The organism is Bacillus sp. FSL K6-1218 (assembly GCF_038006445.1).
Taxonomy (GTDB): domain Bacteria; phylum Bacillota; class Bacilli; order Bacillales; family Bacillaceae_G; genus Bacillus_A; species Bacillus_A thuringiensis_S.
The window spans coordinates 3,323,976-3,381,646 of record NZ_JBBOVE010000001.1 but is presented as its reverse complement, the minus strand read 5'-3'; the positions used below and the strand labels follow the sequence as shown (position 1 = coordinate 3,381,646).

Here is a 57,671-nt window from a genome sequence, read left to right as displayed (position 1 = left end):
TAACTATCGATGAACATTTTTATTCAGTGCAAACAGAGTTAGGTAAGGGTTGGGAAAAGTCATGTATTGTTTTTTATGATAAAACTGAGCCAATTGGTATGTCCATACCGCATATAGAAACTGGAACAGAAAGTGAAGGACGATTATTTTACTTTGGAGTAATGCCTTATTATCGTGGGAAAGGAATTGCTTCCCAGCTGCATCTTCAATCTTTACATATGTTAAAGGAAATGGGGGCTACTTATTACATCGGAAGTACACATACTTCAAATGAAAAGATGCAGAGGATATTTTGGAGAAATTATTGTTCGGTGAAAACGGAGACAGAGCTTTATTATAAAATTTTTAAAGTAGATTAGGAGAAAAGAAAATGAAGACTATAAATGTATTTCATTATGACGCATTTACGGATAAACCAAATAAGGGAAATCCAGCAGGTGTTGTATTAGAGGCGTATGGATTAACAGAAAAGGAGATGCAGCGTATTGCTGAAAAAGTTGGATATAACGAAACAACTTTTGTTCTTTCCTCAGAAGTAGGAGATATAAGAATGCGCTATTTTACACCTGGTTTTGAAATGGATTTATGTGGTCATGGGACAGTAGGGACGATATATGCCTTGCGCGAAAAAGGTTTATTAGAAGAGAAAAGTAACCTTACGATTGAAACGAAGGCTGGGATTTTACCGATACAAATAGATGTGAATGAAAAGGGAGAAACCTTTATTAAAATGAGGCAGGCAGCACCTCAGTTTAAAGATTTTGCAGGTTCAAAAGAAGAATTAGCTCATAGTATTGGTTTGGAAGTAAATGATTTAGATGTAAGTTTACCGATAGTATATGGAAGTACGGGGAATTGGACTGTAATTGTGCCGATTAAAAATCTAGATGCGTGTGAGAGAATGAAACCTAATAATGCTGCATTTCCATCAGTATTAAAAGAAATACCTAATGCTTCTATTCACCCAATTTGTCTAGAAACTTATGATGAACTAGCACAAATGCACGGCCGTCATTTTTCATCAGCTTACGCTGGGACGATTGAAGATCCAGTGACAGGAACAGCTTCAGGTGTAATGGGAGCGTATTATGCGGAGTATTTAGAGAAAGATTTTGAACATGAATTGGATTTAATCGTTGAGCAAGGACAGGAAATAAATAAAGATGGTCGTGTAACTGTTTATGTAACGAAAGGGATAGAAAACGAGGAGTTACAAATAGATATTGCTGGAACAGCGGTGTATGTGAAAGAGTTTGAAGTTTCAATATAAAGTGAAACTTTAATCAGTGGGGGTCTTACTGCCCGGTGAATAGCGGGATAAAAAGAAAGCCCGGAATACATCCGGACTTTCATTATCTGTTCAATACTTCAATGTACGAAGCATTTCCAGTTGTTCTTAAAGCGGAGCGGAAATTATTATTTTCTAACGCCTTAGCAACTTGTTGTAACTGCTGTGCATCATCATGATGAATAAGTAAGCTGTCAGCACCGCTTTCCTCTATATGAATGTGTTCGACATTTCCGATTGCATCATGTACAGCTTTTAAAAATTCAGGTTTCATATTGTCCTCCTATATGTATGTAACGTTGTAATTTAGTATTTCCTTATTTATGAAATATAAAAGTAAATGAAAGGAGAAATAAAAATGAATATAAAGCAATTTAATGAACATATAACATCACTATTTGGAGAGCATCTTCATAAATATGGCGATGATGAATATGGTTTTACTTATATAAGTAAAGATGAATTTCACAAAATCGGTTACACAACAAATTTAACGTTAGAAACTATTGAAGAAGCGTATCGAAATGGAGTCGATATGATAGTTACACATCATGCGCCGTGGAGTTTTTTATTTGGTATGGAAGAGGCATGTATTGAGAAATTGAAGCAATATGAAATGAATCATTTTTGGATTCATTTTCCGTTAGATTTTGTAAAGTTTGGCACGTGTACATCGTTATTTAACGAAATTAGGATAGATACAATACTGGAATATTCAACCTATGAGGAAGAAGAACTACCAGGAATAGGAGAATATAAAGAAGCCATTCCTTTTTCAAACTTAGTTGGAAAACTTGAAGAAAAAATGGAAGAGAAAGTGAAGAGCTGGAGAAATCACGATAAACCAGTAAAACGGATTGCGATCTTAACCGGTGCAGGAAACAATACAAATTTGATTGAACGTGCATTAGAAAAAGGATGTGACACGTACATAACAGGTGAAAAAACATTATATACAGTGCAACATGCGAAATTTAAAGGAATTAATTTAATTGTAGGCAGTCATACGTTTACAGAAGTGTTTGGTGTAGAAAGTTTGGCTCATAAGTTAAAAGAAAGAGATAATTCAATAGAAATTATTAGATTAAATGAAGATCATTTGGAGTGAAGAAATCACATCGTATTACCATAAATGGAATGAACTATATGATGGAATATTGAAGGAAGCAGTTGAAATGAAATAAAATTATTTTTTGTTATATTAAGATTTTTAGGAGGAATTCCTTTATGTTTGTCAAATGATAGTAAAGGTGTCTTTTGAATTAAGGAAATATTCGGAGTTGAAGGGTGAGAGAATGGACATTTCAATAATCACCGCACAACTAGTTAAGGAAAAAGTTATTTCACATTATCCAAATAGCGTAAAAGCATTAAACGGGGAACGACAAGTACTATATATTTGTTAGATGAACAATACGTTATAAAGTTGAATGAATCGGATGTCATACGTGAAGAAGCTTATTTTCTTCAGTTTTATAAAAAGGACGAATTATTTCCAAAGCTTTTATATAAGGAACCTTTAAATCGCTATATTGTTTACTCATTCCTTGAGGGCACAACTTCTTGCAAACTAGGCCATAAATGGAGTGTTCTTTGTAAACTTGTAAAGAAAGTTATCAATAAGTATGAAGTAGCTACAGAGGTTGATGGCTGGGGATGGAAAGAAAGTCCGGTTCAATCTTGGAATGAATTTTTAACGACAAATGTGATGGAAGCTCATGAAAATGTAAGACGTTACATAAGTGAGGAAGAGTATAGAACGGTTTTTAAGTTAGCAAATAGTCCAAGTAGGGGGACTGGAATAAATCAGCCATTTTTATTGCATGGTGATCTTGGATTTCATAATTTTATATTTCAAGAGAATGAGCTGCACGGTGTAATTGATCCTTTACCAGTGTTAGGAGATCCTATATATGATTTAATTTATGCGTTCTGTTCAACTCCGGAAGATTTAACAAAAGAAACGATTGGTTATGCGATGAAACAATGTGTATTTCATAAAAATGACCGTGATTTATATGAAGAAATAGTCATAGGATTATATTTGCGTATAGATACATGTTTACGGCACCACCCGAAAGATTTAGAAGATTATTTAGAAGCTTGGCGTTATTGGATGGGTGAGGTTGAGGTGACTTTATAGTACAAATATTTTTAGGGGAGATGGTGAGATGAATGTTGCAGAAGCGAAAAAGGATTTAGCAATAAAAACGAAGAGAGGCTTACCGATTATATTAGCCGGCGTTTTATTTTGGGTAGTTATGAGTATAACAGGATTTGTTCTTTCTGAAAAACAAGTGGTGTGGGTATATTTAATCGGTATGGGCTGTGTGTTTCCTTTTGGCTTAATGATAGCTGCTATATTGAAAATTGATATGTTTGCGAAAGGAAATTCGTTAGGGATTTTGGCTGGATTAATTGGTGGGATAAATGTATTGAATATTCCACTTGTATTACTTGCCTATTTTCAATTTCCAGAATGGTTACCTTTTGTAGTAGCAATGTTAATAGGTGTTCATTTTATCCCGTACGTATGGATTTATGAAAGTAAAAGTTATGGTTTATTGTCAGTAGGGACTGTATTTGTAACGTCAGTTTGCGGGATTCTTTTTGCAGAAAAAGGATTTACTGTAATTCCATTATCGGTTACAGTTGTCTATTTACTTACTTTTATAAGTTTATTAATTGAAAATAAAAAAGTAGATCATTATCAACAAAAATCAGCTTAATAAAAATATAGGGATAGGGGAAATTATGATGAAAAATTTCGTTTGTACAACGTGTGGCGTGCAGTATGCAGCGAGTGTAGAAGAACCGGTGAGTTGTCATATTTGTGATGAAGAAAGGCAGTATGTGAATCCGAAAGGGCAGTCTTGGACGACTTTAGAAAATTTGCAAACAGATGATACATATAAAAATGAAATAATCAAAGAGGAAAATGGACTTTATAGTATTACGACAAAACCAGGATTTGCGATCGGTCAAACGGCATTTATAGTGAAAACAGAGTCATATCGTTTACTGTGGGACTGCATTACGTATTTAGATGAAACGACAATTGCGAAAATAAAAGAGCTTGGTGGATTAGATGCAATTGCATTGTCTCATCCTCATTATTATTCAACGCAAGTAGAATGGGCAGAGACATTTGATGTACCAATTTATATACACGAAGATGATAAAGAATGGGTGATGCGCCCAAGTAGTCGTATTATTTATTGGTCTGGTGAGTCTTTACAATTAGCGGATGGGATTACTGTACATCGTCTTGGAGGACATTTTAGTGGTGGTTCTGTATTGCATTGGGAAGAAGGTAATGATGGAAAAGGGATTTTGTTAACAGGTGATATTATTCAAGTTGTAGCGGATGAGCGGTGGGTAAGTTTTATGTATAGCTATCCAAACTTAATTCCATTACCAGCGAGAAAAGTGGAAGAAATGGTGAACCGAGTGAAGCCGTTACAGTTTAATCGTTTATATAATGCTTTTCATCGAGTAGTAAAAGAAAATGCAAATGAGGCAGTTGAACGTTCTGCTGACAGGTATATAAAAGCAATAGAAGGAAAGTTGTTTCATACGTAAAAGGAGAGTAGCTTAATGAAAACGTTAGTATGTTTTGGAGATAGTATTACAGCTGATGATGTATTTTTTGATGGGATACCTAGATTAACGCCAAGGTTACAAGTAATGTTTCCAGATTGGAAAGTAGTGAATGCAGGTGTTCCAGGTGATAATACGTTCGATGCGTTAAATAGGATTGAAGAAGATGTAATATTATATAAACCAGATTTCGTAACAGTTTTTCTTGGTACGAATGATGCGGTCTCTTTTTCACAAACGTCACTACAGGAATACAAAGAAAACTTAGAGCAGATTGTGAAACAGATTTCATCAAATAAAGTACTACTGATTAGCCCTGCACCAGTTGATGAAGAGAGGCAGCACAATAGAACAAATGAAGTGCTCTGTCAGTATGCAGACGTGGTAGAGGAAGTGGCGAAAGAAACAGGAAGCTATTTTCTAAATTTGTATGCTGAAATGATTCAAGAACTGAATTATAAAGGGTTTGTAGAAAATGATGAAAAAGATGGATTACACTTTGGGCCAGAAGGCTATGAGTATGTAGCGAAGTTAATTGGTGAAAAGTTAAAAGGGATTTTATAAAAAAGCAAAGCGATATCGCTTTGCTTTTCATTTTTTTTAGTAGCTCAATCTAGAAATGCTTGCTGCAATGCTTTCAGTCCATCGCTGTAAATACCATGAAACAGATTTATTACCTCTTCATCACTAACCTCAACAGGAGTGAAAGTACCTGACCACTCTACTAACGATGTGTTACTTTCAGTACCTTCTTTAACCTGGATTGTAGATAAATAATTAGTGACTGGGAACGGTGCATTCATGATTGAATACGTGTAGTAGCGTTCTTTATCATTGAATACTTCTAAGCGTTCTATAATTGTATCGCCATCTGGATTAGCTAGATGACGTACACGACCGCCTTCAGTTAATTTACTGCTAGGTATATAAGGTAACCAGTCTGGAAGGGAGTTGAAACCTCCGATTAATTGCCATACTTGTTCAGGTGAAGCAAAAATTTCCATAGATGTAGTAGTATGTGCCATATTCATTACGCTCCTTTTCATCCCGGTATTTACGGGTAAATAATTAGTGGGGGATGCTCCCACTGATTAAATTTTCATTATTATTTTACGTTGATTGGTAGTGGTGCATTAGGTGCTACTAGTTTTTGTTCGCGCATTTCTTCCCAGAATGCTGCTGGAATTACTGTATTTAAGGCATTTTGGTCTTCTACAATTCGTTCCGGTTTACTTGCCCCAGGAACAACAGCAGCAACTGCTGGATTAGCTAGTGAAAATTGTAGTGCAGCAGCTTTGATGCTGATATCGTGACGATCTGCAAGAGCTTTGATTTTCTCAACTTTTGCAATAATTTCTGGCGATGCTTTTTGATATTCGAAGTGAGCGCCTCCAGCAAGAATACCTGAGCTATATGGGCCACCAACAACAATATCCATATTATGCTTTACAGCTGCAGGCATTACTCGTTGCAATGCACGTTCGTGGTCTAATAATGAATAGCGACCAGCTAATAAGGATATATTTGGTTTTGCTTCTTCTAGATCAAGCATAAGTTCAATTGATTCTACTTTGTTTACTCCAAGCCCCCAGCCCTTAATAACTCCTTCTTCACGTAAACGTGTAAGCGCACGGAATGCTCCTGTTCGAGCTGTTTCAAATTGTGAAACCCACTCATCACCATAAAAGTCTTGTGCTAAATCATGAATGAAAACAAAGTCTAGACGATCTGTTTTTAAACGTTTCAAACTCTGCTCGATAGAACGAAGTGTTGCATCTGCGCTATAGTCATTGATCATTTTATTTTTGCGACCAAATTCGAAAAGTCCGCCTTTTTCACCTAAATCACGTGCAGTTGGATCCTCTAGTTCATCCGAAATAGTTCGACCTACTTTCGTACTTAAAAAGTAATCATCACGATTTCTTTTTGACAGTGCTTCACCAAGACGGATTTCCGCTAATCCAGATCCATAAAGTGGAGCTGTATCAAAGTAACGAACGCCATTCTCCCAAGCAGCATCCACTGTAGCGATTGCTTCTTCCTCTGGGATATTACGGTACATATTCCCTAGTGGTGCTGTACCAAACCCGATTTTTTCTTTTAGTAATTTACTCATTATAGATATCCTCCTAAAATGTATTTGGAAATTATTTACTCATTATGAATGGATGTGAAAATTAAAACATGTCATTTCATCATCTGACAAAATGTATGATAAAAATACTCACTTTAAAGTACAGGTACTAACAGGTAATTTTTAATACTGCATGACTCACTCAACTCTTACAAATGCTATTATGAAATGTATTTTACATAATGAAAAGTACGTACTTTAAAGTGATATAGATACTAAAAAGTAACACAGGTACTTTTTAGTACCGTACTACTCATCTACTGTTTACGTATGCTATTATGAAACATGTTTAACACAATAAAAAGTACGTACTTTAAGGTGCTATAGATACTTAAAAGTAATATTTAAATATTTTAGCTTATTTGTCTTATAAAATTATTAAAGGAGATTTTTATATGAAAACATACAATATTCCTGTAGAGGCGACTTTAGAGGTTATCGGTGGAAAGTGGAAAGTAGTTATCCTTTGTCATTTAAAGAAAGACAAAAAGAGAACGTGCGAGTTAAAACAATTAATGCTTGATATTACACAAATATAGTAAAGAAGTAGGGATGAAAATCGAAATGGTTTCTATCCCTACTTTTTCATTTTATATATAAATTAAGAACTAAAACTATATACTTTTAAAAAGTAAACTATATAATAAATGTAGAAACGAAAATTTATGAGCAAGGAAGTTGAAAAACATGACATTAACAATGGGCTTTATTGGATTTGGAAAATCAGCTAACCGTTATCACCTACCTTATCTGAAGACACGTAAAAATATAAAAGTAAAAACGATTTTTGTGCGTCAAATAAATGAAGAATTAGCGGCTCCATATGAGGAAAAAGGTGTTTACTTCACTACTGATTTGGACGAATTGTTGAATGACAAAGAAATTCAAGTAGTGACGATTTGTACGCCAGCACATACGCATTATGAATTAGCAAAAAAAGTTATACTAGCCGGAAAATCAGTTATCGTTGAAAAACCATTTTGCGATACAGTAGAACATGCGAAAGAATTATTAGCTTTAGGACGAGAGAAAGGTGTAGTCGTTATGCCTTATCAAAACCGTCGTTTTGATGGTGATTTTTTAGCTGTAAAGCAAGTAGTTGAACAAGGATTCCTTGGTGATATTATTGAGATTGAATCACATATTGATTATTTCCGTCCTGGTTCAATCACTCATGAAGCCCCAAAAGAAGAAGGTTCATTTTACAGTTTAGGTATTCATACGATGGACCGCATGATTTCACTATTCGGCCGTCCAAATACAGTGACATACGATATTCGTAATAATGAAGTGGAAGGTGCGGTTGATAACTATTTCGATGTTGGTCTACATTATGGAAATCAGTTGAAGATTAAGCTGAAAACGAACCATGTCGTAGCAAAAGATTATCCACGCTTTATCGTTCATGGAACAAATGGCTCATTTATTAAATACGGTGAAGATCAGCAGGAAAATGATTTGAAAGCGGGTATTATGCCTGAGAGTGCAGGATTTGGTGAAGATTCGCCGATGTATTATGGAATTGCTAAGTATCGTAATGCAAATGGTGACTGGATTAAAAAACAAATTAAAACGCCGCTTGGTGATTACGGTCGTTTCTATGATGCCGCGTATGACACAATTGTAAATGGTGCACCAAAACTTGTGAAAGACGAAGAAGCGGTAACGAATATTGAAATCTTGGAAAATGGATTTGCTGCCCCATCACCTTCAGTTTACAAACTTGAGGCTTTACATTTGAATGAATAGAAGAGGGGATAGAGTATAAAGGAGGTATGGAAATGGCAAGCGGATCAACACAAGTAAAATACCTCGGCATTTATCAAAAGATTAAACAGCAAATTTTAGACGGTGAATATAAAATCAACAAAAAAATTCCGAGTAGCCCCGTCCTTGCTGAAGAATTCGATGTTTCAGCACTTACTATTAAAAAGGCGCTGGATCTATTAGTTAGAGACGGCTATATCATCCGCCGGCGCGGAAGTGGAACAGTAGTGCAAGATTGGCGTCAGCAGGAAAAGGCACGAATGATTCAAACTTTAACAGGTACGAAAGCTGTTTACGGCAGTGAGGTAAAAAGTGAAATTATCGAGTTTGCGATTGTTGGTGCTGATGAAGTAGTTGCTGAGAAATTGGGAGTTTCAATCGGTGATTTCGTCTATAAAATCATTCGCCTTCGCATCATTCACAGCATTCCGACGATTATGGAGCATACATGGATGCCAATTTCGGTTATCCCAGGTGTTGAGGCTTCTGTTTTAGAGGAGTCGATATACTCACATATTCAAAAAAAACTGGGCCTTGAAGTAGGGACATCTGTTGTCAGGGTTAAAGGAATTCGCCCAGATGATAGGGAAAAGCAGTTTATGAACTTAACAAATCAGGATTTCCTAATGCGAGTTGAACAAGTAGCTTACTTAACGGATGGACGAACTTTTGAATATTCTTATGCAGATCATCTACCGGAAACCTTTGAATTTGAAACAGTTATTACGGCAAAAAATTATAAAGAGACATAAAAAACGGTTGAGGCAAGTATTGTCTCAACCGTTTTTTTTATCTTGGATAGAATTTACACATATAGTAGGAGCAGTTATTATTCATCGGCTGTAATCAGCATGGATGTGTTCCCGGTTTTTTCAAGATGAACTTCTCCCCAGGAACAGAGGGAATCGAGTATAGCTCCTAAAGACGAACCGTAATCCGTTAAAGAGTACTCTACTTTCGGTGGTACTTGGTCATATATTTTCCTTTGGATTACACCATCTTCTTCTAGTTCCCGTAATTGTTGCGTTAACATTTTTTGCGTAATACCAGGCATTAATCGTTTTAATTCACTCGTTCTTTTTGTCCCTTTTTTTAAATGACAAAGGATAACAACTTTCCACTTTCCGCCAATAACTTCTAAAGTCGCCTCTACAGGAATATTGTATGTTTTCATAAAAAAACTCCTTTGATGAATTTAGATTATAGTTTTGAGCTTAAATACGTTGTAATACTAAAATTATTTCTTTTTAGTGCCTATAACACTTTAAAGTACGTACTTTTTATTATGTTAAATATATTCCATAATAGCACTTGTAAGCAAGAAATGAATAGAATGTACTTTAAAGTATATTTGGAATTGGTTAGCCGTAAAAATGCGGGGATATTTACACAAAAGAAACCGATTTATACGTTAATAGAATGAATCCAAGACTTAACATTTGATTTATAGAACTGTAAAGTTTAAAATTACAGTAAGATTTTTAGAAGTGAGTTGTCATCGTCTGTAAAATGTAGTTTCAACAATGTTATAGAAGAAGCATTTTGAAAAGAAATGAATAGTAGAGATAAACGAAACATTGCAGAATAACTAACATTACGTGAATTTGATTCTAAACTGTAATTTTTTTTAATACATTTCAATAACCGATATGTAAAATGTACGTTTGATAAAAAACATTAAAGGAGTGAGTTAAATATGGTAATTCTATATACAACAGCAAGCTGTAGTTCATGCCGAAAAGCGAAAGCATGGCTTGAAGAGCATCAAATTGATTATATTGAAAAAAACATCGTATCAAATTCTATGACAGTTGATGAGCTTAAATCAATTCTTCGTTTAACTGAAGAGGGGGCTACTGAAATTATTTCAACTAGATCCAAAACTTTTCAGGACTTAAATATAAATATTGAGGAGCTTTCGCTTAATGAATTTTATAAATTAATAATCGAGCATCCGCTAATGTTGCGTCGCCCAATTATGCTGGATGAGAAAAGATTACAGATTGGTTTTAATGATGAAGAAATTCGCAAGTTTTTACCACGTAGCGTTCGAACATTTTTGAACATTGAACTGCAAAAATTGGCCAATTAATAAGTAATATTTTTTAGAAAAAGTTTTTTGAAAGGAGGAAGCAGAAGATGATTGAAGTATGTGTTACAGTTAATTATAATGATAGAAATTATCAAACAAATGTTATTGTGAGTAAAGATACGATTTGGACAAAAATTAAACAACTGGCAGAAGAACAAGTGAAGAAACAGTGGAGTGTTTAATTTTATTTTCAACTTAAAAAGCTAAATGAAGTTATCGGATATAGGTGAGACCGGATAGAATATAAAAGAATTAATTTTTTATGGCAAGAAGTATTCTATATGTTTTAACGTTCTAACCTATCTGTAATATTTATGGCTACAGTATGTTAATATATGAAAAACAATATTTTTAATCGTAGGAGGAAAACCATGAACAGCGACTTTACCTTGGCCATACACAGTTTAACTTATTTAGCTTTACAGCCAGACAGGATGTCAACAAGTAATGCTATTTCAGAAAGTGCGGGGGTTCACCCAGTACGTATTCGCAAAGTGCTAAGTTTGTTAAAAAAGCATAAGTTTATACAATCAAAAGAGGGAACTGGTGGAGGTTTTATTTTCGCTCGCGATTTAGATGAAGTTAATCTTTGGCATATTTATCAGATAACCTCTGAAGGTGCTTTGCAGCCGAAGTGTCCGGAATCAAACAATCAGTGTGTTGTAGGTTCGAACATGCGAAAAGTTCTTTTCGCTATTTTCTTAGGTGCTGAAGAACATCTAGGTGAATACTTAAAGAATTATACAATGAAAGAAGTTGTTGACCTTATCAATCATGAGCGTTAAGCGGCTTAATTATTATATAGCTGTGAGTTTTTAACACTTAAATGTAACGGAAAACATTACAGTTAAGTTTATTTTTTTATATGTTGTTTATCGTGATTAAAAATAATTTGTAGGAAGGTGAAAGAGTATGATGTCAAAGTATAATCCTGTTTTAAAAGTAGGAGATTGGGTTCGAGGGATATCGGTAGAGGGTGAATTAATACTTGGTTATATTGAATCATTTGATAATGCAGGGGAAGTAGTTAAGGTTAATGTTGTGAAATGTGACAACAGAGATACAATAAATAAAACAATGTCCTTTTTAAGTAAACACGTAAAAAAACTCCCTGAATCAAAGGCAATAAATAAGGAGCAAATTCTTTATCTTATAGACCTCGCATTATTAACAGGAGACGAAGAATGGTTTATCGGGCTTTCTTCAAAATTAAACTCGATAAACGAGCTAGTTAATGGGGGAGTTTAATTTTTTAGCTTATGCTCTAATCAATAATATCCTCTCTTTTGTTGCATCTTAATAAAAGAGAGGATTGATGTTATGAAAATAAGATTAACAATGGTTAGCATCATATGTCTGTTTAGTTTTTTATTACCCTGCATTTCTGCTCAAGCAATTGTAAAAAAGGAACATGATATAAACAGAAATTTTGGCATAGATTTAACCGGTTATGAACTTTATTCGTTTGGCGACTTTAACCAATTAGATTATAAGATAACGCCACTTACTCAGTTGTTTTTAGGGATAGTGCAAACAGAAGGTGAGTGGATTAATGAACCACGATTATATATTAAGGGAAATAAAGGTTATTTTCATCTTTTGAAAGCGGACGGTACGAATGTTCTTTATACCGTTGAAAAGAGCGGGGATTTTTGGAGAATTATAGATGTAAAAAGAAAGAAAATAAACAGAATACCTGTACCAAAAAAGTTTTTAAAAGAAGTGGTAATTGATCTCTTATTGGAGCCGATAAGCAAAGAGGTTGAAAACTATTATAAGGAACCAAAACTTTGGTATCGAGGTTCTGAAAAAATACTTGAAATAAAAAAAGATACAACAAACTATATTTTTTATGTAACTGTTCAAATTCAAACTTTTGAGGATGCACACAATCCGCCTTATGGAGAGGACACAATTACTTTTCGCATAAAAGGAAATGATCTAAAAACGATTCATTACAAACATAGAGATATTCCTGAAGAAGAGTCGAACAAACTACAATTAAGATAACATTGAAGTGATTTGTTTGTGCATCCTTGATAATGAAAATTATGTAAATGAGCTGTCCATATTGGGCAGCTTTTTTGTTTTTTGTTCAATGTAGTTTTTTTAAGTGTATATGAATTCAATATTAATAATATATATCCTAAAATTTGGTTTTTGTATTTTGGGAATCTTTTCTTTTTACCTACATTAATTATTTATTAGAATATCTTTTATGTTTAAAATGAAATTTTTTGATAAAAGGGGATATAAGTATCTCCATCATGAGTTACCTAGAAAAACAATGTATTATTGTATTTTTTTACTAACTAATTCAGCTTTAAGCGATAAAAACAATGGCTACATGCTAACTGTAAAATATTATCCATATAAAATTATTCCGCTTTAATATTTCTGAAAATATAAAAATATTAATTTTATAAATATACACGTTATAATGAGGGCGTCGAGAGAAATTTTATTATCTCTGGAGAAAATATAAAAAATGCGATTCTTAGTAAGAAAGGTGTGTGATTAGAGGCGAAATGTATGTAAAGTGCTTCAGTGGCTTGTGTAAGCAATATCATCAGTGCTGCCGAAGTTATTAAAGTAATGTATAGAATTGAGAAAGAAATGCCTCGCAAATTAAGAGAGGCCGGTTTAGCTAAAATTACTGTTAAAAGTAAAAAAGAGAAACCATTAAAGTAATACACTGTTATTAGAAATGTTGCAACGTATTTATGAAGTCTATTCTATATTGTTCTCTTAAGGGGTCTTTATATAAAGAGCGGATATTACGAGTAAACTTTTTTGTGAACGCTAACAATTATATTAGGACGCTAACTAGCGAATGTTTCAATTTGGTTTCATTATGATGAAGGACATATAATGTGGGGCAACTTGTAAGGAATTCATTTTCCGAAAGGGAATATTTGTTAGCAGCAAAGAGAGATGCAGAAATAGATACAAGGGGGAGTTATTATATGAACGGGAATACTGCAAAGAAAATAGAAGTTCAAGCTGAAAATACCGCACTAAAAAATGAGCAATATGCAGATCCGAAAAAGTGGCATAAGCAGGATACTACATGGGCACTGAGTCTATTTGGAACTGCAATTGGAGCAGGGGTGCTCTTTTTACCGATTAATGCAGGTTCAGGTGGTTTATTATCTTTACTACTAATTACATTACTTGCATATCCAGTTATGTACTACTCACATAGGGCGCTTGCTAAAATGATATACGCTTCTAATTCTGCTGATGAGGGGATCACAGGTACAATTAGAGAGTATTTCGGAAATAAAGCGAGTATCATTTTTAACATCGTATATTTCGGTTCAATTTATACAATCGTATTAATGTATTCGGTTGCGCTTACAAATACTGCAAGTAGTTTTATCGTGCATCAATTGCACATGCCAGAGCCTCCAAGGGCTATTTTATCACTTGTATTAGTTCTTGGTCTTATCGCTATACTGAATTTTGGTCAAGATATCACTGTAAAGATCATGAGTATGCTAGTGTATCCTTTCATAGCTTCTCTACTGTTTATCGCAATATCTTTAATTCCACAGTGGAATACGTCAATGCTTAGCTTTTCAGCTGTTTCTACTGCTTCAACAGGAACAGGATATTTGGGAACGATACTGTTGATTCTACCAATCATCGTATTCTCATTTAATCATTCACCTATGATTTCATCATTTGTTGTGAAACAGAGAGCTACGTATGGAATCGAAGCCACTGATGCTAAATGTGCGCAAATACAAAAGGTTTGTTATATCATGACATTCGTTGTAGTTATGTTCTTCGTTTGGAGTAGTGCACTGAGCTTAACTCCAGAGGATTTAAAAATGGCAAAAGAGCAAAACTTATCAATTCTTTCATACCTTGCGAATGAACTTAATTCACCTGTAATCACGATTGCAGCTCCAATTATTGCTTTTGTGGCTATTACAAAGTCTTTCCTTGGCCATTATATCGGAGCATTTGAAGTAATGCGTGACATGATTATTAAGTTCGGTAAATCACGTGGAAAAGATATTGAAGAAAAAACAATTAAGACAATCATCCTTACTTTTGTTGTATTATCATGCTGGTTTGTTGCTTATACAAATCCAAGTATTCTTGGACTTATTGATTCTCTAAGCGGTCCTTTAGTTGCTGCTATCTTATGTCTATTACCGATGTATGCAATTCAAAAAGTACCAGTACTAGCTAAATACAAAGGGAAAATGAGTAACGTATTTGTTATTATTGTAGGTGTACTTACTGTTTTAGCAAGTATTAAGTCACTATTCTAATTCACTATTATTGGTATTAGTGTAAAAATAGTTAACACGAAAAACCTTTTGGACAAACTTCTCACATTGGAGAGTTTGTCCTTTTTTATTCAATCTATCAACTTTAATGTTAATTTTTGCGATTAGCGAAAAAAAGCCAACTTTCATATAAGGTGTTTTTTAATATTAATATATTTTAATTATTCGCGTCTAAATGCCTTTTTTGAAGCAATTAGCTCTAAATTAGTACCATCTGGGTGCTATCCTATGCCCATCAAGCTAACAAAATGGATTGCCTCTGAAACAAAACAATGATTTTTATTACTATAAAAAACGTAAAGTATCTGTTTTTAGAAAAAATTTATTTTTATAAATTGATGGAGATATAACTCAATTCTTTTATGTATTTAGTTAAATATAATAAAAGAATGAACTTAAAGTTGCTAGAACAAAATAAAACCAATTGAGCAAAAAAACTTGCAAAAATAAAAAGAGAGATGTATATTAATTGACGGATCAATGATTGATACGTCAATTAATATTTTGACAAGAAAGAAGGGTGGATATTGATGGCGCAGCCATCACCAGACACCTTAAGCAGCTTGAAGCCAAAGGAATCGTATTAAGAAGAAAGAAGTCTGAGGATAACCGTATAACACGTGTTCGGTTATCTGAGCAAGGACGAGAACAAATAGAGTCTTCCAAGGAAAGAAAAGGAACGTTTTATGAAGGGAATGTTCGTGAATATCAGTGGAGAAGAACGCAAAATACTTATTCATGTTCTATTACAGATGCAAAAAAATGTAGAGAATAGAGAGTGTAGGGGGGCGGAATAGTGTGGAAATAATCGCAGCTATTTTAGTCGGGATCGTAGCATTAGAACATTTATTTATTATGATCCTCGAAATGTTTTTTATTGATTCAAAAGTAGCGAAACGTGCTTTCAAATTACCGAAGCATTTAGAAGGAGATCGAAACGTAGCCATTATGTTTGCAAACCAAGGTTTATATAATGGATTTTTAGCCGCTGGTCTCGTTTGGGGACTTGTACTTGGACTCAATCCAATTGGTTATATGGTCCAATTATTTTTCGTGATTTGTGTGGTGGTAGCAGCTATTTTCGGAGGTTTTACATCTAATAAATCAATTATTGTGAAACAAGGACTTCCAGCTGTTTTAGCACTGGTTGCCCTTTTATGTATGATATAGAATCAAAGTTTCTCAATAAAAGAACTCATTTTTGAAAAAAATACGCTATTCTTTCTTTAGAATTATAGGAAAGGATGGCGTTTTTGTATGTCTATTTCTATATGTAGTGAATTATAACTATTCCCTCAAGGGATTCAACCGCTTTTCAGCTTTTGGATATATTTTCATCCATCTTTGTTTCCTCTTATTGTTGGATAGTGTAATAATTGATAAAAATTTTGATGAAATTGGATTATAATGATTGATCAAAAAAGTTAGTGATTAAAAATATTATTCTTTAGTACATACATTTTTAAGATGTTAAATATATTTCATAATAGTCTCTGTAAGATAGGGATAAGTAGAATAGTACTTTTTATAACTTTGAATATCATTCATAATAGCACCAGTAAGAAGAAACCAAGCTTTATGGTACTAGTTACCAAAGATGTTACAGTAGTTTATTTAGAATCAGATTGATTGAAAGGTTGTACTATATGGCCTAATAATTTCGAAAAAATGTCGGTGTGGCATAAAACAATTATGGAGGTTAAAGATATGAGTACTTCAAATTTGAATGAAATAAGTAAACAAATTTTAATAGAGGAGGAAACACTTCAATTTACCTCTTTTACAAATGAAGATGCACTGCAAATAGGTTTATTTATCGTTGAAACAGCAAAGAAAGTGGGAAAATTGATTGCTGTTGATATAACGAAAAACGGTGTGCAATTGTTTCATTTCAAAATGACAGGGACAAATGAGGAAAATACGAAATGGATTGAGCGTAAAAAACGAGTCGTTTCCCTGCATGATCATAGCTCGTATTATATGCAGATACAAAGTGAAATAACTGGAATCTCATATAATGAAAAATATCTTTTAGATACTTCGGAATATGCTGCGTTTGGTGGCTGCTTTCCTATCAGAATAAAAGACGTAGGGGTTATTGGAATGATAACAGTTTCGGGATTACCACCAGAAGAAGATCACGAATTGGTTATAAGAGCAGTTAAAAATCATCTGAAGCAATAATAAAAAGGCCAAAACGAACAAGAATATGTTCGTTTTGGCCTTTTTATTATTCATTTCATGTAATGAACATAGATCTAATCTTTCCCTAATAAATAGACGAGTACTAAAAGATATTAGGGAATGAAAAATCTTTAATTCGAGACACTTTTCTTGACGATGATAATTTATGTAGTTAATATGATAGATATAAAATAACTTAATTACTTTTAATAATTAAGTTATTTTATATAAGTTATAGTAATTAAGTAGTATGTGGTAAAAATGCTTTGAATTGCCACTATTAATATTGGGGACAATGAGAAAGCGACAAATATAAAAAATTTGAAGTTAAGAAGCAAGAGTGAATCAACAATGATAGTAGCTTCTGTACAATGCATTTTTACTATAGTGACAATGACTATACATCACGAGGGGGACTGAACTTGGAATCAATGACCTTTGTTTTATTTGGAGCGACAGGGGACTTAGCGAAACGCAAAATTTACCCCGCGCTATATAACTTATATAGAGATCAAAAGCTTCCAAAGCAAATATCTGTTATCGGGCTTGGAAGACGTGAAGTATCTCGTATAGATTTTCAAAAAAGAATAAAAGAATCAATAGAGACGTTTTCTCGCCAGAGGGAAGAAGGTACTTCAGAACTCGAAGGTTTTTTAGATAATTTTCGCTATTGTCCATTAGATGTGAGTAAGCCGGAAGATTATGAGAGGTTATTACAAGTTGTTCGTGAAAGGGAAGAAGAACTACATATAAAAGGTAATAGAATGTTCTATCTTTCAGTTGCTCCTGAATTTTTCGAGACAATCGCTTTAAATATTAAGGAAAGCGGACTCGATAAAACGGATGGATGGAAACGCCTGATGATTGAGAAACCGTTTGGGCACGACCTTACATCTGCTCGTGAGCTTAATGATAAGCTTAGTCGAACGTTTGAAGAAGACGAGATATACCGTATTGATCATTATTTAGGTAAACCGATGATTCAAAACCTTGAAGCGCTAGAATTTGCAAATCCTGTTCTTCAATCGATTTGGAACAAAGAACATATAGCGAATGTACAAATCACAGCTAGTGAAACGGTTGGGGTTGAAGAAAGGGCCGGATATTATGATCACGCAGGAGCCATTCGTGATATGGTTCAAAATCATATGTTACAAATATTAATGATGACTGCTATGAATCTGCCGGAAAAGGTTAATGCATGTGAAATTCGAGAGGAAAAGCGAAAGGTAATGGAGACGCTTCGTAAAGTGAAAAAAGAAGACGTTCAAAACCATATCGTTCGCGGTCAATACGCTTCAGGAGAAATAAAAGGCGGACAAGTTGTAGCGTATAAAGAGGAGCCAGGAGTAAATCCTTCTTCTAACATAGACACATTTGTTGCTGCTCGCCTGTGGATCGATAATCCATTTTGGACTGGCGTTCCCTTCTATATACGAACAGGCAAACGAATGAAAGAAAAGTCTACTCGTATTGTAATTGAATTTAAAAATACGTTAAAACAGCAATATCAAGATAGTAATCCAAATGCAGCACCTAACTTGTTAATAATTGAAATTAGTCCAGGTGAGAACGTTTCATTACAGTTAAACAGTAAAAATCCATTGAAAAATGGAGAAATTGAACCGATGCGTATTAACTTTACTTGTGAGCAAGCGGATGTGGGAGTACCTGAAGCGTATGAAAGACTCATTCATGATGCTGTGAGTGGAGACGCTACATTCTTTGCACATTGGAGAGAAGTTGAATTGTCATGGGAATGGGTACAACCAATTCTTGAAGCGTTCGAGGAAAACTTATTGCCGCTTCATGAATATGAGTCTGGTTCATATGGTCCAGATGCGTCTAATGAACTGTTGCAAGAAAGTGGATTTAAATGGTGGTTAGATCAAGAGACGGAAAAATAAGTACTTTCTTTAATGAAAGCATTTAGGGGGACGATTACTATGACACAAAACATAAATCAATTAGCAGTGAATACACTTCGTACGTTATCGATTGATGCTATTAATGCGGCAAACTCAGGTCATCCAGGTCTTCCAATGGGAGCAGCACCAATGGCTTATGCATTATGGGCGAATCATTTAAATTACAATCCTAATCACCCAGAATGGTTTAACCGTGATCGTTTCGTTTTATCGGCGGGACATGGATCTAGTCTATTATATAGCCTACTTCATTTAGCTGGATATGACGTTTCAATTGATGACTTGAAAAACTTCAGAAAGTTAAATAGTAAAACACCAGGACATCCTGAATTTGGTCATACTCCTGGAGTTGAAGCGACTACAGGCCCGTTAGGACAGGGGATTGCTAATGCTGTCGGAATGGCAATGGCAGAAGCTCATTTAGCAGCGAAGTTTAATAAGGATGGTCACTCTATTATAGATCACAATACGTATGCTTTAGTTGGAGATGGTGATTTAATGGAGGGTGTCGCTTATGAAGCGATGTCAATGGCAGGACATATGAAACTTGGCAAGTTAATTGTACTGTATGATTCAAATGAAATTTCACTTGATGGTGAATTAGGCATTGCTTTCTCTGAAGATATTCAGAAAAGGGCAGAATCTGTACATTGGCAATATGTAAGAGTTGAAGATGGAAACGATGTTGATGCTATTACAAAAGCCATTACATTAGCGAAAGAAAATACGGACCAACCTACTATTATAGAAATTAGAACAATTATAGGTTATGGAAGTCCAAAAGTTGCTGGAACAAACAAAGCACACGGTAACCCACTTGGAGTAGAAGAGGCGACAGCGACAAAACAAGTGTATGGTTGGCATTATGAGGAAGATTTCTTTGTACCTGAAGAAGTAAAAGCTCATTTTAATGATTTGAAACAAAAAGGTATTGAAAAAGACAATGACTGGAATGAGCAGTTCAACTTATACAGAGAAGCGAATCCTACACTGGCAGATGAATTAGAAAAAGCAATTACAGGTGAAGTTTTAATCGAAGCGAATGATATTCTATCCTTTGATACTGATAAAACAATTTCGACTCGTGTTGCAAGCGGGGAAGCTATTAATCATTATGTGAAATCGATTCCTTCTATTTTTGGTGGAAGTGCAGATCTTTCGCATTCTACTATGACAGATATGAAAGGTGAAGCAGTGTATGCAGTAGAATCGTATGCTGGACGAAATATATACTTCGGTGTACGTGAACATGCAATGGGCGCAGCAGCGAATGGACTGGCACTTCATGGAGGAGTAAAACCTTTCGTAAGTACATTCTTTGTATTTAATGATTATCTTCGTCCATCCATTCGACTTGCTGCATTGCAAAAGTTACCTGTTACTTACGTATTTACACATGATTCGATTGCTGTAGGAGAAGATGGTCCAACGCATGAACCAATTGAACAATTGGTAGCTCTTCGGGCAATTCCTGGTTTAACAGTTATCCGCCCGTCAGATGCAAATGAAACAGCGAGTGCTTGGGCATATGCTTTACAGCAAACGGATGGTCCAGTCGTTTTAGTACTTAGTCGTCAAAATTTACCGGTGTTTAATGAAACGAAAGCGAACATAGAGAATCTTTCTAAAGGAGCTTATGTATTAACGCAAACAAATGAAAATCCGGATGTAATTTTAATTGCGACAGGTTCTGAAGTTTCTTTAGCTGCTAGTGCGAAAGCGAAATTAGAAGAAAATCATGTTTCTGTTCGCATCGTTGCAATGCCAAGCTGGGAGCTATTCGATCACCAATCGAAAGAATATAAAGAATCGGTTCTTCCGTCTTCTGTAAAGAAACGAGTATCTCTTGAGATGGGTGTCTCTCTCGGCTGGGAGCGTTATGTAGGACAAGAAGGAAAAGTGCTATCAATTGAAACATTTGGAGCTTCAGGAACTGGAGCTGAAGTCATGAATCTATTTGGATTTACGACAGAAAATGTTGTTCAAATTACAAAAAGTGTACTGAATTCTTAAGCTATGACTGTGAATACCGTTCTGGATTTATCAATACTGAAAGGTATTCACAATCGTAGTGATATGGATTTTTAATAAAAGATAATCTGAGGAGGAATTATATTATGCAAGTAGGATTAATTGGTTTAGGTAAAATGGGATTAAATTTAGGGAAAAATTTAATTGATCATAAACATGAAGTAGCAGCATTTGATTTAAATACGAGCGCAGTAGAAGAAATGAAAGAGTATGGGGCTACAGGTACATCTAGTTTAAGTGAACTTGTTCAGTCATTACAATCACCAAGAATTCTTTGGGTAATGGTACCACACGCTGTTGTTGATTCTGTTATTGATGAGGTTACACCATTGCTTTCAAAAGGAGATATTTTAATTGAAGCGGGTAATTCACATTATAAAGAGTCTATCCGCCGATATGAGCAATTAAAGAAAGATGGCATTCACTTTATGGATGCAGGAACTTCTGGCGGAATGGAAGGCGCTCGTAATGGTGCTTGTTACATGATTGGAGGAGATCAAGAAGCTTGGGACATCGTTGAACCTATCTTCCGCGATACAGCTGTAGAAAATGGGTACTTATATGCTGGAAAAGCTGGTAGTGGTCACTTCTTAAAAATGATTCACAACGGAATTGAATACGGTATGATGGCTGCTATTGGTGAAGGATTTGAGGTTTTAGAAAAAAGTGAATTTGACTACGATTATGAAAAAGTATCAAGAGTATGGAACAACGGTTCCGTAATCCGCTCTTGGTTAATGGAATTAACTGAAAATGCATTTTCTAAAGATGCAAAACTGGATGAAATTAAAGGCGTTATGCATTCTTCTGGTGAAGGGAAATGGACAGTAGAAACAGCATTAGACCTTCAAACAGCAACTCCTGTTATTGCGATGTCTCTATTAATGCGCTACCGCTCATTAGACAATGATACATTTACAGGAAAAGTTGTAGCAGCTCTGCGAAATGAATTTGGCGGACATGCAGTAGAAAAGAAATAAAGTGAAACTTTAATCAGTGGGGGCTTCATCCCACACCAATCGGGCTTTTACGGGATAATCATATTAAACATGTAACTCATCAACGTTTAAAAACTGGAGGGAATTGATCATGAAATTTTTTATTGATACTGCAAATCTTGAGGACATAAAAAAAGCATATAAACTTGGAGTTTTAGCTGGTGTTACAACGAATCCTTCTTTAGTAGCAAAAGAGGGCATTAAGTTTGAAGACCGTATCGCAGAAATTTGTCAGGCAGTACCTAAAGTTGAGTCTGTATCGGCAGAGGTAACTCCGGATGCTGTTACGGCAGAAGAAATGATTGCTCAAGCAGAAGAATTAATTAAAATTAACGGTGGCGATAAAAATGTCACGATAAAACTTCCAATGACGCTAGCAGGATTAGAAGCTTGTCGCTATCTTACTGAAAAAGGTGTGAAAACGAACGTTACACTTATTTTCACTGTGAACCAAGCACTTTTAGCTGCTCGAGCAGGTGCAACGTACGTTTCTCCATTTTTAGGACGTTTAGATGATATTTCTGAAGATGGAGTACTATTAGTTGCTAAAATTGCTGAATTATTCGATGTTCATCAATTAGATACACAAATCATTGCGGCTTCTGTTAGACATCCAGATCATGTCACTCGTGTAGCGATGGCAGGTGCTCACATTGCAACAATTCCTTATAAAGTAATTGAGCAACTTGCTATGCACCCATTAACAGACCAAGGTATTGAGAAATTTGCTGCGGATTGGGCGAAAGCGCCTAAATTATAATGAAGTGAAATGTTCACTAATTACTTTTTTACGAGAGGGTCAATCTCTATGTAACTTCATCCTATAAACTTAATCTCGATTTTGGCATCTTATTACGTGAAAACAGCAATATCATAAAGAAACGATTCATTTTCAAATTAGTACAATAGATATGAAAAGGCCCCCTTATGAGAGTAAAGTTAGTTAGCACGTAATTCTCATAAGGGAGAGTCTTTTTTCGTATAAACCATGGTGCTCCCAAGTATGTATACATAATCAGTAAAGAATTGAGAGTGTTCTTTTGTTAATGGGATATTCTGAAAGGGGTTACATAGTGAGATCGAAATATATGATCGGTGTAGATATTGGGACAACTAGTACAAAATCGGTTTTGTTTTCAATTGATGGATCTGTTATTGCAAGTCATGGAATTGAATATCCTTTATATTCTCCTACGCCTGAAACAGCAGAACAAGATCCAGAAGAAATCTTTCAAGCGGTGATACATACGATTAAAGAAGTTGTGCAATCAAGTAATATACAAGCGGTTGATATTCTCTGTGTTTCTTTCAGTTCGGCAATGCATAGCGTTATCGCTGTAGACGAAGATGGAAATCCGTTAACGAGATGTATCACGTGGGCAGATAATAGAAGTGCAAGCTGGGCGGAGAAAATAAAGAATGATATGAATGGTCATGAAATTTATTTACGTACTGGGACACCAATTCATCCAATGTCACCACTTTCGAAATTAGTTTGGCTACAGAATGAGCGGGTAGAATTGTTCGCAAGAAGTTATAAATTCATTTCTATTAAAGAATATGTTTTCTACAAGTTATATAAAGAATATGTGATTGATTATTCTATAGCATCAGCAACAGGAATGCTCAATTTGAAATCTTTAAAATGGGATGAAGAGGCTTTACATGTTGCGGGAATTACAGATGACAAGCTTTCTAAACTTGTTCCAACAACGCACAGTTTAACAGGATTAGATGAAGAGCTTGCCAAAGAAATGAATGTACTTGTTTCTACGCCTTTTGTAGTAGGAGCGAGTGATGGAGTACTATCTAATTTAGGTGTAAATGCAATAGATCCTGGCGTTGTGGCTGTTACAATTGGTACAAGCGGTGCGATACGTGCTGTAACAAATCGTCCTGTAACAGATCCAAAAGGTAGAATTTTTTGTTATGCCTTAACTGAAGACCATTGGGTAATCGGTGGACCAGTTAATAATGGTGGTATGATTTTCAGGTGGGCTCGTGACCAATTGGGCACTTCAGAGATTGAACTTGCGAAGCGTTTAGGAAAAGATCCATATGAAGTACTTACTGAAATAGCAGCAAATGTGAATCCTGGATCTGACGGTTTATTATTTCACCCGTATTTAGCAGGGGAAAGAGCTCCTTTATGGAATGCAAATGCACGGGGATCTTTCTTTGGACTCGGATTGCATCATAAGAAAGAACATCTTATCCGTGCTGTTTTAGAAGGAGTAATTTATAATTTATATACGGTTCTTCTCGCTTTAAAAGAGTTAATTGGTGAACCGAAAAAAATTCAAGCGACAGGCGGTTTTGCAAGGTCGGAACTTTGGAGACAGATGATGGCAGATATTTTCCATCAAGACGTATATGTTCCTGAAAGTTTCGAAAGCTCTTGCTTAGGAGCTGCAATCCTCGGTTTATATAGTTTAGGTGAAATAGATACATTATCCGTAGTTTCTGAAATGGTAGGTGCAGATTTTCATCATGAGCCAAACATGGAAAGTGTGGAAAAATATAAAGATTTAACGCCAATCTATATTCGTCTGTCCCGTCAATTGGAAGAAGAATATGAAAGTATAGCAGCGTACCAAAAAAAGTGGGTTTAAAAGCTATTTATCAAGAAAATATGGTAACGTATAAAGAGGTACTCCGATTTTTTAGGATACTCTTTCAACATAAAATATTTTAAGAAGTATGATGAACGAAAAATATAGGGAGAGAGGGTTATAAAAATGAAGGATAACAAAGAGTTTATTGGATATGTTGGAACTTACACGAAAGAAAATAGTGAAGGAATATATAAGTTTACTTTAGACACAGAAGCAAAAAAAATTAGTAATGTAACACTTGCCGCTAAGCTGGATAACCCTACATATGTAACGATTAACCGAAATAATGAATATCTCTATTCTGTTGTTAAGGAAGGCGAATCTGGTGGTTTAGCTGCGTATTCCATTGATAGTCATACTGGAGAACTAAAAGCGAAAAATAGACAAGTAGTAGAAGGTGCTTCTCCTTGTCATATTAGTGTTGATAGTGGAAATCATACAGTAGTTACAGCGAATTACCATAAAGGAACGATTGAGTCTTTTGAAATAAATGAAGAAAATGGAACTGTAAATCCTGCTTCATCTATTATGGCGCATGAAGGTTCAGGTCCAAATAAAGAAAGACAAGAAAAACCACATGCACATTACGCGGGATATACTCCTGATGAAAAATATGTGATAGGTGTTGATTTAGGAATTGATAAGTTAATTACGTATGAAATAAAAGATAGTACATTAACAGAAGTGAATAGTTTATCTGTAAATCCAGGGAGTGGTCCAAGACACATTACTTTTCATCCAAATGGAAAATACGCTTATGTAATGACGGAGTTTAGTTCAGAGGTTATTGCGCTAACATATAACTCGGAAGAAGGATCCTTTACAGAAGTACAGTATATTTCTACTCTTCCAGCAGAGTTTGATGAAAATAGTCAAGGAAGTGCTATCCATATTTCTTCTGACGGTCGTTTTGTATATGCAGGTAATCGTGGTCATAATAGTATCGCTGTTTATAGCGTAGATCAAAATTCAGGTCAGCTTACATTTATTGAACATACATCTACAGAAGGAAATTGGCCGAGGGACTTTGTATTAGATCCTACTGAAAAGTTTCTTGTTGCTACAAATGAAAAGTCACATAATCTTGTGCTATTTTCAAGAGATGAATCTACAGGAAAGTTAACACTTTTACAATCTGATGTTGTTGTGCCAGAGCCTGTTTGTGTGAAGTTTTTAAATGTTTAAGTTGTGTTCCATATAATTTCATATACTCAGAAAACAATAAAAAGCAAAGCGATATCGCTTTGCTTTTTATTGTTTCTTTTTCGGTCTACGTACTAATTCGCCGCCGCAGTTTGGACAAACGTTTTGTCTTTTTTCTGTACATGGTGCGCAAAATGTACATTCATATACACAAATGTAAGCTTCAGAATTTGGTTCGAGCGATTGATCGCAAATTTGACAGTTTGTTTTCATTTCTAGTGCCATAATAAGTCTCCTTTTAGTTAGAAAATTTATAATTTAATTATAATTCATTGAATAGAAATAGTCCTTTTCAATTGAAAGGAAATCGAATGATAAAGTTATGAATTGAAACGAAAGATGCTGGTTTATTTTAAAATTGATTATTTATTACAGTTGGAATATTATGAAATAGTCAAAAGACAACAGGGGGTATAGATTTTGACTAATCATAACGATCATTTAAAAGCAAACTGCGAAAAATGCTTCGGCCTATGTTGCGTTGCATTACCGTTCGCAGCATCGGTAGATTTTGCAGTGAATAAAGATGGTGGTAAACCATGTTCCAACTTACAATCAGATTTTAAATGTAGTATACATAAAAATCTTAGAGGAAAAGGTTATAAAGGTTGTACAGTATTTGAGTGTTTCGGTGCTGGGCAGAAGATTTCTCAGGGTACGTTTAAAGGGATTGAGTGGCGGAAAGATGCAAAGCATGCGAAAAAAATGTACGATGCTTTTCCGGTTATGCATCAACTTCATGAAATGCTTTGGTATTTGAATGAGGCGATTCTTTTAAAGGCAACACAGCCAATCCATAAAGAGCTGGAGACCGCAATTGAGGAGACAGAGCGACTTTCGAATTTAAATCCAGATGAGTTAATGAAAATAAATGTTCCAATGCATAGGGCAGAGGTGAACATTCTTCTTTTAGAAACGAGCGAATTAGTATGGAAGGAAATGAATACTGCGCGTAAGAAACGAATCATACACCGCGGCGCAGACCTTATGGGAGCAAATCTGAAAAAGAAAGATTTACAAGGAGCAAATTTAAGAGGAGCATATTTAATTGCGGCAAACTTAAATGGAGCAGACTTACGAGGGGCAGATCTCATCGGAGCAGATTTACGAGATGCAGATATTCGCGGGACTGATTTTACAAATAGTATTTTCCTGACGCAAGTTCAAGTTAATGCGGCCAGAGGGGATAAACATACGAAATTACCGAAATTGTTGTCTCGTCCATCGCATTGGAGTGAGTAAAGAGTGAGGAGTATTTAGTGTGGATATATTTCAGTATTTAGAAGAGATGCAAGAGGATGTCTTTTCGTTAGCAGTAGAGCAAATAGAAGCGAAGTATTATGATATTTGTTGCATGTTGGCGTCTACAGAATGTGCAGAACGAATTAAAGCAATTGATTTAGAGTCATATAAGGAAAGTATTCGAGTAGGTTTGGATGCAGCTGTAGAAATGGCTACTAATGAAGAAGCAAAAGCGATTTATTTTGAGTATGACCTTGATAACGAATGGGATAGTCAGTTCTATATTTGTGAGGAGTATTTTCCAATGGAAGAAGAGTATGACGATTGGGCTTCTGAATGGACATATAATATTGAGGGTCCGGGGTCTGTAGAATTAGCGGATATGTATAATGAAAATGGCTTTGACACAAGTGAAAAAGCAATCGGTATAACTTTATATTTAATTGCTAAAACGCTGTGTAGTTTTATAAGTATACGTAGTGAAGTGCAAAGTAATATACCGATTTGTATTGGTTTTCACGACCAAGATCCAATTATGCGAACAGGCAGAGATTAAGAATCTCTGCCTGCTTTTTATTTCTTTTCAAAAGTAGTAATGAAAACGCTACATATAATGAGAATACCACCAATGAAAAAGTTACTATTTAATGTTTCATTTAATAAGAGCCAACCGAGCAACGATCCAACGATAGGTTGGAAGAAGAAAAATAAGGAACCGATGCTTGCATCCATTAATTCTAATCCTTTATTCCAAAGGAAAAAGGCACCTGCTGTTGAGACAATACCTAAGTATAATACGCCTAATATTACGTACGTATTTACTGTTCCGATAGAGGCTGCTTGTAGTTCCCATATCATAAAAGGTGTAATAAAAAAGAGTGAAAAGAATATGGCATACGTTGTAATAACTAAGGATGAAAATTGGATTGAAGCGATTTTTACATAAATAGATAGTAAAGCCCACGTAATAGCGGCTCCAACTAAAATGATTGTTCCGATAAAATAGGAGCCAATTTCAATATCCCATCCGATTACGATAATGACACCGATTGTCGCTATTATAGTAGATAAAAGTCTACGAGCAGTTAGTTTTTCTTTCAAAATGAGCGCTGCAAATATAACCATAAATGCAGGTGTAGCTGATGTAACTAACGAGCCTGTATGAGCGTCGGATAATTTTGTTCCGATAAATTGGCATGTGATCGAAATGAAATAGCCGATAAATCCAATCCAAGCGAATAGGAGCCAATCTTTTTTGCGAATGGTTACTTTTTTCTATTGCTTTTTCTCAGCTATTTTCAAAATGAAATACAAAACAACAAAAGCGATAATAAAGCGTAGCCAAACGAGTGTTAGTGGTGGGATAAAATCGAGTACGTATTTGCTAACAACATACATACCGCCCCATATACTTGCTGCTAGTGATAAGCATATAGCTCCTAAAATGTTTTGTTTCATTTGAAGTACCTCCGTCTATTTTAGGGTAATATGAGTTCCCTAAGACGAGGCATAGTGTATGTGCTAAATGAATGCCCGCCTTAGTTTATAGACGGCCTACAGGTTGATCGTTTTCGAATGAAGTGTTGTAGTACATGTGTATTCCTCCTTTTTAAGTTATAGTGATAGTATAACTTAATTTTCTGATTATTGGGGGGTGTTATGAAATATATCGTTATAAAATCACATGTTAGCAATTATCCTAATCCAATTCGCTTAGAAGAGGGGGATGTAGTGAAAATGATAGAGAGTTACGCTGGTCCTGAAAATTGGGAAAACTGGATGTTTTGTCACGAAGAGAAATATGACCGGAAAGGATGGGTTCCGGAGCAAATTATAAGAAAAGATATGAATGGAACAGGAATTATTATAAAACAATATACTGCGAAAGAATTAAATGGAGTATTGGAGAAAGAGTGATCGGATTAGAAGAATTGAATGGATGGGTTTGGTGCGAAGGAAGAGATGGTGAGAAGGGCTGGGTACCAAAGGAAAACTTACAAAAATATTAATAATAATATTTGATCAATAATTAGGAAACATATTTTTGCTTATGAGTATATTGGTTGTAGGATAAAAAGTAGATTAATAGAGAAAGAGGAGGAGATTATTATAACTACAACCGTTATTTCACATTTTTACAATGAAGAGTATTTATTGCCATGGTGGCTTATGCATCATACGAAACTTTTTGATCATGGTATTTTAATTAATAAAGGTTCAACAGATCGTTCCGTTGAGATTTGTAAAAAATTTGCACCGCATTGGGAAGTGCGAGATTCTGTAAATCCAGAGTTTGATGCATATGCGACAGATCATGAAGTGATGAGGATAGAACAAGAAGTACAAGGATGGAAAATGGTTTTAAATACGACTGAGTTTCTTTGCATGCAAGATAAAAATCAGTTTTGGAAATCACTAAATGAATTGGGAGGGAGGATGTATTGGCTGGACGGGCTTATTATGGTTGATGATCCTAACTACAACTATCCGGACCTTAACTTTGGAATACCTTTAATGAAACAGCGATTTCATGGTTATTTACCAGAAGATTGGCCGTTATGGAGAAGAGGTAGATTTATTCATAATCATGAACATGGAAGTTATACGGTTGGAAGACATTTATCCGCGCATGAATCTATGATTTGTCCGCCCCTTGCTTGTATATTATGGTTTGGATTTAGTCCGTGGAACGATGTGATGAGAAAGAGAAAGTTACAAATTGGTCCGACTCTTTCTGAAGCTAGTAAGCATGGGGGAATGGGGACGCACCATATTATTACGCCGGAAAGATTAGAAGAATGGTATAAGGAATTAGCGAGAGGAACGAAGGATTTACGTTTTAGTAATGCATATCGTTATGTTTTTGTATAAATGATTCCCACCATAAAATTGTTTCTTCTATTCCTGTATTTAAATCGTATGTTGGTTTCCAGTTTACTTCAGTTTTTAAACGTTCTACACTAACGCCGACGAATAAAGGTTCATCCTTAGAGAAAGGAATCGCGTCTAGTTTAATTAAATGTTCTTTTCCTATTTTTTTAGCGATGATAGAAGCTAGTTCTTTAATTTGTACAGATTGACCTGAAGCGATATTGATGGTGCCTGTAACGCCATGTTCTAATACTGTTACGAGAGCGTCAGCGACGTCACTCACATGGAGGAAATCTCTCGATTGTTTTCCATGTGTACATAGTGCTTCCTCATTTTTTAATAAGGAAGTGATAATGTTAGAAACGAGCCGATTACCTTGTTCGTAAGGTCCATACATATGAAAAATGCGGCCCCAACACATGCTGAGGCCTGTTTGTTGTGCATACGTTTCTAACCAGGAGTGCAGTGCGTTTTTACATAATGAATACGGGGTTTTATAGGAAAGAAGCGGTGAATCTTCAAATAATACGCCGTTAAACCATTCATATTCTGCGCCAGTACCTGCAACGACAACACGCTTTCCGCCGCATGTTGTGAAGTGTTGAATCAATGAAATACTAGACTTTAGCCAATAGTAATTATTAATAGATACATAGCATGCTGGTGGCACTGCTTCCCAAGCAAGGTGAATGAGATGGCTAGGCTGAACGTCGGAAATGAATTGTTTTACTTCGTCATTGCGAAGCAAGTTTACTTTATGCCAATGGCAAGGGAGGTGAGAGGGTTTATTTTTATTATACGTGGCGTGCACTTCATATCCCTTTTGTATAAGTGAATGTACAACATATTTACCTATCCAGCCACTACCACCTGTTACAACAACTTTCTTCATGGCTCGATCACCTCAACTTCTGGAACCGTCACTAAAAATTTACCGCCCCATTCACGAATGAAAGAGCATTCTTTCATAATTTCGTCTTTCAAATTCCAAGGAAGTATGAAAATGTAATCCGGTTTTGTACGTTTAATTTCTGCTGGAGATTTTATTGGAATACGAGTTCCTGGTAAAAGGAGATTTTGTTTGTGAGGATTTTTATCTACTGTATAAGCTAGAAATTCTTTACCTATCCCGCAATAATTCAAAAGGGTGTTTCCTTTAGCTGGAGCACCGTAACCGATAATTTGTTTGTTTAAAGCTTTCGCTTCAATAAAAAACTTTAAAATATTTATTTTCAATTGTTCGATGCTTTTAGAAAAAAGGAGATAGCAATCTAAAGCATCTAACTCGTGGTCGACTTCTTTTTGAATTAATTTTGTAACATTGGAATGGATAGTTGATTGGGCACTTAGATGGTTTACAAAAATACGTAATGAACCACCATGCGTTGAAAGTTCTTCTACATCAACAATTTGTAAATGATGATAACTTAAAACTTTTTGAAGGCTTATAAGTGAGAAGTAGGAAAAGTGCTCATGGTAGATAGTATCGAACTGTTTAAAGGATATGAGGTTTAATAAGTGTGGGAATTCAATTGTTATTGTGCCATCTTGTTTTAATAACGTTTTTAAACCGGCAACAAAATCATGCAAGTTTGGAACGTGTGCTAATACGTTATTTGCGACGATTAAATCAGCTTGTGGTAATTTTTTTGCTAAGTCATTACTGAAAAAATTCACATGAGTAGGAATTCCTTTTTGGATAGCAATTTCTGCTACGTTTTTCGCGGGTTCAATTCCCAATGTCTCGATATTTTCTTTTTTAAAGTATTGTAATAAGTACCCATCGTTACTTGCAATTTCAATCACTTTTGAATGTTTCGTTAAGTTGAAACGCTTAATCGCCATTTCTACATATTGTTTAGCGTGTAGTAGCCAACTTGAGGAGTAAGAGCTGAAGTATAAATAGTTATGAAAAATATTTTGTGGGGATTCAAATTCATCTAGCTGTACGAGTAAACAAGAGTTACAAACAAATGTGTGCAGCGGATAAAAAGGTTCCATTTTATATGAGCTTTCAGGAGCTACAAATGAATTAGCAAGAGGGGAAACGCCCAAATCTAAAAAAGTGTTGGTTAGTAATGATTGGCAAAAACGGCATTTTTTCTGTTCCATTTTATAGCCCCCTTATAAATTTTTGAATGTATCGATTTGTTGTCGTGTGAAAGATTCTATATTTTCACCAGATGCATATTTTTTGTACCAATCAACAGTCCAAGCGATAGCATCATCTGTTGATAACTTAGGAGTCCAGCCGAGTTTGTTTACTGCTTTTGTACTGTTGAGTGTTAAAATTTGTGATTCATAAGGAGTTTTTATAGAGGGAGAATGGATTGTGAGTCGTTTATTCCATAAGTTCGTTACGGATTGAATGACATCATTTACGGTTCTGCTAGATTCATTAATCGGTCCGAAATTCCATGCTTCTGCATATTTAGCATTATTCCAAAGTTTCTCAGCTAAAAGGATATAGCCATGTAGAGGATCTAAAACATGTTGCCACGGACGGACGGCATATTTGTTTCGAATACACAAAGTATGATTGTGCAAATATGCCCGAATGATATCAGGGAATAGTCGATCTTCTGCCCAATCACCACCACCAATAACGTTACCTGCTCTTACAGAAGCAAGCGAAGTAGTATTCGTGTGAAAAAAAGATTTGTGATAAGATGTTGCAACTAATTCAGCACAAGCTTTACTAGCGCTATAAGGGTCGAAACCTCCTAGTCGGTCATTTTCCACGAACGCTCGGTCGCCACTACCGTCATTCTCATAACATTTATCGCTTGTCACATTAATAATGGCACGTACGTTTTCGACGGACTTTGCTGCTTCTAGCACGTGGACAGTACCTAAAACATTCGTTTTGAATGTATCGATAGGATTTTTGTATGAAGCGGTTACGATTGGCTGAGCTGCTAAATGAAATACTATGTCAGGTTTATGCTGCTTCATGGCATGAAATAAAGAATGGTAATCTGTAATATCGCCTTTCATTGTCGTGCACTCTTTTGCTACGTTACCTTGTTCAAAAATGTTAGGAATGGATGGGGGATGAGAAGAAAAGCCTACTACTTCTGCACCTAAAGAACTTAAGAAAAGGGTGAGCCAGGAGCCTTTAAATCCAGTATGTCCCGTAATAAATACTTTTTTCTTATTCCAAAAAGATGATGAAGCCATATTACCAAACCTTCCACGGAGCGTTATTACTTTCCCATAGCTCGACTAATTTATTTTTATCGCGCAATGTATCCATCGGATGCCAAAAACCAGAATGTTGATATGCGGCCAATTCATTTTTGTTTACTAACTGAACTAAAGTGTCTGTTTCAAAAACAGACTTATCTCCACTAATGTAATTGAAAACTTCAGGATTTAAAACGAAAAATCCACCGTTAACCCATCCGCCATCACCTAATGGTTTTTCTTGAAAAGATGTTACAGACTGTTTATCTAATATGAGAGAACCAAATCTACCAGGAGGTTGTACGGCAGTAACAGTAGCCATTTTCCCATGTTTTTTATGGAATGTAATAAGTTCTTTTATATTTACATTACTTAATCCATCACCATAAGTGAGGCAGAAAGGTTCGTCTCCGACATAATTTTGAATCTTTTTCACTCGGCCACCCGTTTCGGTATTTACACCAGTATCGATTAGTGTAACTTTCCATGGTTCTACACGATGAGAATGGCTAGTAATTGTATTATCGTTTAACTGTATTGTGAAATCAGACATGTGTAAGTTGTAATTTAGAAAGAACTCTTTAATTGCATATCCTTTATAGCCTAAGCAAATAATAAACTCAGTAATCCCGTAATGACTATACAAACTCATAATGTGCCATAGAATGGGTTTTGTTCCAATTTCAATCATAGGTTTCGGTTTTAAATGTGTTTCTTCCCCAATTCTTGTACCGTACCCACCAGCAAGAATAACAGCTTTCATTTTTTCCTCCTAAAATAAAAATTTATTATTTATACAGTATTCATGTTTTATGCAAATGAGATTGTTTTTGATTAAGTGAATGAAATTGTTTGAGGTGATGACAATACAGAAAATATTACGGTTTGAATTTTGGAAATAATTCTTGATATTCAGGGTTATTACGTAGGTCTTGTGTTAGGTTACTAAGCTCTAAAAAACGTATGTCCAGTACTTCAGGAGATTGACCGTAATGTGTTTGAAGCCCCATTTGAACACCCCTTTTTGAAAGGGTAGGCGTAATTTGTAATTTTCTTGCCTTTGATTGTTCATTCCAAGGGCTAAAATAAAATTTTAAAATAAATGAAGGATAGTCATAAATTATATATCCGTGCCGCGAATGATGTCTACCAGGTAAATATGCACCGTCTAGATGATTGTGAATAAATCTCCAAGCACATCCGAGATTTGGGTTATAAGGGAAGACACCGTGGTATCGCTGTTCTACTAAGGGGATAGAATATCTAGGTTTTGAATAATTATAATTATGATTATCTATCATTAAAATCATTCTAATCGCATACATGTTTTGGCCTAGTGTATGAAGAGATGAAAAAAATTCTTCAGTATTATTACAACAAAAGAATTCAGTAGTATTTAAAACGATTTTCCAACCTGAAACTTCTCTTTCAATTTCCATCACTTCAATATCAGTATTAGTTGGATCAAACTCAAGAAATCTTGAATTTCGTACTTCCCAGTGGGGTGCTAATAGTTTACAAATCTCTACGGAACGATCTGTAGACCCTCTATTAATTAAAATGCCGTGATCGAATATTTTCGTGTGATGCATAAGCCACCATGGGAGTAGGTATTCTTCATTATAAAAATGAGAAATGATTGTCTTTTTCATGTTAATTCCCTCCTATACAAGCAATCATTATTAGTAGGATATGCTTTTAAATAAGAAAGGTTAAAAGGGGCAGACAATGTAGTGATTAGGTAATAGTTTAGTAATTTTATTGTATAAGTGTAGATTACTCGTATTGAATAATCATAGGAGGAGAGTGAAATTTTGTATAAATTGTGAATAATAAACCATCACGTTTGACTGTACAGTTTATGTGTTGTATGATGTTAGTAATATAAACAAGGGGGGAAGATCGTTGGGAAGGTGTATCGAATCGGACAGTTGGCTCTCATGGCTCACGTGTCGAAACGCACGATTGATTATTATACGAATCTAGGAATCTTAAAAGCGGAGCGATCTCAATCTAATTATCGCTATTACGATGAAACAGCATTTGAGACATTACAATTTATTGAGAAGTGCAAAGAAATGCATATGCCGCTTTGTGAGATTAAAGAGAAAATCGAGGAGAAGAAGAAGCTGCTCGGTATCAATGAACACGTTTCGAAACAAGTGAATGAAGTGACAGACCATATTCATCGGTTAGAAGCAGAGTTAACGGAGTTAAAGCCGCTTTTAGATGGATTGACTGATTCACAACGTGAAAAAATATCGAAATCTTTATCTGGTCAAACGACAGCTTTAATACAGACACTTGCTCTATTATTATAGAAAAAAGTGAAATCCGACCTCTTTAATTTTTGTATCGGGCTATGTTTTCTAGTGAACAAATAAGAAAACATTATAGTATACAGGAGGTGGACACCTTAGTTTTTTAAACTAAGGGGATTCATTGGAAATATTTAATTTAGTCATGGTTGCGATTTTAATCGCATTTACTGGATTTTTCGTAGCAGCAGAGTTTGCGATTGTAAAGGTACGTTCAAGTCGTATTGATCAGCTTGTTGCGGAAGGGAAACGCGGTGCTTTAGCAGCAAAAAAGGTAACAACAAATTTAGATGAATATTTATCTGCTTGTCAATTAGGTATTACAGTTACAGCTATGGGATTAGGTTGGTTAGGTGAACCGACAATTGAAAAGTTATTACACCCGTTATTTGAGAAATGGAATATAAATCCTTCTATCTCATCAGTATTAACATTTGGTCTTGCCTTTATGCTAATGACGTATTTACACGTTGTAGTAGGGGAATTAGCTCCGAAAACGATGGCAATTCAAAAGGCTGAACAAGTAACATTGTTATTGGCAGGTCCGTTAATGATGTTCTATAAAGTCATGTATCCATTTATTTGGGTATTAAACGGTTCAGCTCGTGTTGTAACTGGCTTATTCGGTTTAAAACCAGCTTCAGAACATGAAGTAGCTCATACAGAAGAAGAATTACGTCTTATCCTTTCAGATAGCTATGAAAGTGGCGAAATTAATCAAGCTGAATACAAGTATGTAAATAACATTTTTGAATTTGATAATCGTATTGCAAAAGAGATTATGGTACCGCGAACAGAAATCATTGGTTTCTACCTGGAAGATTCAGTAGAAGAACACATGAAAGTAATCCAAAATGAACGATACACACGTTATCCGATTTTTGGAGAAGATAAAGATGATATTATCGGTATGGTCAATGTAAAAGATTTCTTTATTCGATATATGAACAACGATAAAGAAGATTTATCATCGATTCGCACGTATATGCGTCCGATTATTGAAGTGATGGAAACAACTCCAATTCACGATTTATTACTTCAAATGCAGAAGAAGCGAATTCCGATGGCTGTTTTATATGATGAGTACGGAGGAACAGCAGGAATTGTAACGCTTGAAGATATCTTGGAGGAAATCGTCGGCGAAATTCGTGACGAATATGATGAAGATGAAGCACCACCAATTCAACATGTGAATGAGCACCATAAAATCGTTGATGGAAAAGTGCTTATCTCAGAAGTAAAAGATTTGTTTGGATTACACATTGAAGAAGACGATGTGGATACAATCGGTGGTTGGATTATGATGCAAAATCATGAAATTGAAGAAGGACAACATGTTGAGGCGGAAGGTTATGAATTTAAAGTGTTAGAAAAAGACGCTTACCAAATTAAACGTGTTGAAATTCGTAAAATGGAACAAGAGCAAGAAGAAGAGAAAGCAGCAACTGTGTAAGTTGCTGCTTTTCTTCTAAAGTACAAAAAATGAGAACTTAGGAGCGGATATTTTGATTCAAGAAGCCTTACGTGTATATCGATTACAATTGTATGTGATCTTTAGTGGTTTACTACTTATGTGGACGATTACTCCGTTTGGAAAACAAGTGACAGGGTTTGGTATTGGATTAGCAGTAAGCGCCTATTGTCTTTGGTTATTAGCTCGCAGAGTGGAGAAACTCGGAAAAAGTATCGTAATGAAGGAAAAGGCTCCTGGATTAGGAGTGTTAAACCGATTTGCAGCTGCTATTTTAGGAGCTATCATCATGTATGAAATTGAGCATGAAATGGAAATGTGGGCATTCGGTACAGGTATTTTAGGTGGTCACTTTTTAATGATTGCAAATTTAGCTTATGCAAATATGCAATTAGTGAAAGAAGAAGAGAAGCAAAGGGAACATGCTTCGAAAAACATAGAGCTATGATGAAAGGGACCTAATCGGGTTCCTTTTTTAGTTTAGCGATATGATACAAGTAATCAAATTAACGACAAATATAATACGCTTCTTTTTTTTGTTTTTCAATAGTATGAAAAATAATAAAAAAATTTTAAAAAACCCATCGATTTCTAAAGGTTATGTATGTTATTATGACAAAAGACTTTTTGAAAGAGGTGGATACCAATGTTACAAGCGCTACTTATTTTTGTGCTTCAAATTATTTACGTTCCAATTTTAACAATCCGTACGATTTTGCTTGTAAAGAATCAAACAAGATCCGCTGCTGGTGTTGGATTGTTAGAAGGAGCTATTTACATTGTCAGTTTAGGTATTGTATTTCAAGATTTATCAAATTGGATGAATATTGTTGCCTATGTCATTGGCTTTAGTACGGGACTGTTATTAGGCGGTTATATAGAGAATAAATTAGCAATTGGTTATATTACGTATCAAGTTAGTTTACTAGACCGTTGTAATGAATTAGTAGATGAATTACGCCATTCTGGATTTGGTGTTACAGTATTTGAAGGTGAAGGTATTAATTCTGTACGTTATCGCTTAGATATCGTCGCAAAGCGTTCTAGAGAGAAAGAGCTTTTAGAAATCATTAATGAAATCGCACCGAAAGCGTTTATGTCTTCGTATGAAATCCGTTCATTTAAAGGTGGATATTTAACGAAGGCGATGAAGAAGAGAGCGTTAATGAAGAAGAAAGATGAACATGTATCGTAAAAAAGAGGAGTAGTGCTGCATTAAAAGCGCAGTATAAGTCCAAATGTAAAAGGGAGGAATCTATTTTGATGTAGATTCCTCTCTTTTTTATGAAAAATATTCATCTATTAATTCAAAAAACTAAATCGTATAATTATTTTTTTTACACATTCTCAAATTAATGATTAGCCATATAATTTGAAAAAATACCGGTATGATAAACGTGATTAATAAAACGATAAGTGATATTGATTTAATTTCGGGTGTTTGAGTAACACCGGCCCCCATCAACATCTCGTAGCCAAATAATAGCTGCCCATATTCCAAAAACGATAATCCAAAATATGTTACCAATCCACCAAGAAATCCATCGTTTTTTCATGTTAGCACCCCCTACATTTATCTACTGTTAAAAGTATATTTTCGTTCGTTACATTTATCCCGCTATTTGCCGGGCAGTAAGACCCCCACCTCAAAATTCAGCGGAAGCAAAAAAGTTAGGTGGGGATCGGGCTGTCCGTAAAAGCTCGATTGGTGAGGGCTAATAATCAGTGGGGGATGAACAAAACCCCTACCGATTAAAGTTTCACTTTATAATGAAATAACTATAAAATTAGTTTTTCTTAACTGTATACCTAACTTGTTTAAAGGTTACCATTTCTCCATCATCATTATCATCTTTCGTTTGCAAAAGTTGAACTTTTGGTTTGTAGTCCGTCCTATGAGCGTGTTCGATATCTTTAATGTTAAGCTTGTAGGATTCACCATTTTTTAGTTTTTGTTCCAACACTTTTTTATTAGCAACATAAATAAAAGTTACTTTATTTTCATCAATGCCTTTCGTTTTAATTTCTAATTCATTATCTTTTGCTGTGATCGTTGGTGTTAATAATTCCATACTGCCTTTCCCGCTTTCTAAAGAATTCTCTGCTATAGTTGAACATCCTGATAATATGATTCCAGTGAATAGAAGAACAGCTAATTTCTGTTTCATAACATCCCTCAATTCCATGTGAATTTTGATTTTGGTATTGCTAGATTACTAGTGTGGAGCGTAAATGTTTAGTTAGTACCCTTTTAATTGTACCATAATATGTAAATTAAAACAGGATGTATATCCAATTTAAGGGAGATTTAAAAATTTACTGATTGTTGTAAATTCGTGTGTTTTAGCTTCTATTTCAATCGAAATGTAGACGAGAGAAAGAAATTTTTTTATAGAAATTATAATTTTTACATTTTACAATAATGATAGGGAATAGATGAATTCATTTACTTCGGAGGTAGTTACTTGAACATTAACGAGAGGGCAATTGAAATGTTTGAACAAAATAAATATGAGGAAGCGATGGAATTGTTTCAACAAGCAGTACATGAATCTAGAGGTGTACAATCTCTCAATAATCTTGCTTGGATGTACTTTTATGAGGAAGAAAATGATGATAAAGCTCTGGAATTAATAAAAGAAGTTGTTAAGTTAGATCCTTCCTCATACTTTCCTTATAACATCTTAGGGGAAATTTACACGAAACAAGAAAAATGGGAAGAAGCGAAAGAAGTATTGCAAAAATCTATTTCGATGCAACCATCGGATGAAGCATTTCACAATGTAGCTGTAGCGCATTATAACCTTGGAGAGCTGGAAAAAGCTTCGGAATTTTTCTTGCGAGTTGCAGGGGATTCGGACTATATAATGTATAGCTATGTAAAATGTTTAATTGATTTAGGGCGAACGACAGAAGCGAAAGAGCAGTTAGATGCTTTTAACAGGAAATCTGATGATTTTTTAGGAGAAATTCATGTAGCAGATTTATATGTTGAGTTGAATTGCTATAACGAAGCAATTGAATGGTTCGAAAAGGGATACAAAGAAGTTTGGAAAAGTCCTAACTGGATTAGTAGGTTTGTGTATGCTCTATATAAAGCTAATAATTTCTCCCGTATAAATGAAGTTATACAGGAATCTATCGAAGCGAAAACATCAGAAATAGAAGATGTTCAGAATGAAGAAGTAGAAGAAAACTGGACAGCAAAAGATAAGAAAGAGTTAATTGAGGAATATACAGAAGAGAATAATTGTTATAAAGCAATGATAGAATGTATCAAATCTGGATATGTTCCAGGGTTAGAATTTGAAACTTATCATTTAGGGGGTTGCTATTTATTTGGTTGTAAAAGACATAATCATCTTGAATATGAAAAATAAAAAGATTCGACTGTCAAGTATGATGGTCGAATTTTTTTATTATAGGTTGCTTGTCTAAAGGTACCATCTCAATTGTAATGTGTTAAAGAGGTTTCGTCTCATTACATAGGTATATATCCTCTTTAGAGCTCTCTTTTTTAATATTTAAAATATGTAGTGAAATAAAACCAATAAGTCCTATTCCGCCAAAAATAAGCCATGGTGTATACATTCCGCTTAAGTTGGATGTAAAAGATGTACCGGTATAATTACCAATGATAAAACCAAATGCGAGTGATAGTTGATAAAATCCGAAGAAAGTGGCTGTATATGATTCATTACTGTAATTTGCAATAGCGATATCAGCGTTAGGTAATACGAGTGTTTCACCGATTGTAAATAAAATTACACAAATAAAGAGCCAATATGGGTGTTGAAATAAAGGAATGAGTAAAAAGGAAATACTCATTAATAAAACACCGTATTTAATAATCGAAAGTGTGTTGTATTTATGAAATAGTTTTCGGAATAACACCATAAATATGACGCCTGTTATTGCATTTATCGTAATAACTAGTGTAGCAAGCTGATTGCTATTACTAATATTTTTCATATGAAGTGGAAGTGCGACAGTAAGTTGAGTAAACATAATATAGAAGGAAATCATAATAAATGAAAACAAAAGGAAAGATTTGTTTTGTGAGATAGCTTGTATGCCTAATGTAATAGACGTGTTTTCAGTAGTGACTTGGAAGTGATTTTTAAGTAAGTAAAAGATAAAAGCAAATAACAGCATAAGAGATCCTGTTAGAGAGAAAGCGTAGAGTGGATCGAGTAAGAGTAAGAACCCTCCTGCAATTGGTCCGATTATTGCACCGCAATTAAAGCTAAGGTTTAAATATGTAAATAAATTTTTTCTCAAATGAGCTGGCTGTGAGCCAAATATAGCGCGAGCGGCAGGTTCGTAAAATGCAGTTCCGAAGCCAATAAGTGCAGAAGAAATAGAAATTGTATAGAAATCAGAGCATATTCCTAAAGCGATAAATCCGATTCCTCTCAAAAATAAACCGGCTATCATCATAATGATATAGCCTATTTTGTCAGCAATTAACCCTGAGAATAATGGGATAACTCGTGATGTAATTGTCATAACCGTCAACACTGTTCCTACTTGGACAGCAGAAAAATGAAGAAAGGTTAATAGATAAATAGCTAAAAATGCGTATACTGCAAAATACCCAAAAGACATAAAAAATGAAGAAATAAGCATGAAACGTATCGGTGTTGAGAAACTTTTCATAGAAATCCTCCTAATTATGTAACCAGTAAAATTATTTGATGGTTAACTATTTTATACTATAATTATACATAAAGTCAGAAAAAAGTAAATTTTAAGAAGAAGGTGGATCGAATTGAATCAAAACGCTCCAAATGAACTAGAATATATTCGGGAATTTTTAAATACATGGAGAATACCAAACGATACGAGAGAGCCAATTGATTTGCTGCAAACAAAAGAAGATATAAAGCTCTTTATGAAAGAATATTTTGATGAAGAGTTTCCATTTCATACGATAGAGGAATTAAGAGGTTTTCGAGAAGATATTCGGATGACAATTGAAGGCGAAGGGTCATTGCAAAAATGGTTAGAGAAATACCCATTTCATGTACATATAAAGGATGATATGAAAGGTATTACATATGAACCAGTATATGAAGAGAATGTGTATACAAAAGTGTTAAGCATTGTGTTAATGTCAATTCAAGAAAATGTGTGGGGAAGGTTAAAAGCATGTCCAGATTGTCGCTGGGTATTTTATGATTATTCGCGAAATGGAAGTAAAAGATGGTGCGGTATGTATGCTGGAGAAGAAGGAGGAAGAGCATGCGGTACGATTGCGAAAGTGAAAAACTACCGGGCGAAAAGAAAAGGGAGATCAGATTATAGTGTGTAATTTATATTAGGAGAAATAAAATCGATGGGGGAATAAAGGATATGGAAGGCACACAAATGTTAGCTATAAATAAAAAGTGTTGGGATACAGTTGCACCTTATTTCTTTCAAGTTGATTGTTTGCCTAGATACGGTCCGTATACAGCGTCTGAAGATGAGATTCGTTTGTTCGATTCAATCAGAAAGAAAAAGGTTCTTGATATTGGCTGTGGAAGTGGGCATTCGTTGCAATATATGGCGGAACAAGGGGCAGAGGAATTATGGGGGCTTGATCTTTCGAGTACACAAATTGAAATAGCGAATAAGATGTTAAAGGATTGGAATCCAAAGTTAGTATGCGGAGCAATGGAAGAAGAAGGAGATATTCCGAAAGGGTATTTTGATATTGTATATTCCATTTATGCATTAGGTTGGACTTCAAATTTAGGGAAACCAGTAAAGCTTATTTATTCCTATTTAAAGCCAGGAGGAAGTTTTATTTTTAGTTGGGAGCACCCAGTATATTCAAACTTACAGTATGGTACAGAAGAAGTTGCTATAAAGTCTTCTTATCATGAGGAAACGTCCATTACGTTTGAAGCATTTAAAGGAGAAAATGTACAAGCGATATTATATAAGAGAAAAATAAGTACATATATAAATGAGTTAAATAGAGCAGGCTTTACAATTGAGAGAATAGAAGAGCCTGAACCATCGAGCTCGTTTGATGGAGAACTAGCTGAGCCGTCTACGAAATATTATTCTTTATATAAAGCTAGGATGGTGCCAACTACTTTTATTATTAAGGCGAGGAAATAAATTGTTTTATAAAAAGAAGCCTATCGTTTCAAATAGTTGAAATGATAGGCTTCTTTATTTTTAAAAAAATAAGGTCAGAGGTGTACTTTTAAAAAAAAAATGCATTTCATATAAAAGGTGTAATGATTTTAGGGAAGGGGGATTGTTGTGCGTCATCATAAAAATTGCAAAAAATTCGGAGTGGCACTGCCTCTTCCGCTTATAGGTGCAACTGGTCCCCAAGGTCCTCAAGGTATCAGGGGAATACAAGGTTCGCGAGGGACAACAGGAGCACAGGGAATACAAGGAGCTGTTGGTGATACCGGAGAGCAAGGTATAACTGGTCCAACTGGCCTCCAAGGTGCTCAAGGATTAATTGGAAACCAAGGTCCAATTGGTGATATTGGAGTACAAGGATTAGAAGGAACACAGGGAGCTACGGGTCCTGCTGGTAGTCAAGGAATACAGGGCACACAAGGAATACAAGGGGAAATAGGTGAGCGAGGACAAACGGGGGCACAAGGAATACAAGGAGAGAGAGGGGTAACTGGAGTCCCAGGGATAACTGGTCCCCAAGGTCCTCAAGGTGTTCAAGGGATACAAGGAGAGCAAGGGGCTATTGGTATACAAGGAGAAGACGGCCCTCAAGGAATACAAGGAATTACTGGAGAACAAGGACACCAAGGTGATCAAGGGGCACAAGGTGTAGTAGGACCAACTGGTTCTACTGGAATACAAGGTCCTCAAGGTATAAGCGGAATAAAGGGAATAACCGGTGTAACAGGCCCTCAAGGTCCACAAGGTGTTCAAGGAATACAAGGAGTAAGTGGATCCACAGGTTTTCAAGGAGCAAAAGGAGTACGAGGGATAACAGGAGCAACTGGTCCTACTGGTACACAAGGCTCAGAAGGACCACCGGGCGGTCCGACGGGAACAACCGGTCCAATTGGTCCATCTAGTGGAGTGACTGGTCCATCAAGTCCACCTGGCCCGCCAGGAGGTCCAACAGGTCCAACGGGTGCGACTGGTTCAACAGGTGTAAGCGGGGGGATAGGACCAATTGGAGCGCAAGGAGTGCAAGGTATAACAGGTCCAACAGGTCCTCAAGGTGTAAGGGGAGCCCAAGGTTCCCAAGGTGTAGTTGGAGCAGTTGGAGTCCAAGGAGCACAAGGTCCTCAAGGTAACCCAGGTATAACGGGTCCACCGGGTGCAGAAGGTTCTCAAGGAATACAAGGTACGCGTGGAGTAACTGGTCCAACAGGTGCAGAAGGCCCTAAAGGTATTCAAGGTATTCAAGGTGTAATAGGCCCAACAGGTGCACAAGGAATGGTGGGAATACAAGGGATAGCCGGTCCAGCTGGTGTTACAGGAGCGGAAGGAGTTCAAGGTGAACAAGGAATCCGAGGAGCAACGGGTCCAGCTGGAGCGCAAGGTATACAAGGAGTACAAGGAATTCAAGGGGAAACAGGAGCAGCTGGAGCACAAGGTCCTCAAGGAGTTCAAGGGATACAAGGGACTACGGGATTGACAGGTGCACAAGGTGCACAAGGTCTTCAAGGAGTGCAAGGAATAATCGGTCCGACTGGAGCGACTGGTTTACCTAGTGGGGGCGGTTATTTCTTTTCCACTGCAACGAGTACAATTGCAGCGAATGCGCTAATACCAATTAATTCTGGTTCTACAATTTTTGGAGCAGGAGTTAGTTTAACAAATGCGACAACTATAACGTTAAGTACGCCAGGGATATATTTAATAAGTTATTATTTTCAAGGGGATGCAATTTTGGGGAATGAAACGATTTCGGTAAGGCTTGTTTTAAACGGAACGCAAGTCGCAGGGAGTTTTATTCTTTATGTTACAAAAGGTAATTTTATATTAGAACCAGCGATTTCAAATACGATGGTAATTGAAGTTACTTCTCCAAATTCCACTTTGTCATTACAAAATGGTCCATTAGCTATTGGGCATGTAACGACATTAGCGGGAGTAATAACAGCTAGCTTAAACATATTACAAATAGTTTGATGCGTTACAAATGGGAGGAGATGCTTGTGAAGAATCAAGATAAGTGTAGTAAGTTTCAAGCACCTATTCCTTTTCCGCCGCCAGGTATTACGGGGCCCACTGGACCAACAGGTCCAACAGGTGCTTTAGGTGGACCAACTGGACCGCAGGGAATACAAGGCGTACAAGGTCCAATCGGTCCAACAGGTCCGACAGGAATACAAGGGGTGCAAGGGGTACAGGGAGAAAATGGTCCAACAGGTCCAACAGGTTTAACTGGACCACAAGGCTCTCAAGGTAGTCAAGGACCTATGGGAGAACAAGGCCCACAGGGAATACAAGGTGTTCAAGGAATTCAAGGCGAAAGAGGTCCGACAGGTCCAACTGGTATTCAAGGGATACAAGGAATTCCTGGTCCAATCGGTCCAACAGGTTCAACAGGAATACAAGGAATACAAGGAATGCAAGGAGAAGTTGGTCCGACAGGTCCAACAGGAATACAAGGTATACAAGGAGTGCAAGGGGACAATGGTCCGACAGGTCCAACTGGAAATACTGGTATACAAGGTGTTCAAGGTAATTTAGGAAGTAGTGGTTTACAAGGTATAACAGGAATACAAGGAATACAGGGTCCAATTGGTCCAACAGGCCCAACAGGTTCTCAAGGAATCCAAGGGGAACAGGGGCCAATGGGGCCACAAGGGGAAACTGGTGTTCAAGGTTTACAAGGTCCCCAGGGAGAAATGGGGCAGGTAGGTCCAACCGGTTCTCAAGGAATCCAAGGAGTGCAAGGTGTAATCGGTCCGACAGGGGCAACTGGTTTACAAGGGGATCCAGGTCCAACTGGATTAACCGGATCAACTGGGGTAACCGGTCCGACTGGTTCTGCAACGGGTCCAACAGGAGCAACCGGTCCAACGGGTCCTCCGGGAGGCCCAACAGGTCCAACCGGTCCAGCAGGATCACCAGGGGGTCCAACCGGTCCGACTGGAGCAACAGGGGCAACAGGGGCGACCGGAGCAACAGGAGCAACAGGAATCCAAGGAGTGCAAGGAATACAGGGTCCAACAGGAGCAACCGGTTTAACAGGTTTGCAAGGGGTGCAGGGGCCGATGGGGGCAACAGGTCCAACGGGTGACCAAGGCATTCAAGGTCCACAAGGGATACAAGGAGTAACCGGCCCGACAGGTCCGCAAGGTCTACAAGGATTACAAGGCTCAATCGGCCCAACCGGTCCGACAGGTCCCCAAGGAGTGCAAGGGGCACAGGGTCCAATCGGTCCAACCGGCCCACAAGGGGTTCAAGGTATACAAGGTGAGCAAGGAGTAAGGGGAGCGACAGGTCCAACTGGTTTACAAGGTCTACAAGGCGTACAAGGTCCGAGTGGCCCAACTGGCCCACAAGGAGTGCAAGGCGTACAAGGTCCGAGTGGCATAACAGGCCCAACCGGTCCTCAAGGAATACAAGGTATCCAGGGACCGCAAGGAAGTATAGGCCCAACCGGTCCTCAAGGAATACAAGGAGTGCAAGGTCCCCAAGGTCCAACCGGTCCGACAGGGGCAACGGGTCCTCAAGGAATTCAGGGAATCCAAGGTCCAATTGGTCCAACTGGTCCCCAAGGAATTCAGGGGATACAAGGAGTGCAAGGTCCAATCGGCCCAACTGGTCCAACCGGCCCTCAAGGTCTACAAGGAATAACCGGCCAGGCGGGCCCAACCGGTCCAACAGGAGCAACCGGTCCGACTGGAGAAACGGGTCCCCAAGGTCCTCAAGGAATTCAAGGACCCCAAGGGATAACGGGTCCAACGGGAGCAACCGGCCCGACTGGAGAAACGGGTCCCCAAGGTCTTCAAGGAATCCAAGGACCCCAAGGGATAACGGGTCCAACGGGAGCAACCGGCTCGACTGGAGAAACGGGTCCCCAAGGTCTTCAAGGAATCCAAGGACCCCAAGGGATAACAGGTTCGACGGGAGCAACCGGCCAGACGGGAGTGACTGGTGCCACTGGACCGACTGGAATCCAAGGCATACAAGGAATAACTGGAGCAACAGGGGGAACGGGAGTAACAGGCCCAACCGGTGCCACTGGTCCAACCGGCTTAACTGGAGCAACAGGATCATCTGCTATATCGACAGGTGGTGGCTATTTCTTTTCTACATCAACAAGTACAATTGCAGCAAATGCCAATATTCCTATTAACTCGGGATCCACTGTATATGGAACTGGTGTATCTTTAACTAGTGCTACAACTGTCACAGTATCGACGCCAGGAATATATTTAGTAAGCTACTATTTCCAAGGGGACGCGACTGGTGGGAATGAAGTAGTATCTGTAAGATTACTATTAAATGGAACACAAGTAACAGGGAGTTTTATACAAAATGTAACGACATCAACTGTAGTATTGGAACCATCTATTTCAAATACGCTTCTTGTAAATGTAGCTAGTGCAAATTCAACGTTTATATTACAAAATGGCCCGCTCGGTGTTGGGCATGTGACTACAATAGCAGGTACGATTACGGCAAGTTTAAATGTAGTGAGAATATTATAAGAAATATAAAAACACAAGGAATGTCTTTTTAGACACACCTTGTGTTTTTGATGTTAAATGAACAATTTTTTATCCTGCATTAACGGGCAGTAAGACACCCACTACAAAATTCAGCTAGAGTAAAGAAGTTAGGTGGTAGATCAACGGACCGTAAAAGCCCGATTGGTTTAACTAATAATCAGTGGGGATGCCCCCACTGATTAAAGTTTCGCTTTATCTTTTTGGCTGAAAAATATGTTGAAAGAAGTATTTATGATGTAAGTTATCTACAATTTTATTTGCTTGATATGTGCGATGTTGTTCGAGTCGAAGTCTTTGCTCCATCATTTTTATTGCGTGATCAGATAAACGTAACATAATACATATCTCCTTTTCTATAAATATAGGTGACTATTTGATATCGATCCCATATTTATAATTAAGGAGGCAAGATGTGTAACATAGGCAAAAAGCACCTTCCTCTCCCATTACGCTTACGAGGTTAGCTGTCGGACTCGGGAAGTGAGAGTTTCCCTACTTAAAAAAGATTCGCCCCAAGTAGCATAGCTACAAAATTGGTTCCCCCGCTCCAAAATTTGGACTCAGCAAAAGGTATTATAAGGTAAAAGGTAACATAAACAAAATGATTAGTCAAATTATTTTATTTTTTCTGTTTTTTTAATTGTGTAAGTACTATTCCATCAGGTAGTTCGGTGTATGTTACTTCAAGGAAGCCGTGTTTTTTATATAATGCGATAGCAGGGGTATTCGCTTTACCTGTTTGTACAATGTATGTCATAGAAGAAGGGAACATGTTAAATATATAAATTAGGAGTTTCGTTGCAATTCCTTTTTGTAAAAAATCGGGCGATACAACTAACCTGTGGATATCAATTAGTTTTTCTTCTTGTGCAAAAGAAATAAAGCCGACAAGTTTATTTTCAAAAAAATATCCATAGAATGTTTCAACGCAACTTTGAATATCGTTTACAGTATCATATAAACGGGGTATGGCAGTACTATTTAAGTAGTCCCCTTCAACTTTATAGGCTGGAATTTGAACTTGTAAAATGGATGTTGCTACTTCAAAAGAAGTGGAATTTAACTTAAGAATCATAGATAATGATGCCTCCTTTGAATATGGTATATTAATATAATTTCTTTATGGGTGAGTTTGACAATATTTTTCTTTTTTGCATATAATATATGTATCTCCATATGTAAAATAGTAGTAAATATATTTCTATAGTGAAATATGATTAGCAATGATAAATACATATGTTTGTATTGAATCATACAAACTATAATAGAAATGGAGGACTAAAAATGGGATGGATTATCACATTAATAGTTGGTGCTATTATAGGTGCAATTGCTAGTTCTATAACGGGTAAAAATTTCCCGGGTGGTATGTTCGGAAATATTATCGCAGGTTTATTAGGTGCTTCGTTAGGTGGTAGATTATTTGGATCCTTTGGGCCATCATTTGGTGGGATTCATGTCGTACCAGCATTATTAGGTGCAATCGTGTTAATTCTTATTGTATCATTTGTAGTGAAAGCTGTAAGGAAATAGAGATATAGATTATGATGAAGAGCCCTGAATAAGGGCTTTTCATCATTCGAAGAGGTGGTTTCATTGGAGAAAATAAATATAAGAAAAAGAGATAAGTTAAGAAAGTTTTTTAGAGAACAAAATTATTTGGCGGTATTGCTTGGATTTGCGTTATTGTTTATTAATATTTTATTACTAACAAAAATATCATTTGTTTTTACACCGTTTATCGTATTTTTAAAAACAATTTTCTTCCCAGTACTATTGGCGGGCGTGCTATTCTATATTTTGCATCCATTCGTTTCACTTTTAGAAAAGAAAGGTGTTTCAAGAATCGTATCGATAGCCTCAATATACTTAATAGTAATTGGATTATTTGTGTTTTTAGTTGTAACGGTTATCCCTATTATTAAAGATCAAATTGATGCATTAATTGATAACTTACCGTACTTTGGCCATGAGATTGAACAAGCAGCGCGTAGATTCGGGGAAAGTAATTTACTTGGTAAAATTCAGGAGAATTTAAATATTAATGTTGCGAATATGGTAAAAGACTATACAGTTGATTTTACAAAGTCATTATCATCAGTAACTGGGAATGTAACTGGATTCTTGAGTACTGTTACAGAGGTTGTTTTAACATTTGTAATGGTTCCATTTATATTGTTCTATCTTTTAAAAGATGGCGAACAATTGCCGAATCACTTCTTAAAATTCATTTCAGAACAAAGACAACCAGCAGCAATGAGAATACTAGATGATATGCACTATGCGATTAGCTCGTATATTAGAGGTCAAATTATCGTGAGCTTGTTTATCGGTATTATGCTATTAATCGGTTACCTTATTATCGGTATTAAATATGCGGTACTACTTGCGATTTTAGCGATGATTGTAAATATCGTTCCGTACGTAGGACCAATTATTGCTATTACACCAGCGTTAATTATCGCATTTATCGACTCGCCAGCAATGGTGTTAAAAGTAATCATCGTTATGATGGTTGTACAATTAGCAGAAGGTAAATTTATTTCTCCTCAAGTAATGGGGAAAAAGCTAGATATTCACCCAATTACAATCATATTTATCATTTTAACTGCCGGAAACTTATTCGGGATTATGGGCATTATTTTAGCCATTCCAGGATATGCGATATTAAAAGTGTTAGTTACGCACGGTTATAGATTTGTTAAGTTGAATACGTGAAAAAAGAGCTAAAACAGTGGGAACTGTTTTAGCTCTTTTTTATTAATAATTCATTTGCATATTGGCGCGCCCATTGATCCGCTTCTAATATAGCATCTAGTGAAGGGTCTTTTATGTTATGATGAGCTTCAACTGTTTTGTAAATTGTTTTTTCAATATCGAAAAAGACAATTTCATTTTTTAAGAATCGTGCATTCGCAATTTCATTTGCTGCATTTAATACAGCGGGAGTAGTACCACCGATTTTGCCACATTCATATGCGTATTGTAGACAAGGGAACTTCTCTAAATCTGGTTTTTCAAAATGTAAACTACTGATTTCTAATAAATTTAATTTTTCATAGGAAGAAGGTAGCCGAGTAGGATAGTGAAACGCATATTGAATAGGCATTCTCATATCAGGAGCACCGAGCTGTGCCATAACTGATCCATCAATAAATTCTACTAAAGAATGAATGATACTTTCTTTATGAATCATTACATCAATTTTTTCATACGGAATATCAAATAGCCATCTCGCTTCCATTACTTCGAACCCTTTATTCATTAATGTGGTAGAATCAATCGTTAGTTTTGCGCCCATTAACCAGTTGGGATGTTTTAAAGCGTCCTTAGCTTGTAATGTTTGCATTTCTTCACGTGTTTTATCACGAAAAGCACCACCGGAAGCTGTTACAATTAACTTCTCAATCTCTTTATTATTTTCTCCGTTTAAACATTGGAAAATAGCTGAATGCTCACTATCTACTGGAATTAAGCGACATCCGTTTTGTTTCGCTAGTTCAGTTACGATATGTCCAGCTGCAACTAACGTTTCTTTATTAGCGATGGCGATATCTTTCTTCGCTTTTAATGCTTCAATTGTTGGGAGTAATCCTGAAACACCGACAACAGAACTTAATACAAGATTTGAATCAGGGTGAGTAGCTACTGCAATTAAGCCATCAGTCCCGTGTGTGATTTTTGTATTTGCTGAAATACGCGTACGAAGCGTGTCTGCTAAGTCTTTTGTCGCAACGCTTACAATACGAGGTTGAAACGTTTTGATTTGTTGCTCAAGAAGATCAATGTTATAATTTGCGGTTAAACCGACGATTTTGAAATGTTCAGGATGAGCTGAAACAACATCTAATGCAGATGTGCCGATGGATCCTGTGGAACCTAAAATGGATATATATTTTACCATGAAAAAACCTCCAAAGTTGTTTCGAATATTTCTGCAAACCTATATATCATTAGACAATTGAAGTGGAAATTCCTGCTATATAAAATAGAAAATTCGGGTTTGTTTGGAAGTGAAATGTGATAAACTGTAAAAAAATAACGAAAAAGCAATGAAAGAGAAGAGTACATATTCGAAACTTTTCAGAGAGCTGATATGTGGTGGAAATCAGTAAGGGATGAATATGGAATGGGCTCTGGAGCTTCTAATTGAAATGAGTAGGTAAAGACGGTTACTTCACGTTATTGAAGTATGAAGTGAGCTAATGATAGCTAATTAAGGTGGTACCGCGGGAGTCTCTCGTCCTTTTTTAAGGATGAGGGGCTCTTTTTATTTTGAGAAAGGAGGAGTTAGTATGAGTGAGAAAATAATGTTAACAGGAATTAAGCCTACAGGTTATCCGCATTTAGGAAATTATATTGGTGCGATTAAACCTGCATTGCAAATGTCAAAGAATAATGAAGGAAAAGCATTGTACTTTATAGCTGATTATCATGCGTTAAATGCTGTGCATGATTCAGAAAAGTTCAGCAGTTATACGAAAGAGGTAGCAGCTACTTGGTTATCGCTTGGACTTGGGGAAGATGTTATTTTTTATAGACAAACAGAAGTGCCGGAGATTCTAGAATTAGCTTGGATATTAGCTTGCTTAACTCCGAAAGGACTTATGAACCGTGCTCATGCGTATAAAGCGAAGGTGGAGCAAAATAAAGAAGCGGGGTTAGAGGTCGATGCAGGAGTGAATATGGGGTTATATACGTATCCGATTTTAATGGCAGCTGACATATTATTATTTCAAGCTACCCATGTACCAGTTGGAAAAGACCAAATTCAGCATATTGAAATCGCGCGTGATATTGCGACGTATTTTAATCATACATTTGGCACGACATTTACACTACCGGAGTATGTCATACAAGAAGAAGGAGCTATTTTACCTGGTCTTGATGGAAGGAAAATGAGTAAAAGTTACGGAAATGTAATCCCATTATTTGCAGAGCAAGAAAAACTTCGAAAATTAATATTTAAAATCAAAACAGATTCTTCACTTCCAAATGAACCGAAAGAATTAGAAACATTATTTATGATATATAAAGAGTTTGCGACCGAAGATGAAATACAGTCGATGCGTGAAAAGTATGAGACTGGAATCGGATGGGGCGATGTAAAAAAAGAGCTATTCCGTGTTGTAGACCGTGAGTTAGCTGGACCTCGTGAGAAATATGAGATGTATATGAACGAACCGAGCTTATTATACGAAGCGTTAGAAAAAGGTGCTGAGCGGGCAAGAGAAATCGCGAAGGTACATTTAGCAGAAATAAAGAAACGGATTGGATTTGAGAGGGGGCGCTGAGCGTTCCCTCGTTTTTCGATATAAATTATTCTTCATATCGATACGTAGAGCAAGGAGTTCGCATTTCTTTCCCGAACTTATTAGTTGCATATATTAAAAAGTATGCTAATATAGGGTTACTTATTAAACGTGTTTAATAAGTAAAATTAAAGTCACTTATTAAATAAGTTTAATAAGTGAATCTCATTCAATAAAAAAGGAGATGAATGTATGAAAACGGAGAAAGAAAAGATGTTAGCGGGAGAAATGTATGTTGCGGAGGATGAAGAATTAGTGGCTGATAGGGTGGAGGCAAAACGTTTAACACGCCTTTATAACGAGGCGATGGAGACAGGAGATGAGAGGCGTTTTACGTTATTAAATCAGCTTTTAGGTTCTTCAGCTGATGGGAAAGCCCAAATTAATCCTGATTTTCGTTGTGATTACGGCTACAATATCCATGTTGGAAAGAGCTTTTTCGCAAATTTTAATTGTGTGATTTTGGACGTTTGTGAAGTACGAATCGGTGATAATTGTATGTTTGCACCAGGTGTCCATATTTATACGGCCACTCATCCTTTACATCCGGTGGAACGGAATTCTGGTAAAGAATATGGAAAGCCTGTAAAGATTGGTAACAACGTTTGGGTTGGCGGGGGAGCTATAATTAACCCTGGTATTTCAATTGGAGACAACGCTGTAATTGCCTCAGGGGCAGTTGTGACAAAAGATGTACCTCATAATGTAGTTGTTGGTGGTAATCCAGCTAAAGTTATTAAAACGATAGACTTATAGAAATCGTTTTTTACGGGTATATGAATAAACTGGTGTCTTATCGTATAGACAATGTGAAAGGTGTTTCATATGGAGAAATATAGTGCGGACAATCATACAAAGACATTACTTGCCTCTCGAAACGCTCTTTTTCTCTTATTTGCTTTGCCAGGTGTCGCGTTTGCTACATGGATTTCAAGAACAGCAACTACTCGAGATGTTTTAGCAGTGTCAAATGCAGAAATGGGCTGGATTTTGTTCGGACTATCTGTTGGTTCAATAATTGGTTTACTGAGTGCAAGCCGCTTCATTGACTGTAAGGGAGCTAGAGACGTTATTATAGGCAGTATGTTTTTTATGATTGTTGGATTGATTTGTTTAGGTATAAATATTTATTTTGTTTCTAGTATGGGGGCTTTTAGTAGCTTACTAGTATTTGGAGTAGGCTACGGATTGGCGGAAGTCGCATTGAATGTAGAAGGTTCTTCCATTGAGCAGAAATTAGGAACAACTCTTCTTCCGAAATTCCATGGCTTTTTTAGTGTAGGAACTTTAGTAGGCGCGCTCAGTGGTTCTGTCGCAGCGTCGCTTCACATCCCGATTCTGTATCAGTTTCTTGTGATTTCGGTCATGTTTCTATTACTTGTATGTATGGTGTATCGTTTTCTTCCGCATGGAACAGGAAAGAAGGAGAAATCGCGGAACAAAAGGAGAGAGAAGCGTACTTCCTTACGTATGGAAAAAAAGGTGCTTTTAATTGGTCTTTTTGTGCTTGGAATGGCATTTGCAGAAGGTAGTGCAAATGATTGGCTACCTATCGTGATGGTAGATGGACATGAGCAAAGTATAGTGGCAGGTTCTATTATGTACGCAATTTTTGTATTAGCAATGACGTTAACTCGTATGTGTAGCAGCTATTTCCTTGATCGATTCGGTCGTGTCGCTGTCGTACGTGCCACTATTATGATGGCGATTCTAGGAATTTCAATCGTAATATTTGGGGGTAATTCGTATTTTCTAGCATTTGGCGTAGTACTGTGGGGGATTGGTGCAGCGCTAGGGTTCCCAATTGGTCTGTCAGCTGCTGGAGATGACCGTGAAAATGCGACTTCTAATGTTGCTGCAGTTTCTATAATCGGTTTTACAGCGTTTTTAGTCGGACCACCATTTTTAGGGATACTTGGGGAAGCATTCGGAATACGTAATGCCTTGCTAGCTGTTTTATTATTTGTTCTTTTGTCTGGAATTGTATCGTCTATTACAAGAGAGAATACACCGAGCTAAATAAGGATTGCATGCAGCGGAAATATATCATCTCTATTGCTTTAGAAAATGATGTATGATATATTGTCAACGCAACTTATTAAAAGTGTTTAATAAGTATGTTGATTAAGGTGGTGAGCGATTTGAGTGAACAATTTGTTACTCAAAAATCGATTAAAGAGACGATCCTTCGCGGCATTCGTACGGCTCTTCTAGAGCAAGGAAGTGCGACGAAAGTTGAACTTAGTAATACATTAGAAATTAGTTTTCCAACGATAAGTAAATTTATAGAAAATATGAAACAAGATGGTGAAGTCACTTTAGTCGGTTTAGATGATTCAAGTGGCGGAAGAAGAGCGAAACGATATGCGTATAATCCAGAATATATGTTAGGATTAGCGATATTTTTAGAAAAAAATGAGACGAATTATACAATTTTTAACTGTTTAGGGGAAGTAAAAGAACAAGGGAGTACTTCAAGTGCATTAATTGATGCGGGACTAAGCGTATTAACAGAACATATAGAAAGTCTTATAGCTATGTTTCCAAAAATAAGTTCTATATCAATTGGTGTCCCTGGTGCGGTCGATAATGGGCGTATTTTCTATATTCCTGGATATGAAAAGTTTCAAAATTTTAATTTGAAAAGTCACTTTGAGGAACTGTTTTCTATACCAGTAGTAATAGAAAACGATATGAATGCTGCAGTGCTCGGGTATCATAAAAACACGGGGAATAATGACAATTCCTCTCTTGTATATTTGTATTCAGGTCAAAATGGCCCAGGTGCGGGGATTATGGTAAATGGAGATGTCGTACGCGGAAGTACATGTTTCTCAGGAGAGATATCTTTCGTTCCGCAGTATGATAATAAAAATTTCTTACAAGCTTTGAGAAGTAGGGATTCGAATAATTCAGAGGAGTATAATATAGATGCTATTACTCGTTTAATAGCTACATGTATAGCTATTATTAACCCTCATGCCTTTATCTTCTGTGATGATGAAGTGAATGAATTTGTAATAGAGCAAATTGTAAAAACTTGTCCGCAGTACATTCCGGCGGAACATATTCCGAAAATAACAGTGAGTAATTGGAAAGAAGATTATTTATATGGATTAAAAAGTCTTGGACTTGATCTTATGATTACTAGAACGAATAAAGAAAATTAAATGTGCTGGCAATGAAGCATCCAATTGTCAGTTGAATAACATAAAAGAAAAGGTGTCGATTATGAAAATTGAACATGTAGCAATTTGGGTGAATGATTTAGAAGGAATGTGTGATTTCTATAAACAGTACTTTAATGGTGAAGAAAATAGCTTATATCACAATCCGAAAAAGCAGTTTGAATCTTATTTCATAACTTTTGAAGGTGGCGCGCGTCTAGAACTTATGAGACAAGTAGGGATAGACGATAAAATAAAAACACAAACAGTAGGATATGCGCATATTGCTTTTTCTGTAGGTAATAAAGAAAAGGTGAACGAATTAACTCATACATTAAGAGAAGCAGGGTACCCTGTGTTAAACGGCCCACGAACTACAGGGGATGGTTACTATGAAAGTGTAGTAAGTGATCCTGAAGGGAATCAGATTGAGATAACAATCTAACATTATATTTACTAATAACTGATAAAAAATAAAATTTTGTTGTTCCCCCAAATGTTTACGAGAAACCTATTATTTCTGCAGAAAGGGGGACATAACATTGAGTGAAATCATTTTTATTTTCTGTATATATCCATTGCTTGTTTGTATTGTTTCAATAGCTGGAGCATATAAAGTAGGTACATTTTATGTGATGCCAATAGTAACATTTCTTATTTTTCTTATGTTAAATGTTACAGTGCACGATCCAGCATTTTTCTTTTGGGTTGGCATGTATACTATTCTTTCATTTATTGTTTCTTATATAACTATCCTTTTTATAAAGGGATATTAAGTTGTAGAAAGAGAGCATTAATATCATTTTGGGGAAATAGGGATTTGCGGTGAACGATAACAACCTCATTTCACGTTGTAATGACGGGAAATGAGGTTGTTTTATTTCTATTTTTAATTAGAGTGATGAAAATCTCGAAGAATCCCCTCAATGACTGGATGAAGAGTGCTAGGTAACTCATCAAGCGGAAAGAAACGTAATTCTTTTGACTCAGTTTTATCACATATAAGCTCCCCGTGAAATTCGCGGCAAATATAAACAACGAGTACACCGTGTACTTGATCGCCGTTTGGATAGATTTGAAAGAAGTCTCGTCCTGAGTATGTACGGAATAGTTCTGGATTTTTGATGATAAGTCCAGTTTCTTCATATACTTCTCGCTTTAACGCGTCTTCTAACGTTTCGTTATATTCTAATGCACCGCCAATAATGCCCCATCGGTTAAAATCTGTCCGGAGCTGCAGTAATACTGCATCTTTTTCATTTAATATAATGGCATGTGATCCTATTAAAA

At 36.2% G+C, this 57,671-nt stretch carries 59 protein-coding genes, 6 pseudogenes, 1 riboswitch and 1 other annotated feature (2 of these 67 cut by a window edge); of the genes and pseudogenes, 47 read left to right on the top strand and 18 right to left on the bottom strand.

Annotation, left to right across the window (positions count from 1 at the left end; translation table 11 throughout):
* On the top strand, positions 1-359 hold the 3' portion of the coding sequence (locus tag MHI26_RS17230) for a GNAT family N-acetyltransferase (protein ID WP_061666671.1). 418 nt of this gene lie to the left of the window's left edge; the window shows 359 of its 777 coding nt (coding positions 419-777); its start codon lies off the left edge, out of view; it ends in the stop codon at positions 357-359.
* Between the two features lie 11 nt (positions 360-370).
* Positions 371-1,270: a PhzF family phenazine biosynthesis isomerase gene (locus tag MHI26_RS17225; protein ID WP_061666670.1), complete on the top strand. Its 900-nt coding sequence runs from the start codon at positions 371-373 to the stop codon at positions 1,268-1,270.
* Between the two features lie 82 nt (positions 1,271-1,352).
* On the opposite strand, the gene MHI26_RS17220 is transcribed toward MHI26_RS17225, so the two are convergent.
* Positions 1,353-1,562 carry a hypothetical protein gene (locus MHI26_RS17220; protein WP_000801651.1) on the bottom strand — a complete coding sequence of 70 codons (210 nt, stop codon included), beginning with the start codon at positions 1,560-1,562 and terminating at the stop codon, positions 1,353-1,355.
* A gap of 84 nt (positions 1,563-1,646) precedes the next feature.
* On the opposite strand from MHI26_RS17220, the gene MHI26_RS17215 reads away from it, so the two are divergent.
* The 5 genes and pseudogenes from MHI26_RS17215 to MHI26_RS17195 all read left to right on the top strand — a co-directional run bounded on the left by MHI26_RS17215 (position 1,647) and on the right by MHI26_RS17195 (position 5,452).
* The gene (locus tag MHI26_RS17215) at positions 1,647-2,396 is read left to right on the top strand and encodes a Nif3-like dinuclear metal center hexameric protein (protein WP_061666669.1); all 750 of its coding nucleotides are present in this window, start codon (positions 1,647-1,649) and stop codon (positions 2,394-2,396) included.
* 187 nt (positions 2,397-2,583) lie between these two features.
* Positions 2,584-3,431: pseudogene (locus MHI26_RS17210) on the top strand (aminoglycoside phosphotransferase family protein).
* Positions 3,432-3,459: 28 nt separating this feature from the next.
* Positions 3,460-4,017, top strand: coding sequence for a DUF7010 family protein (locus tag MHI26_RS17205; protein ID WP_061666668.1), 558 nt, complete (start codon positions 3,460-3,462; stop codon positions 4,015-4,017).
* A gap of 25 nt (positions 4,018-4,042) precedes the next feature.
* Positions 4,043-4,870: an MBL fold metallo-hydrolase gene (locus MHI26_RS17200; protein ID WP_003307565.1), complete on the top strand. Its 828-nt coding sequence runs from the start codon at positions 4,043-4,045 to the stop codon at positions 4,868-4,870.
* A 15-nt stretch (positions 4,871-4,885) separates the two neighbouring features.
* Positions 4,886-5,452: an SGNH/GDSL hydrolase family protein gene (locus MHI26_RS17195; protein ID WP_000855185.1), complete on the top strand. Its 567-nt coding sequence runs from the start codon at positions 4,886-4,888 to the stop codon at positions 5,450-5,452.
* A 44-nt stretch (positions 5,453-5,496) separates the two neighbouring features.
* Here the strand turns inward: MHI26_RS17195 and MHI26_RS17190 are convergent, their stop codons facing one another.
* Both MHI26_RS17190 and MHI26_RS17185 read right to left on the bottom strand, forming a co-directional pair.
* Positions 5,497-5,913, bottom strand: a complete 417-nt coding sequence (locus MHI26_RS17190) for an SRPBCC family protein (RefSeq protein ID WP_000951513.1) — start codon at positions 5,911-5,913, stop codon at positions 5,497-5,499.
* Between the two features lie 80 nt (positions 5,914-5,993).
* On the bottom strand, positions 5,994-7,004 hold the full coding sequence (locus tag MHI26_RS17185; RefSeq protein WP_000040537.1) for an aldo/keto reductase: 1,011 nt from the start codon (positions 7,002-7,004) through the stop codon (positions 5,994-5,996).
* A 413-nt stretch (positions 7,005-7,417) separates the two neighbouring features.
* On the opposite strand from MHI26_RS17185, the pseudogene MHI26_RS31610 reads away from it, so the two are divergent.
* The 3 genes and pseudogenes from MHI26_RS31610 to MHI26_RS17170 all read left to right on the top strand — a co-directional run.
* Positions 7,418-7,555 (top strand): annotated as a pseudogene (locus MHI26_RS31610) (winged helix-turn-helix transcriptional regulator); the annotation flags it as partial.
* A 154-nt stretch (positions 7,556-7,709) separates the two neighbouring features.
* A complete protein-coding gene (locus tag MHI26_RS17175) occupies positions 7,710-8,771 on the top strand; it encodes an oxidoreductase (RefSeq protein ID WP_000176596.1) in 1,062 nt (353 codons plus the stop codon).
* 32 nt (positions 8,772-8,803) lie between these two features.
* Positions 8,804-9,541 carry a GntR family transcriptional regulator gene (locus MHI26_RS17170; protein ID WP_061666667.1) on the top strand — a complete coding sequence of 246 codons (738 nt, stop codon included), beginning with the start codon at positions 8,804-8,806 and terminating at the stop codon, positions 9,539-9,541.
* 77 nt (positions 9,542-9,618) lie between these two features.
* Here MHI26_RS17170 and MHI26_RS17165 read toward each other — a convergent pair whose 3' ends face one another.
* Positions 9,619-9,963: a winged helix-turn-helix transcriptional regulator gene (locus MHI26_RS17165; RefSeq protein ID WP_000860826.1), complete on the bottom strand. Its 345-nt coding sequence runs from the start codon at positions 9,961-9,963 to the stop codon at positions 9,619-9,621.
* A gap of 522 nt (positions 9,964-10,485) precedes the next feature.
* Between MHI26_RS17165 and spxA the strand changes: the two genes are divergently transcribed.
* The 16 genes and pseudogenes from spxA (at position 10,486) to MHI26_RS17085 (ending at position 26,126) form a co-directional block, all read left to right on the top strand.
* Entirely contained in the window at positions 10,486-10,881 is a 396-nt protein-coding gene (gene spxA, locus MHI26_RS17160; protein ID WP_000236193.1) for a transcriptional regulator SpxA, read from the top strand.
* A gap of 47 nt (positions 10,882-10,928) precedes the next feature.
* The gene (locus MHI26_RS17155; RefSeq protein WP_000573532.1) at positions 10,929-11,063 is read left to right on the top strand and encodes a BA3454 family stress response protein; all 135 of its coding nucleotides are present in this window, start codon (positions 10,929-10,931) and stop codon (positions 11,061-11,063) included.
* 189 nt (positions 11,064-11,252) lie between these two features.
* Positions 11,253-11,666 carry an Rrf2-family transcriptional regulator SaiR gene (gene saiR, locus MHI26_RS17150; protein WP_001083468.1) on the top strand — a complete coding sequence of 138 codons (414 nt, stop codon included), beginning with the start codon at positions 11,253-11,255 and terminating at the stop codon, positions 11,664-11,666.
* A 130-nt stretch (positions 11,667-11,796) separates the two neighbouring features.
* Entirely contained in the window at positions 11,797-12,129 is a 333-nt protein-coding gene (locus MHI26_RS17145; protein WP_330548205.1) for an IDEAL domain-containing protein, read from the top strand.
* Between the two features lie 72 nt (positions 12,130-12,201).
* Positions 12,202-12,891, top strand: coding sequence for a DUF3888 domain-containing protein (locus tag MHI26_RS17140; protein ID WP_061666666.1), 690 nt, complete (start codon positions 12,202-12,204; stop codon positions 12,889-12,891).
* 537 nt (positions 12,892-13,428) lie between these two features.
* Positions 13,429-13,572, top strand: coding sequence for a hypothetical protein (locus MHI26_RS17135; RefSeq protein ID WP_000752516.1), 144 nt, complete (start codon positions 13,429-13,431; stop codon positions 13,570-13,572).
* Positions 13,573-13,847: 275 nt separating this feature from the next.
* Positions 13,848-15,167: an aromatic amino acid transport family protein gene (locus MHI26_RS17130; protein ID WP_001014165.1), complete on the top strand. Its 1,320-nt coding sequence runs from the start codon at positions 13,848-13,850 to the stop codon at positions 15,165-15,167.
* Between the two features lie 538 nt (positions 15,168-15,705).
* A pseudogene (locus MHI26_RS31605) lies at positions 15,706-15,756 on the top strand (quinone oxidoreductase); the annotation flags it as partial.
* Positions 15,757-15,983: 227 nt separating this feature from the next.
* Positions 15,984-16,355 carry a DUF1304 domain-containing protein gene (locus MHI26_RS17120; protein ID WP_061666665.1) on the top strand — a complete coding sequence of 124 codons (372 nt, stop codon included), beginning with the start codon at positions 15,984-15,986 and terminating at the stop codon, positions 16,353-16,355.
* Between the two features lie 498 nt (positions 16,356-16,853).
* Entirely contained in the window at positions 16,854-17,369 is a 516-nt protein-coding gene (locus MHI26_RS17115; RefSeq protein ID WP_061666684.1) for a heme-degrading domain-containing protein, read from the top strand.
* A gap of 422 nt (positions 17,370-17,791) precedes the next feature.
* Positions 17,792-19,276 (top strand): glucose-6-phosphate dehydrogenase, encoded by a 1,485-nt coding sequence (gene zwf / locus MHI26_RS17110; RefSeq protein WP_000445350.1) that lies wholly within the window; start codon positions 17,792-17,794, stop codon positions 19,274-19,276.
* Positions 19,277-19,315: 39 nt separating this feature from the next.
* A complete protein-coding gene (gene tkt / locus MHI26_RS17105; RefSeq protein WP_000193048.1) occupies positions 19,316-21,310 on the top strand; it encodes a transketolase in 1,995 nt (664 codons plus the stop codon).
* 104 nt (positions 21,311-21,414) lie between these two features.
* Positions 21,415-22,308: a phosphogluconate dehydrogenase (NAD(+)-dependent, decarboxylating) gene (gene gnd, locus MHI26_RS17100; RefSeq protein ID WP_001195908.1), complete on the top strand. Its 894-nt coding sequence runs from the start codon at positions 21,415-21,417 to the stop codon at positions 22,306-22,308.
* 109 nt (positions 22,309-22,417) lie between these two features.
* Positions 22,418-23,086 (top strand): fructose-6-phosphate aldolase, encoded by a 669-nt coding sequence (gene fsa / locus MHI26_RS17095; RefSeq protein ID WP_000667681.1) that lies wholly within the window; start codon positions 22,418-22,420, stop codon positions 23,084-23,086.
* A 328-nt stretch (positions 23,087-23,414) separates the two neighbouring features.
* Positions 23,415-24,938 (top strand): gluconokinase, encoded by a 1,524-nt coding sequence (gene gntK / locus MHI26_RS17090; RefSeq protein WP_061666683.1) that lies wholly within the window; start codon positions 23,415-23,417, stop codon positions 24,936-24,938.
* Positions 24,939-25,064: 126 nt separating this feature from the next.
* Positions 25,065-26,126, top strand: coding sequence for a lactonase family protein (locus MHI26_RS17085; RefSeq protein ID WP_061666664.1), 1,062 nt, complete (start codon positions 25,065-25,067; stop codon positions 26,124-26,126).
* A gap of 66 nt (positions 26,127-26,192) precedes the next feature.
* Here MHI26_RS17085 and MHI26_RS17080 read toward each other — a convergent pair whose 3' ends face one another.
* Positions 26,193-26,369, bottom strand: coding sequence for a DUF1272 domain-containing protein (locus MHI26_RS17080; protein ID WP_001162787.1), 177 nt, complete (start codon positions 26,367-26,369; stop codon positions 26,193-26,195).
* A gap of 195 nt (positions 26,370-26,564) precedes the next feature.
* Between MHI26_RS17080 and MHI26_RS17075 the strand changes: the two genes are divergently transcribed.
* Both MHI26_RS17075 and MHI26_RS17070 read left to right on the top strand, forming a co-directional pair.
* Positions 26,565-27,386 carry a pentapeptide repeat-containing protein gene (locus MHI26_RS17075; protein ID WP_061666663.1) on the top strand — a complete coding sequence of 274 codons (822 nt, stop codon included), beginning with the start codon at positions 26,565-26,567 and terminating at the stop codon, positions 27,384-27,386.
* A gap of 19 nt (positions 27,387-27,405) precedes the next feature.
* Positions 27,406-27,942 carry a hypothetical protein gene (locus MHI26_RS17070; RefSeq protein ID WP_000350934.1) on the top strand — a complete coding sequence of 179 codons (537 nt, stop codon included), beginning with the start codon at positions 27,406-27,408 and terminating at the stop codon, positions 27,940-27,942.
* 17 nt (positions 27,943-27,959) lie between these two features.
* On the opposite strand, the pseudogene MHI26_RS17065 reads toward MHI26_RS17070, so the two are convergent.
* A pseudogene (locus tag MHI26_RS17065) lies at positions 27,960-28,844 on the bottom strand (DMT family transporter).
* Positions 28,845-29,045: 201 nt separating this feature from the next.
* On the opposite strand from MHI26_RS17065, the pseudogene MHI26_RS17060 reads away from it, so the two are divergent.
* Positions 29,046-29,395: pseudogene (locus MHI26_RS17060) on the top strand (SH3 domain-containing protein).
* Positions 29,396-29,456: 61 nt separating this feature from the next.
* Positions 29,457-30,257 carry a glycosyltransferase family 2 protein gene (locus MHI26_RS17055; RefSeq protein ID WP_080546849.1) on the top strand — a complete coding sequence of 267 codons (801 nt, stop codon included), beginning with the start codon at positions 29,457-29,459 and terminating at the stop codon, positions 30,255-30,257.
* Here MHI26_RS17055 and MHI26_RS17050 read toward each other — a convergent pair.
* The 5 genes from MHI26_RS17050 to MHI26_RS17030 all read right to left on the bottom strand — a co-directional run bounded on the left by MHI26_RS17050 (position 30,226) and on the right by MHI26_RS17030 (position 35,095).
* Positions 30,226-31,149, bottom strand: a complete 924-nt coding sequence (locus MHI26_RS17050) for an NAD-dependent epimerase/dehydratase family protein (protein WP_000758370.1) — start codon at positions 31,147-31,149, stop codon at positions 30,226-30,228. The two genes, MHI26_RS17055 and MHI26_RS17050, sit on opposite strands and share 32 nt — an antisense overlap.
* Entirely contained in the window at positions 31,146-32,369 is a 1,224-nt protein-coding gene (locus MHI26_RS17045) for a class I SAM-dependent methyltransferase (RefSeq protein WP_000435786.1), read from the bottom strand. Before MHI26_RS17045 ends, MHI26_RS17050 begins: the two co-directional genes overlap by 4 nt.
* A 12-nt stretch (positions 32,370-32,381) precedes the next feature.
* Positions 32,382-33,437: a CDP-glucose 4,6-dehydratase gene (gene rfbG / locus MHI26_RS17040; protein WP_000168663.1), complete on the bottom strand. Its 1,056-nt coding sequence runs from the start codon at positions 33,435-33,437 to the stop codon at positions 32,382-32,384.
* A 1-nt stretch (position 33,438) separates the two neighbouring features.
* Positions 33,439-34,206, bottom strand: coding sequence for a glucose-1-phosphate cytidylyltransferase (rfbF, locus tag MHI26_RS17035; protein ID WP_000648807.1), 768 nt, complete (start codon positions 34,204-34,206; stop codon positions 33,439-33,441).
* 115 nt (positions 34,207-34,321) lie between these two features.
* Entirely contained in the window at positions 34,322-35,095 is a 774-nt protein-coding gene (locus MHI26_RS17030; protein WP_000750975.1) for a glycosyltransferase family 2 protein, read from the bottom strand.
* 261 nt (positions 35,096-35,356) lie between these two features.
* Between MHI26_RS17030 and MHI26_RS17025 the strand changes: the two genes are divergently transcribed.
* The 4 genes from MHI26_RS17025 to MHI26_RS17010 all read left to right on the top strand — a co-directional run bounded on the left by MHI26_RS17025 (position 35,357) and on the right by MHI26_RS17010 (position 38,427).
* Entirely contained in the window at positions 35,357-35,764 is a 408-nt protein-coding gene (locus MHI26_RS17025; RefSeq protein WP_000285637.1) for a MerR family transcriptional regulator, read from the top strand.
* Positions 35,765-35,885: 121 nt separating this feature from the next.
* The gene (locus tag MHI26_RS17020; protein WP_046957914.1) at positions 35,886-37,214 is read left to right on the top strand and encodes a hemolysin family protein; all 1,329 of its coding nucleotides are present in this window, start codon (positions 35,886-35,888) and stop codon (positions 37,212-37,214) included.
* A gap of 52 nt (positions 37,215-37,266) precedes the next feature.
* The gene (locus tag MHI26_RS17015) at positions 37,267-37,680 is read left to right on the top strand and encodes an ATP synthase subunit I (RefSeq protein WP_000613876.1); all 414 of its coding nucleotides are present in this window, start codon (positions 37,267-37,269) and stop codon (positions 37,678-37,680) included.
* A 198-nt stretch (positions 37,681-37,878) separates the two neighbouring features.
* Positions 37,879-38,427, top strand: coding sequence for a DUF2179 domain-containing protein (locus MHI26_RS17010; RefSeq protein WP_000938444.1), 549 nt, complete (start codon positions 37,879-37,881; stop codon positions 38,425-38,427).
* Positions 38,428-38,547: 120 nt separating this feature from the next.
* On the opposite strand, the pseudogene MHI26_RS17005 reads toward MHI26_RS17010, so the two are convergent.
* A pseudogene (locus MHI26_RS17005) lies at positions 38,548-38,788 on the bottom strand (DUF3923 family protein).
* A 231-nt stretch (positions 38,789-39,019) separates the two neighbouring features.
* Positions 39,020-39,418 carry a hypothetical protein gene (locus MHI26_RS17000; RefSeq protein ID WP_086406947.1) on the bottom strand — a complete coding sequence of 133 codons (399 nt, stop codon included), beginning with the start codon at positions 39,416-39,418 and terminating at the stop codon, positions 39,020-39,022.
* A 279-nt stretch (positions 39,419-39,697) separates the two neighbouring features.
* Here MHI26_RS17000 and MHI26_RS16995 point away from each other — a divergent pair, with 279 nt between their 5' ends.
* Complete coding sequence (locus tag MHI26_RS16995) at positions 39,698-40,612, top strand: tetratricopeptide repeat protein (protein ID WP_061666614.1); 915 nt, start codon at positions 39,698-39,700, stop codon at positions 40,610-40,612.
* 82 nt (positions 40,613-40,694) lie between these two features.
* Here the strand turns inward: MHI26_RS16995 and MHI26_RS16990 are convergent, their stop codons facing one another.
* Complete coding sequence (locus tag MHI26_RS16990; RefSeq protein ID WP_061666613.1) at positions 40,695-41,891, bottom strand: MDR family MFS transporter; 1,197 nt, start codon at positions 41,889-41,891, stop codon at positions 40,695-40,697.
* Between the two features lie 112 nt (positions 41,892-42,003).
* On the opposite strand from MHI26_RS16990, the gene MHI26_RS16985 reads away from it, so the two are divergent.
* From MHI26_RS16985 to MHI26_RS16970, 4 genes are all read left to right on the top strand, one after another.
* The gene (locus MHI26_RS16985) at positions 42,004-42,546 is read left to right on the top strand and encodes a CGNR zinc finger domain-containing protein (RefSeq protein WP_001072945.1); all 543 of its coding nucleotides are present in this window, start codon (positions 42,004-42,006) and stop codon (positions 42,544-42,546) included.
* A gap of 41 nt (positions 42,547-42,587) precedes the next feature.
* On the top strand, positions 42,588-43,343 hold the full coding sequence (locus MHI26_RS16980; RefSeq protein WP_061666612.1) for a class I SAM-dependent methyltransferase: 756 nt from the start codon (positions 42,588-42,590) through the stop codon (positions 43,341-43,343).
* Between the two features lie 147 nt (positions 43,344-43,490).
* Positions 43,491-45,347, top strand: a complete 1,857-nt coding sequence (locus MHI26_RS16975) for a BclA C-terminal domain-containing protein (RefSeq protein WP_061666611.1) — start codon at positions 43,491-43,493, stop codon at positions 45,345-45,347.
* Positions 45,348-45,367: 20 nt separating this feature from the next.
* The gene (locus tag MHI26_RS16970) at positions 45,368-47,881 is read left to right on the top strand and encodes a BC_3345 family exosporium-associated protein (protein ID WP_340808761.1); all 2,514 of its coding nucleotides are present in this window, start codon (positions 45,368-45,370) and stop codon (positions 47,879-47,881) included.
* 213 nt (positions 47,882-48,094) lie between these two features.
* On the opposite strand, the gene MHI26_RS16965 is transcribed toward MHI26_RS16970, so the two are convergent.
* Both MHI26_RS16965 and MHI26_RS16960 read right to left on the bottom strand, forming a co-directional pair.
* Positions 48,095-48,238 (bottom strand): hypothetical protein, encoded by a 144-nt coding sequence (locus MHI26_RS16965; RefSeq protein ID WP_000945244.1) that lies wholly within the window; start codon positions 48,236-48,238, stop codon positions 48,095-48,097.
* A gap of 97 nt (positions 48,239-48,335) precedes the next feature.
* Positions 48,336-48,478, bottom strand: a riboswitch (cyclic di-AMP (ydaO/yuaA leader).
* Between the two features lie 43 nt (positions 48,479-48,521).
* Positions 48,522-48,977, bottom strand: coding sequence for a GNAT family N-acetyltransferase (locus MHI26_RS16960; protein WP_061666609.1), 456 nt, complete (start codon positions 48,975-48,977; stop codon positions 48,522-48,524).
* 209 nt (positions 48,978-49,186) lie between these two features.
* Between MHI26_RS16960 and MHI26_RS16955 the strand changes: the two genes are divergently transcribed.
* Positions 49,187-49,435, top strand: coding sequence for a GlsB/YeaQ/YmgE family stress response membrane protein (locus tag MHI26_RS16955; RefSeq protein ID WP_000539734.1), 249 nt, complete (start codon positions 49,187-49,189; stop codon positions 49,433-49,435).
* A 63-nt stretch (positions 49,436-49,498) separates the two neighbouring features.
* Positions 49,499-50,620: an AI-2E family transporter gene (locus MHI26_RS16950; RefSeq protein ID WP_000411479.1), complete on the top strand. Its 1,122-nt coding sequence runs from the start codon at positions 49,499-49,501 to the stop codon at positions 50,618-50,620.
* A 28-nt stretch (positions 50,621-50,648) separates the two neighbouring features.
* Here MHI26_RS16950 and MHI26_RS16945 read toward each other — a convergent pair whose 3' ends face one another.
* Entirely contained in the window at positions 50,649-51,806 is a 1,158-nt protein-coding gene (locus MHI26_RS16945) for a 1-deoxy-D-xylulose-5-phosphate reductoisomerase (RefSeq protein WP_000241792.1), read from the bottom strand.
* 139 nt (positions 51,807-51,945) lie between these two features.
* Positions 51,946-52,153, top strand: a binding site (T-box leader).
* A gap of 44 nt (positions 52,154-52,197) precedes the next feature.
* Between MHI26_RS16945 and MHI26_RS16940 the strand changes: the two genes are divergently transcribed.
* The 6 genes from MHI26_RS16940 to MHI26_RS16915 all read left to right on the top strand — a co-directional run bounded on the left by MHI26_RS16940 (position 52,198) and on the right by MHI26_RS16915 (position 57,157).
* A complete protein-coding gene (locus MHI26_RS16940) occupies positions 52,198-53,196 on the top strand; it encodes a tryptophan--tRNA ligase (protein ID WP_001290887.1) in 999 nt (332 codons plus the stop codon).
* A gap of 210 nt (positions 53,197-53,406) precedes the next feature.
* A complete protein-coding gene (locus MHI26_RS16935; protein WP_000845626.1) occupies positions 53,407-53,970 on the top strand; it encodes a maltose O-acetyltransferase in 564 nt (187 codons plus the stop codon).
* A 69-nt stretch (positions 53,971-54,039) separates the two neighbouring features.
* On the top strand, positions 54,040-55,233 hold the full coding sequence (locus tag MHI26_RS16930; protein ID WP_061666608.1) for an MFS transporter: 1,194 nt from the start codon (positions 54,040-54,042) through the stop codon (positions 55,231-55,233).
* A gap of 122 nt (positions 55,234-55,355) precedes the next feature.
* Positions 55,356-56,384, top strand: a complete 1,029-nt coding sequence (locus tag MHI26_RS16925; protein WP_061666607.1) for an ROK family transcriptional regulator — start codon at positions 55,356-55,358, stop codon at positions 56,382-56,384.
* Between the two features lie 61 nt (positions 56,385-56,445).
* The gene (locus MHI26_RS16920) at positions 56,446-56,826 is read left to right on the top strand and encodes a VOC family protein (protein WP_061666606.1); all 381 of its coding nucleotides are present in this window, start codon (positions 56,446-56,448) and stop codon (positions 56,824-56,826) included.
* Between the two features lie 97 nt (positions 56,827-56,923).
* Positions 56,924-57,157: a YbeF family protein gene (locus tag MHI26_RS16915; RefSeq protein WP_001289514.1), complete on the top strand. Its 234-nt coding sequence runs from the start codon at positions 56,924-56,926 to the stop codon at positions 57,155-57,157.
* A 113-nt stretch (positions 57,158-57,270) separates the two neighbouring features.
* On the opposite strand, the gene MHI26_RS16910 is transcribed toward MHI26_RS16915, so the two are convergent.
* Positions 57,271-57,671, bottom strand: partial view of an NUDIX hydrolase gene (locus MHI26_RS16910; protein ID WP_061666605.1) — the 3' portion only. 49 nt of this gene lie beyond the right edge of the window; the window shows 401 of its 450 coding nt (coding positions 50-450); the start codon falls outside the window, past its right edge — the gene reads right to left on this strand; its stop codon occupies positions 57,271-57,273.

What these genes read in the sequence shown, in the direction of transcription:
- spxA (WP_000236193.1), top strand. Translation starts at nt 10,486, where the DNA reads ATGGTAATTCTATATACAACAGCAAGCTGTAGTTCATGCCGAAAAGCG.
- MHI26_RS17215 (WP_061666669.1), top strand. Translation starts at nt 1,647, where the DNA reads ATGAATATAAAGCAATTTAATGAACATATAACATCACTATTTGGAGAG.
- MHI26_RS16960 (WP_061666609.1), bottom strand. Translation starts at nt 48,977, where the DNA reads ATGATTCTTAAGTTAAATTCCACTTCTTTTGAAGTAGCAACATCCATT.
- rfbF (WP_000648807.1), bottom strand. Translation starts at nt 34,206, where the DNA reads ATGAAAGCTGTTATTCTTGCTGGTGGGTACGGTACAAGAATTGGGGAA.
- MHI26_RS17200 (WP_003307565.1), top strand. Translation starts at nt 4,043, where the DNA reads ATGATGAAAAATTTCGTTTGTACAACGTGTGGCGTGCAGTATGCAGCG.
- MHI26_RS17010 (WP_000938444.1), top strand. Translation starts at nt 37,879, where the DNA reads ATGTTACAAGCGCTACTTATTTTTGTGCTTCAAATTATTTACGTTCCA.
- MHI26_RS16980 (WP_061666612.1), top strand. Translation starts at nt 42,588, where the DNA reads ATGGAAGGCACACAAATGTTAGCTATAAATAAAAAGTGTTGGGATACA.
- MHI26_RS17195 (WP_000855185.1), top strand. Translation starts at nt 4,886, where the DNA reads ATGAAAACGTTAGTATGTTTTGGAGATAGTATTACAGCTGATGATGTA.
- MHI26_RS17000 (WP_086406947.1), bottom strand. Translation starts at nt 39,418, where the DNA reads ATGGAATTGAGGGATGTTATGAAACAGAAATTAGCTGTTCTTCTATTC.
- MHI26_RS17115 (WP_061666684.1), top strand. Translation starts at nt 16,854, where the DNA reads ATGTCGGTGTGGCATAAAACAATTATGGAGGTTAAAGATATGAGTACT.
- MHI26_RS17050 (WP_000758370.1), bottom strand. Translation starts at nt 31,149, where the DNA reads ATGAAGAAAGTTGTTGTAACAGGTGGTAGTGGCTGGATAGGTAAATAT.
- MHI26_RS17145 (WP_330548205.1), top strand. Translation starts at nt 11,797, where the DNA reads ATGTCAAAGTATAATCCTGTTTTAAAAGTAGGAGATTGGGTTCGAGGG.
- MHI26_RS17130 (WP_001014165.1), top strand. Translation starts at nt 13,848, where the DNA reads ATGAACGGGAATACTGCAAAGAAAATAGAAGTTCAAGCTGAAAATACC.
- MHI26_RS16945 (WP_000241792.1), bottom strand. Translation starts at nt 51,806, where the DNA reads ATGGTAAAATATATATCCATTTTAGGTTCCACAGGATCCATCGGCACA.
- MHI26_RS16935 (WP_000845626.1), top strand. Translation starts at nt 53,407, where the DNA reads ATGAAAACGGAGAAAGAAAAGATGTTAGCGGGAGAAATGTATGTTGCG.
- rfbG (WP_000168663.1), bottom strand. Translation starts at nt 33,437, where the DNA reads ATGGCTTCATCATCTTTTTGGAATAAGAAAAAAGTATTTATTACGGGA.
- MHI26_RS17085 (WP_061666664.1), top strand. Translation starts at nt 25,065, where the DNA reads ATGAAGGATAACAAAGAGTTTATTGGATATGTTGGAACTTACACGAAA.
- MHI26_RS16970 (WP_340808761.1), top strand. Translation starts at nt 45,368, where the DNA reads ATGCTTGTGAAGAATCAAGATAAGTGTAGTAAGTTTCAAGCACCTATT.
- MHI26_RS16940 (WP_001290887.1), top strand. Translation starts at nt 52,198, where the DNA reads ATGAGTGAGAAAATAATGTTAACAGGAATTAAGCCTACAGGTTATCCG.
- MHI26_RS17205 (WP_061666668.1), top strand. Translation starts at nt 3,460, where the DNA reads ATGAATGTTGCAGAAGCGAAAAAGGATTTAGCAATAAAAACGAAGAGA.
- fsa (WP_000667681.1), top strand. Translation starts at nt 22,418, where the DNA reads ATGAAATTTTTTATTGATACTGCAAATCTTGAGGACATAAAAAAAGCA.
- gnd (WP_001195908.1), top strand. Translation starts at nt 21,415, where the DNA reads ATGCAAGTAGGATTAATTGGTTTAGGTAAAATGGGATTAAATTTAGGG.
- MHI26_RS17165 (WP_000860826.1), bottom strand. Translation starts at nt 9,963, where the DNA reads ATGAAAACATACAATATTCCTGTAGAGGCGACTTTAGAAGTTATTGGC.
- MHI26_RS16990 (WP_061666613.1), bottom strand. Translation starts at nt 41,891, where the DNA reads ATGAAAAGTTTCTCAACACCGATACGTTTCATGCTTATTTCTTCATTT.
- tkt (WP_000193048.1), top strand. Translation starts at nt 19,316, where the DNA reads ATGACACAAAACATAAATCAATTAGCAGTGAATACACTTCGTACGTTA.
- MHI26_RS17220 (WP_000801651.1), bottom strand. Translation starts at nt 1,562, where the DNA reads ATGAAACCTGAATTTTTAAAAGCTGTACATGATGCAATCGGAAATGTC.
- MHI26_RS17175 (WP_000176596.1), top strand. Translation starts at nt 7,710, where the DNA reads ATGACATTAACAATGGGCTTTATTGGATTTGGAAAATCAGCTAACCGT.
- MHI26_RS17190 (WP_000951513.1), bottom strand. Translation starts at nt 5,913, where the DNA reads ATGGCACATACTACTACATCTATGGAAATTTTTGCTTCACCTGAACAA.
- MHI26_RS17155 (WP_000573532.1), top strand. Translation starts at nt 10,929, where the DNA reads ATGATTGAAGTATGTGTTACAGTTAATTATAATGATAGAAATTATCAA.
- MHI26_RS17185 (WP_000040537.1), bottom strand. Translation starts at nt 7,004, where the DNA reads ATGAGTAAATTACTAAAAGAAAAAATCGGGTTTGGTACAGCACCACTA.
- MHI26_RS17045 (WP_000435786.1), bottom strand. Translation starts at nt 32,369, where the DNA reads ATGGAACAGAAAAAATGCCGTTTTTGCCAATCATTACTAACCAACACT.
- MHI26_RS17225 (WP_061666670.1), top strand. Translation starts at nt 371, where the DNA reads ATGAAGACTATAAATGTATTTCATTATGACGCATTTACGGATAAACCA.
- MHI26_RS17140 (WP_061666666.1), top strand. Translation starts at nt 12,202, where the DNA reads ATGAAAATAAGATTAACAATGGTTAGCATCATATGTCTGTTTAGTTTT.
- gntK (WP_061666683.1), top strand. Translation starts at nt 23,415, where the DNA reads ATGATCGGTGTAGATATTGGGACAACTAGTACAAAATCGGTTTTGTTT.
- MHI26_RS17080 (WP_001162787.1), bottom strand. Translation starts at nt 26,369, where the DNA reads ATGGCACTAGAAATGAAAACAAACTGTCAAATTTGCGATCAATCGCTC.
- MHI26_RS16930 (WP_061666608.1), top strand. Translation starts at nt 54,040, where the DNA reads ATGGAGAAATATAGTGCGGACAATCATACAAAGACATTACTTGCCTCT.
- MHI26_RS16955 (WP_000539734.1), top strand. Translation starts at nt 49,187, where the DNA reads ATGGGATGGATTATCACATTAATAGTTGGTGCTATTATAGGTGCAATT.
- MHI26_RS16920 (WP_061666606.1), top strand. Translation starts at nt 56,446, where the DNA reads ATGAAAATTGAACATGTAGCAATTTGGGTGAATGATTTAGAAGGAATG.
- MHI26_RS17030 (WP_000750975.1), bottom strand. Translation starts at nt 35,095, where the DNA reads ATGAAAAAGACAATCATTTCTCATTTTTATAATGAAGAATACCTACTC.
- saiR (WP_001083468.1), top strand. Translation starts at nt 11,253, where the DNA reads ATGAACAGCGACTTTACCTTGGCCATACACAGTTTAACTTATTTAGCT.
- MHI26_RS16965 (WP_000945244.1), bottom strand. Translation starts at nt 48,238, where the DNA reads ATGTTACGTTTATCTGATCACGCAATAAAAATGATGGAGCAAAGACTT.
- MHI26_RS17170 (WP_061666667.1), top strand. Translation starts at nt 8,804, where the DNA reads ATGGCAAGCGGATCAACACAAGTAAAATACCTCGGCATTTATCAAAAG.